The sequence below is a fragment of the Parazoarcus communis SWub3 = DSM 12120 genome (assembly GCF_003226565.1).
Lineage (GTDB): Bacteria > Pseudomonadota > Gammaproteobacteria > Burkholderiales > Rhodocyclaceae > Parazoarcus > Parazoarcus communis.
The window spans coordinates 115,343-165,642 of the sequence record NZ_QKOE01000008.1; the positions used below are offsets into that span (position 1 = coordinate 115,343).

At 64.8% G+C, this 50,300-nt stretch carries 51 protein-coding genes (1 of these 51 cut by a window edge); 19 read left to right on the top strand and 32 right to left on the bottom strand.

What is annotated here, in order from left to right; translation table 11 throughout:
- The 5 genes from DNK49_RS12925 to DNK49_RS12945 form a co-directional block, all read left to right on the top strand.
- On the top strand, window positions 1–669 hold the 3' portion of the coding sequence (locus tag DNK49_RS12925; RefSeq protein WP_110525165.1) for a chorismate transformation FkbO/Hyg5 family protein. Its footprint begins 354 nt before the window's first position; only the last 669 of its 1,023 coding nucleotides appear in the window; its start codon lies beyond the left edge, outside the window; its stop codon occupies window positions 667–669.
- A complete protein-coding gene (locus DNK49_RS12930; RefSeq protein WP_243632352.1) occupies window positions 666–1,511 on the top strand; it encodes a MipA/OmpV family protein in 846 nt (281 codons plus the stop codon). Before DNK49_RS12925 ends, DNK49_RS12930 begins: the two co-directional genes overlap by 4 nt.
- Before the next feature lie 8 nt (window positions 1,512–1,519).
- The gene (locus DNK49_RS12935; protein WP_110525167.1) at window positions 1,520–2,320 is read left to right on the top strand and encodes a lysophospholipid acyltransferase family protein; all 801 of its coding nucleotides are present in this window, start codon (window positions 1,520–1,522) and stop codon (window positions 2,318–2,320) included.
- Complete coding sequence (locus DNK49_RS12940) at window positions 2,317–3,105, top strand: glycosyltransferase family 2 protein (protein WP_243632353.1); 789 nt, start codon at window positions 2,317–2,319, stop codon at window positions 3,103–3,105. Before DNK49_RS12935 ends, DNK49_RS12940 begins: the two co-directional genes overlap by 4 nt.
- Window positions 3,106–3,289: 184 nt before the next feature.
- Complete coding sequence (locus tag DNK49_RS12945) at window positions 3,290–4,420, top strand: alpha/beta fold hydrolase (RefSeq protein ID WP_165843325.1); 1,131 nt, start codon at window positions 3,290–3,292, stop codon at window positions 4,418–4,420.
- A gap of 25 nt (window positions 4,421–4,445) precedes the next feature.
- On the opposite strand, the gene DNK49_RS12950 is transcribed toward DNK49_RS12945, so the two are convergent.
- From DNK49_RS12950 to DNK49_RS13080, 28 genes are all read right to left on the bottom strand, one after another.
- Window positions 4,446–6,167 carry a GGDEF domain-containing protein gene (locus DNK49_RS12950; RefSeq protein ID WP_110525171.1) on the bottom strand — a complete coding sequence of 574 codons (1,722 nt, stop codon included), beginning with the start codon at window positions 6,165–6,167 and terminating at the stop codon, window positions 4,446–4,448.
- A 94-nt stretch (window positions 6,168–6,261) separates the two neighbouring features.
- Window positions 6,262–7,566, bottom strand: a complete 1,305-nt coding sequence (locus tag DNK49_RS12955) for a cation:proton antiporter (RefSeq protein ID WP_110525173.1) — start codon at window positions 7,564–7,566, stop codon at window positions 6,262–6,264.
- Window positions 7,566–8,288, bottom strand: coding sequence for a 3-oxoacyl-ACP reductase FabG (gene fabG, locus DNK49_RS12960; protein WP_110525174.1), 723 nt, complete (start codon window positions 8,286–8,288; stop codon window positions 7,566–7,568). Before fabG ends, DNK49_RS12955 begins: the two co-directional genes overlap by 1 nt.
- 15 nt (window positions 8,289–8,303) lie before the next feature.
- Complete coding sequence (locus DNK49_RS12965; protein ID WP_110525177.1) at window positions 8,304–8,753, bottom strand: hotdog family protein; 450 nt, start codon at window positions 8,751–8,753, stop codon at window positions 8,304–8,306.
- Window positions 8,750–9,556 carry a beta-ketoacyl synthase chain length factor gene (locus tag DNK49_RS12970; protein ID WP_110525179.1) on the bottom strand — a complete coding sequence of 269 codons (807 nt, stop codon included), beginning with the start codon at window positions 9,554–9,556 and terminating at the stop codon, window positions 8,750–8,752. The genes DNK49_RS12965 and DNK49_RS12970 overlap by 4 nt, the downstream gene beginning before the upstream one ends.
- Window positions 9,553–10,758 carry a beta-ketoacyl-[acyl-carrier-protein] synthase family protein gene (locus tag DNK49_RS12975; RefSeq protein WP_110525181.1) on the bottom strand — a complete coding sequence of 402 codons (1,206 nt, stop codon included), beginning with the start codon at window positions 10,756–10,758 and terminating at the stop codon, window positions 9,553–9,555. The genes DNK49_RS12970 and DNK49_RS12975 overlap by 4 nt, the downstream gene beginning before the upstream one ends.
- Before the next feature lie 112 nt (window positions 10,759–10,870).
- Complete coding sequence (locus DNK49_RS12980) at window positions 10,871–11,584, bottom strand: class I SAM-dependent methyltransferase (RefSeq protein WP_110525183.1); 714 nt, start codon at window positions 11,582–11,584, stop codon at window positions 10,871–10,873.
- Window positions 11,581–12,396, bottom strand: coding sequence for a polysaccharide deacetylase family protein (locus DNK49_RS12985; protein WP_110525185.1), 816 nt, complete (start codon window positions 12,394–12,396; stop codon window positions 11,581–11,583). Before DNK49_RS12985 ends, DNK49_RS12980 begins: the two co-directional genes overlap by 4 nt.
- A 73-nt stretch (window positions 12,397–12,469) precedes the next feature.
- Window positions 12,470–14,680, bottom strand: coding sequence for a patatin-like phospholipase family protein (locus tag DNK49_RS12990; RefSeq protein ID WP_110525187.1), 2,211 nt, complete (start codon window positions 14,678–14,680; stop codon window positions 12,470–12,472).
- A 219-nt stretch (window positions 14,681–14,899) separates the two neighbouring features.
- Window positions 14,900–15,556, bottom strand: coding sequence for an alpha/beta hydrolase (locus DNK49_RS12995; RefSeq protein ID WP_110525189.1), 657 nt, complete (start codon window positions 15,554–15,556; stop codon window positions 14,900–14,902).
- Complete coding sequence (locus tag DNK49_RS13000; protein WP_110525190.1) at window positions 15,553–17,940, bottom strand: MMPL family transporter; 2,388 nt, start codon at window positions 17,938–17,940, stop codon at window positions 15,553–15,555. Before DNK49_RS13000 ends, DNK49_RS12995 begins: the two co-directional genes overlap by 4 nt.
- On the bottom strand, window positions 17,937–18,497 hold the full coding sequence (locus DNK49_RS13005) for a LolA-related protein (protein WP_110525192.1): 561 nt from the start codon (window positions 18,495–18,497) through the stop codon (window positions 17,937–17,939). The genes DNK49_RS13000 and DNK49_RS13005 overlap by 4 nt, the downstream gene beginning before the upstream one ends.
- Complete coding sequence (locus DNK49_RS13010) at window positions 18,494–19,453, bottom strand: LpxL/LpxP family acyltransferase (RefSeq protein ID WP_110525194.1); 960 nt, start codon at window positions 19,451–19,453, stop codon at window positions 18,494–18,496. The genes DNK49_RS13005 and DNK49_RS13010 overlap by 4 nt, the downstream gene beginning before the upstream one ends.
- Complete coding sequence (locus DNK49_RS24415; protein WP_243632354.1) at window positions 19,450–19,779, bottom strand: 3-hydroxyacyl-ACP dehydratase FabZ family protein; 330 nt, start codon at window positions 19,777–19,779, stop codon at window positions 19,450–19,452. The genes DNK49_RS13010 and DNK49_RS24415 overlap by 4 nt, the downstream gene beginning before the upstream one ends.
- A complete protein-coding gene (locus tag DNK49_RS13015) occupies window positions 19,776–21,134 on the bottom strand; it encodes an AMP-binding protein (protein ID WP_243632355.1) in 1,359 nt (452 codons plus the stop codon). The genes DNK49_RS24415 and DNK49_RS13015 overlap by 4 nt, the downstream gene beginning before the upstream one ends.
- Window positions 21,135–21,144: 10 nt before the next feature.
- Entirely contained in the window at window positions 21,145–21,804 is a 660-nt protein-coding gene (locus DNK49_RS13020) for a COG4648 family protein (RefSeq protein ID WP_110525196.1), read from the bottom strand.
- Window positions 21,804–22,085 carry a phosphopantetheine-binding protein gene (locus tag DNK49_RS13025; RefSeq protein ID WP_110525198.1) on the bottom strand — a complete coding sequence of 94 codons (282 nt, stop codon included), beginning with the start codon at window positions 22,083–22,085 and terminating at the stop codon, window positions 21,804–21,806. Before DNK49_RS13025 ends, DNK49_RS13020 begins: the two co-directional genes overlap by 1 nt.
- 184 nt (window positions 22,086–22,269) lie before the next feature.
- Window positions 22,270–23,895 carry a B12-binding domain-containing radical SAM protein gene (locus tag DNK49_RS13030; RefSeq protein ID WP_110525200.1) on the bottom strand — a complete coding sequence of 542 codons (1,626 nt, stop codon included), beginning with the start codon at window positions 23,893–23,895 and terminating at the stop codon, window positions 22,270–22,272.
- 163 nt (window positions 23,896–24,058) lie between these two features.
- Entirely contained in the window at window positions 24,059–25,618 is a 1,560-nt protein-coding gene (locus DNK49_RS13035; protein ID WP_110525202.1) for a beta-ketoacyl synthase N-terminal-like domain-containing protein, read from the bottom strand.
- Window positions 25,615–25,881 (bottom strand): phosphopantetheine-binding protein, encoded by a 267-nt coding sequence (locus DNK49_RS13040; protein ID WP_110525205.1) that lies wholly within the window; start codon window positions 25,879–25,881, stop codon window positions 25,615–25,617. Before DNK49_RS13040 ends, DNK49_RS13035 begins: the two co-directional genes overlap by 4 nt.
- Before the next feature lie 9 nt (window positions 25,882–25,890).
- On the bottom strand, window positions 25,891–27,129 hold the full coding sequence (locus tag DNK49_RS13045) for an ABC transporter permease (RefSeq protein ID WP_110525207.1): 1,239 nt from the start codon (window positions 27,127–27,129) through the stop codon (window positions 25,891–25,893).
- A gap of 6 nt (window positions 27,130–27,135) precedes the next feature.
- Window positions 27,136–27,633 carry an acyl-CoA thioesterase gene (locus DNK49_RS13050; RefSeq protein ID WP_110525209.1) on the bottom strand — a complete coding sequence of 166 codons (498 nt, stop codon included), beginning with the start codon at window positions 27,631–27,633 and terminating at the stop codon, window positions 27,136–27,138.
- Between the two features lie 103 nt (window positions 27,634–27,736).
- Window positions 27,737–28,660, bottom strand: coding sequence for an ABC transporter ATP-binding protein (locus tag DNK49_RS13055; RefSeq protein WP_110525211.1), 924 nt, complete (start codon window positions 28,658–28,660; stop codon window positions 27,737–27,739).
- A gap of 113 nt (window positions 28,661–28,773) precedes the next feature.
- Entirely contained in the window at window positions 28,774–29,775 is a 1,002-nt protein-coding gene (gene darH, locus DNK49_RS13060; RefSeq protein WP_110525213.1) for a BtrH-related acyltransferase DarH, read from the bottom strand.
- Between the two features lie 100 nt (window positions 29,776–29,875).
- A complete protein-coding gene (locus DNK49_RS13065; protein ID WP_110525215.1) occupies window positions 29,876–30,274 on the bottom strand; it encodes a DarG family dialkylresorcinol biosynthesis protein in 399 nt (132 codons plus the stop codon).
- A gap of 2 nt (window positions 30,275–30,276) precedes the next feature.
- Complete coding sequence (locus DNK49_RS13070) at window positions 30,277–31,431, bottom strand: beta-ketoacyl-ACP synthase III (RefSeq protein WP_110525217.1); 1,155 nt, start codon at window positions 31,429–31,431, stop codon at window positions 30,277–30,279.
- Window positions 31,424–32,365 carry a hypothetical protein gene (locus tag DNK49_RS13075; RefSeq protein WP_110525280.1) on the bottom strand — a complete coding sequence of 314 codons (942 nt, stop codon included), beginning with the start codon at window positions 32,363–32,365 and terminating at the stop codon, window positions 31,424–31,426. The genes DNK49_RS13070 and DNK49_RS13075 overlap by 8 nt, the downstream gene beginning before the upstream one ends.
- A gap of 14 nt (window positions 32,366–32,379) precedes the next feature.
- Window positions 32,380–34,182, bottom strand: coding sequence for a serine hydrolase domain-containing protein (locus DNK49_RS13080; RefSeq protein ID WP_110525219.1), 1,803 nt, complete (start codon window positions 34,180–34,182; stop codon window positions 32,380–32,382).
- A 221-nt stretch (window positions 34,183–34,403) separates the two neighbouring features.
- Here DNK49_RS13080 and DNK49_RS13085 point away from each other — a divergent pair, with 221 nt between their 5' ends.
- Window positions 34,404–34,799 (top strand): TerB family tellurite resistance protein, encoded by a 396-nt coding sequence (locus DNK49_RS13085; protein ID WP_110525221.1) that lies wholly within the window; start codon window positions 34,404–34,406, stop codon window positions 34,797–34,799.
- Window positions 34,800–34,862: 63 nt separating this feature from the next.
- On the opposite strand, the gene DNK49_RS13090 is transcribed toward DNK49_RS13085, so the two are convergent.
- The 4 genes from DNK49_RS13090 to paaN all read right to left on the bottom strand — a co-directional run bounded on the left by DNK49_RS13090 (window position 34,863) and on the right by paaN (window position 38,811).
- Window positions 34,863–35,837 (bottom strand): MBL fold metallo-hydrolase, encoded by a 975-nt coding sequence (locus DNK49_RS13090; RefSeq protein ID WP_110525223.1) that lies wholly within the window; start codon window positions 35,835–35,837, stop codon window positions 34,863–34,865.
- A 47-nt stretch (window positions 35,838–35,884) separates the two neighbouring features.
- On the bottom strand, window positions 35,885–36,265 hold the full coding sequence (locus DNK49_RS13095; protein ID WP_110525225.1) for a cupin domain-containing protein: 381 nt from the start codon (window positions 36,263–36,265) through the stop codon (window positions 35,885–35,887).
- Between the two features lie 193 nt (window positions 36,266–36,458).
- Window positions 36,459–37,064 carry a phenylacetic acid degradation protein PaaY gene (gene paaY, locus DNK49_RS13100; protein ID WP_110525227.1) on the bottom strand — a complete coding sequence of 202 codons (606 nt, stop codon included), beginning with the start codon at window positions 37,062–37,064 and terminating at the stop codon, window positions 36,459–36,461.
- Window positions 37,065–37,146: 82 nt separating this feature from the next.
- Entirely contained in the window at window positions 37,147–38,811 is a 1,665-nt protein-coding gene (gene paaN, locus DNK49_RS13105; RefSeq protein WP_110525230.1) for a phenylacetic acid degradation protein PaaN, read from the bottom strand.
- Between the two features lie 238 nt (window positions 38,812–39,049).
- On the opposite strand from paaN, the gene paaG reads away from it, so the two are divergent.
- The 13 genes from paaG to DNK49_RS13170 all read left to right on the top strand — a co-directional run.
- Window positions 39,050–39,865 carry a 2-(1,2-epoxy-1,2-dihydrophenyl)acetyl-CoA isomerase PaaG gene (gene paaG / locus DNK49_RS13110; protein ID WP_110525232.1) on the top strand — a complete coding sequence of 272 codons (816 nt, stop codon included), beginning with the start codon at window positions 39,050–39,052 and terminating at the stop codon, window positions 39,863–39,865.
- A 3-nt stretch (window positions 39,866–39,868) separates the two neighbouring features.
- The gene (gene paaI, locus DNK49_RS13115; protein WP_341538206.1) at window positions 39,869–40,336 is read left to right on the top strand and encodes a hydroxyphenylacetyl-CoA thioesterase PaaI; all 468 of its coding nucleotides are present in this window, start codon (window positions 39,869–39,871) and stop codon (window positions 40,334–40,336) included.
- A 63-nt stretch (window positions 40,337–40,399) separates the two neighbouring features.
- Complete coding sequence (gene paaK / locus DNK49_RS13120; protein WP_110525234.1) at window positions 40,400–41,722, top strand: phenylacetate--CoA ligase PaaK; 1,323 nt, start codon at window positions 40,400–40,402, stop codon at window positions 41,720–41,722.
- A gap of 39 nt (window positions 41,723–41,761) precedes the next feature.
- Window positions 41,762–42,757 carry a 1,2-phenylacetyl-CoA epoxidase subunit PaaA gene (gene paaA, locus DNK49_RS13125; RefSeq protein WP_110525236.1) on the top strand — a complete coding sequence of 332 codons (996 nt, stop codon included), beginning with the start codon at window positions 41,762–41,764 and terminating at the stop codon, window positions 42,755–42,757.
- Between the two features lie 58 nt (window positions 42,758–42,815).
- A complete protein-coding gene (gene paaB / locus DNK49_RS13130; RefSeq protein ID WP_110525238.1) occupies window positions 42,816–43,103 on the top strand; it encodes a 1,2-phenylacetyl-CoA epoxidase subunit PaaB in 288 nt (95 codons plus the stop codon).
- Window positions 43,104–43,113: 10 nt separating this feature from the next.
- Window positions 43,114–43,884 (top strand): 1,2-phenylacetyl-CoA epoxidase subunit PaaC, encoded by a 771-nt coding sequence (paaC, locus tag DNK49_RS13135; protein ID WP_110525240.1) that lies wholly within the window; start codon window positions 43,114–43,116, stop codon window positions 43,882–43,884.
- 13 nt (window positions 43,885–43,897) lie between these two features.
- A complete protein-coding gene (gene paaD / locus DNK49_RS13140; protein WP_110525242.1) occupies window positions 43,898–44,389 on the top strand; it encodes a 1,2-phenylacetyl-CoA epoxidase subunit PaaD in 492 nt (163 codons plus the stop codon).
- Between the two features lie 33 nt (window positions 44,390–44,422).
- Complete coding sequence (paaE, locus tag DNK49_RS13145; RefSeq protein WP_110525244.1) at window positions 44,423–45,490, top strand: 1,2-phenylacetyl-CoA epoxidase subunit PaaE; 1,068 nt, start codon at window positions 44,423–44,425, stop codon at window positions 45,488–45,490.
- A 64-nt stretch (window positions 45,491–45,554) separates the two neighbouring features.
- Window positions 45,555–46,205: a TetR/AcrR family transcriptional regulator gene (locus DNK49_RS13150; protein WP_110525246.1), complete on the top strand. Its 651-nt coding sequence runs from the start codon at window positions 45,555–45,557 to the stop codon at window positions 46,203–46,205.
- A 58-nt stretch (window positions 46,206–46,263) separates the two neighbouring features.
- Complete coding sequence (pcaF, locus tag DNK49_RS13155; protein ID WP_110525248.1) at window positions 46,264–47,475, top strand: 3-oxoadipyl-CoA thiolase; 1,212 nt, start codon at window positions 46,264–46,266, stop codon at window positions 47,473–47,475.
- Window positions 47,476–47,590: 115 nt separating this feature from the next.
- A complete protein-coding gene (locus DNK49_RS13160) occupies window positions 47,591–48,739 on the top strand; it encodes an ABC transporter substrate-binding protein (protein WP_110525250.1) in 1,149 nt (382 codons plus the stop codon).
- Between the two features lie 116 nt (window positions 48,740–48,855).
- Complete coding sequence (locus tag DNK49_RS13165) at window positions 48,856–49,893, top strand: branched-chain amino acid ABC transporter permease (RefSeq protein ID WP_110525252.1); 1,038 nt, start codon at window positions 48,856–48,858, stop codon at window positions 49,891–49,893.
- Window positions 49,894–49,963: 70 nt separating this feature from the next.
- A partial coding sequence (locus DNK49_RS13170) for an ABC transporter permease subunit (RefSeq protein WP_424445155.1) occupies window positions 49,964–50,300 on the top strand: 337 nt, incomplete at its 3' end.

Genomic DNA, 50,300 nt, shown 5'->3' on the forward strand with positions numbered 1-50,300 from the left:
CTGCAACTGGCGGGCTATCCCGGTCTGTTCCGGGTGTGGAACTTCATTCCTGCGATCAATCGCATCGATGAAGGTATCGAGCGCTACCGCCAGTTCAACATCGGGCGCCAGCTGGCGTTCGCGGCTTGTGGCCAGGCCCTGACGGGTCGGGTACCTGCAGCGAGTGCGCTCGGCGTGACCGACGGTGCGCTCGAGATCGGCTTCATTGCGACGCGGTGTGAGATGTTGGCAGTGGAGAATCCACGTCAGGTCAGCGCCTATCATTACCCGCAACGCTACGGCCCGCGCAGTCCGACCTTCTCCCGTGCTGCAGTGGCCCGGCACGATGGGCAGGACGTGTTGTTCATCTCCGGGACGGCGAGCATCGTCGGACACGAGTCCTTGCATCATGACGACGTCGAGGCCCAGACGGCCGAAACACTGACCAACATCGAAATGGTGCTCGACGAATCGGCCCGTCTGCTCGGTAGCGAGCGTACCGCGCCGGACGCACTTGCCTGCCTGGCCTATGTCCGCGCCGCTGGCGATCTGCCGCGGGTCCGGCTCCAGGTGCAGCGTGTCTTGGGTGGCGATGCCCGGGTGTGCTATGTCGAGGCCGATGTCTGTCGTGCTGAACTGAAGGTCGAGATCGAGGCCAGCGGTGGTCATCCGATAAGGGGAGCAATGTGACAAAGTCAGGAATCGCGGCGGTCCGCGTGGTGTGTGCGCTGCTTGCCGGTGCCTGTGGTGCGTCCATGGCGTGGGCGGAGGAGAAGCCGCTGTGGGAGCTTGGAATGGGGGTGGGCGCGGTGTCCTTTCCGGACTACCGTGGTTCGGACCGCCAGCGTACCCATGCCCTTGCGGTGCCGTACTTTGTCTATCGCGGCGAGTTCTTCAAGGCTGATCGTGATGGCATCCGCAGCATTTTCTTCGATTCAGACCGGGTGCAGCTCAACCTGAGCCTGGCTGCCTCCTTGCCGGTGGACTCGGACGGCAACGGTGCCCGGCGTGGAATGCCCGATCTGAAGCCGACGGTAGAGCTGGGCCCTTCGCTCGAGATCAACCTGTGGCGCGCCACTGACCGCCATGCGCGTGTCGATCTGCGCCTGCCGGTGCGTGCCGCCTATACGGTCAAGGGGCCGGTCAAGCATGTCGGCGTGACCTTCACGCCTTTCATCAATCTGGATATTGACCCCTTTGGCCATTCGGGCTGGAACCTCGGGATGATGGCCGGGCCGATCTATGCCAATGCGCGTCAGCATCGCTACTTCTATGACGTGAAGCCCGAGTTCGAACTCCCTGATCGCCCGACCTACAGGGCGAGTGGAGGCTATTCCGGTACGCAGTTCATCGCGGCCTTGTCCAAGCGTTTCGACCGTTACTGGGTTGGCAGCTTCGTGCGTTACGACACCCTGCGTGGTGCGGCTTTTGCCGATAGCCCGCTGGTCGAGCGGGATCGGGCCTGGGCGGCCGGCGTGGCGATTGCCTGGGTGCTGGGTGAGTCGTCGCAGAAAGTCCAGGTTGAAGACTGAGTGACCCCGTGACTCAGGCTCCGCCACGTCGTTTCTCCCCGCTGTACGAGGTCTTCTGCCTGTATGTCGGCCTTGGCGCGCTTGGCGTGCTTTGTCTGGGCTGGTCGCTGGTGGCGGCGATGTTGTATCCGTTCATGCCGGACGCGAGCGGACGCAGGCTGGGACGGCGGGCCATCACGACGGTGTTCCGCATCTATCTGCGCATCCTGACCCTGCTGGGTGCGTGCCGTTTCGATATCTCGGCGCTGGATGAACTGCGTGATCAGGGGCCGATGATCCTTGCGCCAAACCACCCCTGTCTGCTCGATGCGGTGATGGTGATCGCCCGTCTGCCCAATGTGGCCTGCATCATGAAGGCATCGCTGCTGAAGAATGTCTTTCTGGGCGGGGGGGCACGGCTGGCACGCTACATCCCCAACGCGCGGCCCTTGCAGATGGTTTACGCCTCATGCGAAGCCCTGGCCGACGGTGGGCAGTTGCTGATCTTTCCCGAGGGTACGCGCACGGTACGTTATCCGGTCAACGAGATGATCCCCAGTGTGGCGCTGATCGCGCGCCGAGCCAAGGTACCGGTGCAGACCATCATCATCGAGACCGACTCCGATTACCTGTCCAAAGGCTGGCCCTTGTTCCGTCGCCCGCCGATGCCAATCCGCTACCGCATTCGCCTCGGGCGGCGCTTCGATCCACCGACGGATGCCACCGCCTTCGGCCGCGAACTCGAGGATTTCTTTGCCGCCGAACTGGCCCGTGCCGAACTGGTGCCGCCACAATTTCACGCGGCTGCCCGCAATACCTCTGCGGCATGATCGCCACTGCTCCTGACATGCCACTGCCGTCCTCTTCGCATTTCGTGCTGATTCCAAGTTACAACCCCGGCGCCAAGGTGTTTGATACGGTGCAGGCAGCACGCGCGCAGTGGGCGCCGGTATGGGTGGTGGTCGACGGCAGCACTGATGGGACGGCCGAACAACTGCAGGCCTTGGCGGAACAGGACGAGGGGCTGGAGGTGTTCGTGCTGCCGACCAATCAGGGCAAGGGCAGTGCGGTGCTGCATGGCCTGGACGAGGCCGCCCGTCGCGGCTTCACCCATGCGTTGACGATGGACTCCGACGGTCAGCACCCGGCCGAGCTCATCCCGCGCTTCATGCAGGCCTCCGCCCGTCGTCCTGATGCCATGATCCTCGGCAAGCCGGTGTTTGATGCCAGCGCACCCTTGTTGAGGGTGCGCGGACGCAAGGTGTCCAACGCCTGGGCCAACCTCGAGACCTTGTGGATGGGCATTGGCGACTCGCTTTACGGTTTCAGGGTCTATCCGGTCGAGCCGCTGCGCAAGGTCATGCGCGGTCAGCGCTGGATGCGCCGCTTCGACTTCGATCCGGAGGCGGTCGTGCGACTGGCCTGGCAGGGGGTGCAGCCAGTGAATCTGGATGCGCCGGTCAAGTACTTCAGTGCCGGTGAAGGTGGGGTGTCTCACTTCAATTATCTGCGGGACAACACCTTGCTGACCTGGATGCACAGCCGCCTGCTGGCGGGATTCCTGCTACGTCTGCCGGTTCTGATCTGGCGGCGATGGATAGGGTCAAGGCGGTGATACTTGGCTGTGTGGCGCTGTTGCAGTGCAATGTTTTTTAATGTCTTATCGATCAGTATGGAAAAATATTGAATTCATTCATGCGACTAGCAAAATAATTTAAGTTTAAATAATTTGATGCGTTGCAATATTTCTCCTAGACTTCGGGCGTCGGTGCCGAGGATGTGGTGCCAGGAGAATGTTCATGAACTATCGCTTCGCATCGCTGACGCCGGCTGATGAGCCGGCAATTGCCCTGCATCTGATGTCCCTCGACGTCGAGGACCGTGCCCTGCGCTTCGGCAGTCCAGTGACCGACGACATTCTGGGCGTGTATGCACAGGGCCTCAATTTCAACCGTGATGTCGCCGAAGGGGCTTGGGACGGTGGGCGCTTGGTGGGGCTGGCGCACCTTGCCGTTTTTCCCGAGGGTGGCTATCCGGTCGGTGAGTTGGGGCTGTCTATCGCGCCGGGGTATCGTCGGCAAGGCATCTCCAGTCTGCTTATCAAGCATGCAATCGCGCGTGCCCGGCGTTTCCGGCTTACCCGCATGTATGTGCATTACATGCGCCGAAATCTGGCGATGACGAGACTTGTCCGACATTTTGGCCTGGATGTCGAGTACTACGGAGACGAGGCGCGGGCCTCCCTCGAAGTGGTTCCGCGCGCGCAAAGCGTGTGGACGGAAACCCGCCGAGCCGGCCCGGGAGGGCGGCTGGAGGTTTTCCACCGCGCGTCAGTAAGGCCGCTGCGAGGGCATGTCCTGCTCGTCCATGGTGCCGGGGGCGACGGCTGGCAATGGCGCTCCGTGATGGCTGAGTTGGCTGCGGCGGGGTACAGCGCACATGCGCTGTCCTTGAGCGGTCATGGCAGGAGTGCGCGAGCGGCGCCGACATTGGAGCGAATGCGGACGGATGTGGCCGAAATACTGGCGGAGTTGCCCGGTGACACTCGCCTGGTTGGTCATTCGATGGGGGGTTATCTGGTGCAGCGCGAGCTCATGGAGCGGGAATGTCCTGCAGCGGTGCTACTGGCGCCGGTTCCGCCCGATGTGCCGAGGGGGCAGGATCTGGACGCTTTGCTCGCGGGGTTGAGCGGCCGCCAGGCACGGATGGTCGCTGCCAGTATTCTTGCCGAGGCTTCGGGTGTGGCGGTCGAGCGGGTGTCGACACCGGTGGCGCTGATCAGTGGTGACCGCGACCGGGTCATGCCCGTACCCTGGATGCGCGCAACTGCTGCGCGCTATCGCGCACAATGGACCCGTCTACCCGCCGGGCACAATCTGCCTGTGGTGACGGGGGTGGGCCGGGCGGTGGTATCCGGGTTGCTGTCTTGACTGCCGACTGCCCACGTCTATTGGGTCAATTGATGACGGCGTGCTGACCTGAAACACAGAGCCGGTTGCGGCCTTCCGCCTTCGCCTTGTACAGCGCCTGATCGGCGCGGTGCAGAATGGTTTCCAGTGAGTCGCCCGGATAGGCCAGGCAGGCGCCGATGCTGACGGTCAGGCCGTTGTCGCCGGGGAGTTCGATCGAGCGCTCGACACCGCTGCGAATGCGCTCGCTGAGGCTGGACAGGGTGTCGAGGTCGCAGGGCGACAGCAACACAAGAAACTCGTCTCCGCCCCAGCGCGCCGCGCAGTCATAGGGGCGGATGCTGGCCGTGAGCAGGCGGCCGACCGCGGCCAGGGCCTCGTCGCCCATCGCGTGGCCCAGGTAATCGTTTATTTCCTTGAACAGGTCGATGTCGATCCAGATCAGGCCGAAAGTGTGCTGCTCACGCAGGGCGCGGCTGATCTCGGCCTCCAGTCGCTCGTTGAGGCCGCGACGGTTGTGCAGTCCGGTCAGCGGATCGATGCTTGCCAGCCGGTGCAGGGCCTCGGTGCGTTCGGCAACGCGGTGTTCGAGTTCGCGGGTGTGGCTGCGCACGGCTTCGGCCATGTTGCTGAAGTGCCCGATCAGACGGCCGATCTCGCCTTTGCCACGAGGGAGCTCAAGTGGGGTCAGGTCGCCATCGCGCACTCTCAGCATGGCGGTTTCAAGTGCGCTGACCGGATCCAGCACCAGGCGGTTCAGCACCAGGTTGAACAGCGCCAGCGCGGCCAGCAGGGTGATGGCGAAGATCACCAGCACGCTGGCAAAGCTCTTGACCGGCATCAGCACATCGAGGTCGAGCAGGGTGATTTCGTACCAGTCGATTTCCGGCAGGTAAGCGATGCCGGCCAGGTATTCCCGACCCTCGACCTTGACGAAGCGGCTGATCACCCGGCTGCCTTCGTCGGCAGCGACGGCGGGTGCCCGGGCCAGTTCAAGCATGGCCTGCTGCAGATGCTGGCGATCCGCTTCGGTATCGACCATGCGGAACACGGTGTTTTTCTCACCCTCGCGCTTCACGATGCTGGCGAAATCGATATAGCGTGGGTCGCGATAGAGCTGGATCGCACCGTTGTGGTCGGCAAACAGGGTGGTGATGCCGGGTTGCTTGACGCGCACGATATCGCGGATGAAACGGTCGAGTTCCAGTCCGGTACCGGCGACGCCGAGAATGCGGTCGCCATCGCGGATCAGCACGTCGATCCACAGCTTGGTGACCTTCAGTTCTTCGTCTGGATTGACGTTGAGGTGAAAGTCGCGGCCCTGGGCGACGATCTGGTAGAACCAGCTGTCTGCCGGTTTGTCGGGTTTCAGGTAATAACGCAGCTGTTGGCCGGAAAACTCATCTGCCGCGTTGTTGTGATAATAGGCGCCGGAATCAAGCAGGGCGACGAAGTAGCTGCGGTCCTGGAAGTTGCGGCGAAAACTCTCCATCTCGGCGAGGGCTTCGGTCTCCAGTTCCTTGTCCGTGGGATTCAATGCCCAGCGCCGGATCACCTGTGAGTCGGCCAGCTGGCGCGATAGCGCGATCTCGCGGTCCAGCGGCTGCAGCAGGCGGGCGGTGTCGTAGCGCACCTGTGTTTCGGCCAGGCGTACGCCCCACTGTTCGATGATGCCGGCGGCGATGCGTTCGAAAGCCAGCCAGGCCGCCGCAGAGGCGACCAGGATGAGTGCCGCGGTTAGCAGCAGGAAGCGGGGCTTGAGGGTCATGCGGTCCGGATCCGGTTATTTCTTGTTGTTATCCGGACCTTAGCACAGCTGACTCGGGTGAGGTTGTGAGCTTTGGCCGGCTGCTTCTGGCCCGCTACTCCCGCACCCGTGGCGGCAATGTATGGCCGATGAGCGGCAGCCAGCGGCGCAGGCAGGGCGTTGTGACCACTGTACTGAAGATGGCCATGATCACCAGCATCGTGAACATCTGCTGGGAGATCACGCCGAGGTCGTAGCCCACGTTGATCACCACCAGCTCCATCAGTGCCCGGGTGTTCATCATGACGCCAAGGATGCCGGCCTCGTGATGGCCCAGCCCGCAACGCCTGGCCGCCAGATACGAGCCGCCAAACTTGCCGAGGGTGGCAAGTGCGATCACCAGCAGACACCAGCCCCAGTCGGTCAGGCTGTCGAGGCTGCCGATGTCGGTGCGCAGGCCGGTGTAGGTGAAGAAGATCGGCAGGAAGAACACGGTGACGAAATGCCCCACCCGGGTATTCCAGGCTTCGCGCAGGCCGTGCTCGTCATGCAGGATCACGCCCATCAGGAATCCGCCGAAAATGGCGAAGATGCCCAGCTGATACGTGCTCATGCCGGCGACGAAGATCAATGCCAGCATCGCACCCATCAGGTTGGGCGGCAGCCGCCCGCGACCCGGGTTGGCACGGTGGACCAGGCGTTTGGCAAGCGGGCGGATGCCCCACCAGCTGAAGGCAAAGAACACCATTACCAGCACGACCTTGGTGGCAAAGGCAAGCGGATCGAGTTGCGACACTGCCAGCGTCGAGACCAGTGCCAGCAGCAGCCAGCCGACCACGTCGTTGATGGCTGCAGCGCTGATTGCGATGACGCCGAGCGGGCTGCGGGTAAGCTGGAATTCGATCATGATGCGGCCAAGAATCGGTAACGCGGTGATCGAGAATGCGGTGGCAATGAACAAGCCTGCAGTCAGCGGTTCGACGCCGTCAGGCAGCAGGGGCGTGGCCAGCCAGCCCAGCCCGAAACCGAAGGCGAAGGGCAGCAGCAGCCCGGCGCTGGCGACCCAGGCCACGGTACGGCGATGCTTGCGTTCGGTCAGGTGGCCGAAGTCGAACTCGAGGCCGATCTGGAACATCAGCAGCAACAGGCCGATCTGCGACAGGATCTGCATTGGCTCGGGTGGCGCGCTGCGAAACACCAGATCAAACAGATCGGGCGCCAGCCAGCCGAACAAGGAAGGGCCGAGCAGGATGCCGGTAATGATTTCACCCACCGCCGAGGACTGGCCAAGGCGTACCGCGATTTCGCCACCGGCGCGTGCGGCAAGGATGATGATGGCCAGTTGCAGCAAGGTGAAGAACAGCAGTGCTTCGGTCTGATGCACGCTGACCGTGTGGAGTGCGTCGGCTGCGCTGCTCATCAGATCATGCCGCCGTTGATCGAGATGATCTGGCCGGTGATGTAGCCTGCCTGTTTCGAGGCCAGAAAACCGACCAGGTCGGCCACCTCTTCGGCGCGTCCGGCGCGTTTCATTGGCACGATGCGGGCGATGGCCTCGGCGTCGAAGCTCGCTTCGCTCATCGCGGTGTCGATGATGCCTGGTGCGACCGCATTGACGGTGATGCCGCGTCCGGCCAGTTCCTGTGCCAGCGACTTGGTGGCGGAATGCAGCGCCCCCTTGGCGGCCGCGTAATTGACCTGACCACGATTGCCGGTAATGGCGGCTACCGAGGTGATGTTGATGATGCGTCCCCAGCGCGTGCGGATCATCGGCATTGTCAGTGGCTGGGTGAGGTTGAAGAAACCATGCAGGCTGACGTCGATGACCTTGTGCCATTGCGCGGCCGACATGCCGGGAAACACTGCATCATCGTGAATGCCGGCGTTGTTGACCAGGACCTGGATGGGGCCGTCGGCAAGGATGTTCTCGACTGCGGCAGCGGTCACTGCAGCATCGGTCAGGTCGAAGGCCACCGCCTGCGCATCGCCGCCAGCTGCGCGGATTTCCGCTGCCAGGGCCTCGGCTGCGGCAAGGTTGCGATTGGCGTGCACCAGCACGGCATGGCCATCGGCGGCCAGGCGCTGGCAGATTGCACGGCCGATGCCGCCACTGCCGCCGCTGACGAAGGCGCGTAGGGTCATGGTTGGAGTCCGGTATCAGGTGGATGAAGCCGTGACCAGAACGACTGCAGCACGGCCGCGTACGAGCGGGCCGGCAGCGCTGGCGACGGTAAAGGCGTAAAGCAGGGTGCGCGCGTCAGCCGACAGGCGCTCGGCGTGGATGGACAGGGCACCGTCAATATCGTCGAGGCGGTCGACCAGGCACTCCACACTGCGTGCGCTGCCAAGAAAACCCGGCGTGGGTGGCGTGCTGCTGCCAGCGAGCAAGGCACCATGCACGGCCATCGCCTGGGCCGCGTATTCGACGGCATTGAGCGCGCCCAGGCGGCCGCTGGCGCGCAGTGGATTGTCGATCCGACGGTGGCTGAGTGCGGAACAGCGAATCTGGTCCCCATCCCAGGCCTCGACGCGCTCGAGCAGACACATGCCGCCCTGGTGGGGAATGTGTGCCGCAATCCAGGCGTGATCGAGTTGCTGCGGGCTCATCCGAGGACGTTCACACACAAGCGGCTGTCGTCGACATAGTCGATCACCACTTCGGCGGCTTCACCGGTGGCGAGACGAGCCAGTGAATGCAGTACGGACAGACTGCGTGCGGCCGGAATGCCGCTGCGGATGCTTTCCAGTGCCGGGTTGTCCAGGGTGTCGGCGACGCGGTCAGTCAATTCGCCCAGGGCAATCCGGGGGCCGTCGGTGGCATGCGGATCCAGCAGCAGCGCCACGGCAAAGGCATCGTGCAAGGGCCGGGCTGCAGCGAGGGGTTCCGGATAGGGATGGTCGTAAACCACCAGCAACACCGGGGCGTCCAGGCTGGACGCCAGTGCAAGGGCTTCCACCAGCCCGGCGGCAAAGCTGCCATCGTAGGCCGAGACAATCGTCGAGGTCGCCATTGCGCCAGTGGCGATGCCCCAGTAGCCCGATGCGGCATTGTTGACCGAATTGTGGAAGCGGGTGGGTGAGATCAGACGGTCGTTGCCGGCCAGCGCCTCGCAGATCGCGTGGCAATTGGCGCCGTCACCGCCGGCAGAGGCGAATACCGTGGCCAGTGTGGCCGCATCTGCGCCTGCCGCCTCCACGGCCTGCATGCCGGCGACCAGCGCGAGCTTGACCACCGCACCGACGCGGCGACGTTCGGCAGGCGGCAGCATGGTGGGGCTGGGAATACGGGTTGCGGCGGGTTGCCAGCCGGTGGATGTCCCCTGAAGCACGGCACGGGCAGCATTCCAGTCGTCAAAGCCGGGGCCGATCATGCCGATGGCCCGGATGCCTGCTGAAAGCGGTGCTGTCATCGGGCGTCTCCTGCCGGTCGCGAGAATACCAGGCTGCAGTTGGTGCCGCCGAAGCCCAGTGAATTCGACAGTACATGGCGCAGCGGGGCGGATTCCGGCTGCAGGCGGTAGGCGATGTCGATCCCCGGGTCGAGCTCACGGGTGCCGGGGCTGCCCGGCATCATGCCTTCGGCCAGGGCGATCGCGCAGAACACCGCCTCCAGGCCGCCGGCGGCACCCAGGGTGTGTCCGGTGGCACCCTTGGTGGAGCTGGCTGCGGTACGGTTGCCGAACAGGGTGCCAACAGCGAGGCCTTCGGCCGCATCGTTGCTGGGGGTGCCGGTGCCGTGCAGGTTGATGTAGTCGATGTCGGTCGGTCGCAGTCCTGCGCAGGCCAGTGCCTGCTCCATGGCCATGCGTGCGCCAAGTCCTTGCGGGTGTGGTGCCGACATGTGGTGGGCGTCGCTCGATTCGCCATAACCGGAGAGCACGATGTCGGCCGGGCCGGGTGTGTCCGGCGCACGTTCGAGCAGCACAAAGGCGGCGGCCTCGCCGATCGAGATCCCGCTGCGTGCCGGGTCGTAGGGCCGGCAGGGCTCGGGCGCGACCAGTTCGAGCGAGTTGAAGCCGTAGAGCGTGGTCAGGCAGAGCGAATCGACCCCGCCGACGATGGCTGCGTCGATCAGGCCACTGGCAAGCAGGCGTGCGGCACTGGCGAAGACCTTGGCGCTGGAGGAACAGGCGGTGGAGATGACCCAGGCCGGACCGGCCGCGCCGACTGCGTGGCGCACGAATTCGGCCACGGAAAAAATGTTGTGGCTGCCGCGATAGTGGAAATCTGGCGGCAAGGCGCCGCTTAGCGGGTCGCGTTGACGGTAGGCGAGCTCGGTTTCCAGGATGCCCGAAGTACTGGTGCCGAGCAGCACGGCCACCCGGCGTGCGCCATGGCGCGCAACGGCGTGCCGTGCGGCCTCGAGGAAACCGTCCTGTTGCAAGCCGAGCATGGCGAGCCGATTGTTGCGGCAATCGTAGTCTGCCAGTGCGGGTGCGAGGGGCGCTTGTTCCAGGCCGTTCACCCGGCCGATCCAGGTGTCGAGATCGACCGTCTCGAAATCGCAGGGGTGCAGTCCGCTGCGGCCTTGGGCGAGGGCTGCGCGGGTGGCGGCGAGTCCGGTGCCGATGCAGCTGGTCGCGGTATAGCGGGAAAGCAGCAGGGGTTTCAACGCGGATATCCGAAAAAATGTGGGGTCATTCTAGCAAACTGCCCGGGGGCCCGGATGGCACCGGCGACCCGTGCCTTCGTGGCGTGGGGCCGGATCCTTCGAGAATCGGCGATCAAGGCTCACGCCGGGCAAGCAGCAAGGTGTTGGCGAAGGGGGTGCCCGCATCCATGGCTTGTGGGCGCACGCTGAAACCGAGGCTTTCGAGCTGGCGCTGCCAGGCGGCGGCGGGGCGACAGTACAAGGTGCCCAGGCGGTGACCCCGCACCGTCGTCACCAGCCGGTCGACCCAGTTGCACAGCAGGAAAGGCAGGCCGGCGGCGGCGTCGCCGACGCGGAACACCAGCACGCCGCCCGGTGGCAGGGCATCTCGTGCACGCTGCAGTACGGCGTTCTGGGCCTCGGTCTCAATGTAGTGCAGGGAGTCGAGAATGACGACGACATTGACCTCGCCCAGTGCGACGCTGCGAATGTCGCCCTGCTCGACGACGGCATGCTCCGGCAGTGCCGGACGGGCGCGCTCCACATCCTTGGGCATCAGTTCGATGCCGCGGTAGGCCACCAGTCTGGGTGGGGCGGGCCAATCGCCCGGCCAATCGCCGCTCGCATGCAGCTGTCTGGCTGCAGTCAGCCAGTTTGACAGCAGGGCCTGACCGCAGCCGAGGTCCACCATGCGGACCTCTGCGGGAAAGGCGCCATTGGCGAGCAGGCTGAAGAACACCGGATCGCGGCCGAGCTTGCCACGGGCAAAATGCCAGGCGAAGTGGCCAGCCTGGCGATAGGGCGCCGTTGCGGCATCGAGCAGCCGTTTGCGGAAGGAGGAACTCATTGGAACGCTTGTTTCAGGGTGACGGTTTTCAGACCCGCAGCATGGATGCGATCGAGCAGTGGCGGCAGGACATCGAGGATGACCGCGTGCCCGCTGGCGCTGTGTGCCGCATGACCATCGTGCAGCAGCAGAATGTCACCGGCTGCAAGCTCGCGGCAGAGGCGTTCGAGCACGGTATTCGGGTTGCCGCAGCGGGTGTCGAAACCGCGCCGGGTCCAGCTGGCAAGGCGCAGGCCCAGGCGGGCAAGCACCGGCTCCAGGAAGGGGTTGCGTAGTCCGGCTGGGGCACGGAAGAAGTGTGGAACCTGACCGCTGAGTTCGGCCAGCACGTGCTGCGCGGCCTCGAGGTCGGTCGCAATGCGCCGGGGGCCGAACAGCGAAAAGTGATGGCGGTGGCCATGGGAGTGGTTCTCGACCGCATGACCGCGGCGCACGATTTCTGCGACCAGTTCGGGGTGGGCGGCCGCGCGCGTGCCGATGCAGAAGAAGGTGGCTTTGGCGCCGGTCGTGTCGAGCAGGTCGAGGACGGCCGGCGTGACCGTCGGCTCCGGGCCATCGTCGATGGTCAGTGCAATCTCCTTGCGAGCGCTCGAAGTGTCTGGCAGCCGGGTGATGTTGGGGCCGAGCAGGCTGCAGCGCGGCCACAGCCCGGCTGCTGTCAGTGCGAAGTGACTGGCAAGCACTGCCGCCAGCCCCCATGGCCAGCTTTCAGGCCAGATCAGCCAGGCAGCCAGCGCCGCCGGGTGAATGACCCAGGCCAGCACGATCAGCAGGGAGGGTCGCCAGATGCGACCGGGGGGTGAGGATTTCATCAGGGCGCGATTGTACCTGTGCCCCCGGCAGCGCGTCAGATCGCAATGGGCGACTGAACGCCATCAAGCCCGGTCAAGGCGTGCCGAGTACCAGGAACAGGGTGCGCCGCCCATCATCGCCCAGGCCCAGGCCCAGATAAGCCGGACCGAAGGCGGTATCGGCAGAAAGGTAGATCGAAGCCGAGTTCACACGCCCGCTGCCCGTCGTGGTGTTGAGCAGCCCGTCCATCCTGCCGCTCTCCAGGCTACCGCCGAGAAAGACGCCCGAGCCGAGGATGGCGGGCAATCGTACGGCGCGGTTGCGATAGTCAAGCCGGATCAGGCTGTAGCGCTGGCCCTGGAACTCGCCGATGCGATAGCCGGACAGGCGTAGCGGCCCGCCCAGTTGCAAGAGTTCCTGCCCGGGTAGTTCGTCGCCGAAACTGGTACCACCCTGCAGCGCCAGCCCGATGATGTGGGCACCGTGATTGAAGACGCCCAGCCCACGCGCTTCGAGCAGGCGATAGTCGAGGTTCTGGCTGCCTTGCTGTCGGTTGCGCTGGGCGTGAACCGTCAGCGCGTAGCCCGAGGTGGCCAGCCGCGACCGGTCCAGCTGGTCGATCAGCAGGGTGGCCTGGAGGCCGCGAGTGTCGTAGCTGCCCTCTTCCAGCAGGAAGGTGCCGGTATCCCGGCGGTAGCTGCCCCATTTCCATATCGGGCCGCCGTGCAGGACGCCAAGGGTGCCGATGTTGTAGCCGAGCTGGATGTCGGCCGAGGCCTGTTCGAAGGCATAGGTGGCCAGTTGCTTGTGATCGAAGAACAGTCCCTGCTTATAGGTTTCAAGTGCGACGCCGGGACGGACGAACCAGCGTCCGGTATCGTCAAAAGGCTGGTAGAACTCTGTGGACAGCCGGTTGCGGCGGCCAACCTGAAGTTCGTTAACCCATTCCGCGCCAAGGTGATTGATCCAGGTCTTGCGATGCTGCAGCATCAGGCTGTACTGAGATTCACCGGTGAAGTCCGAGGCGAAGCCGAGGCCGAAGCCCAGGTAGTCGGGTCCCCAGCTCTTCTCGCGCGGCCGCACCACCAATGTGCGGCGATCGCCGTCCGGGGCGATGCGGTAGTCGATGCCTTCGAAGTCGCCGCGGCCGTAGATGCGGCGCATGTCGGCGGCGAGCACCTCTTCCGACAACTCCTGCCCCGGCTGACTTTTCATCAGGTCGCCGAGAACTGCCGCATTCGAGCGTTCGAGTCCTTCGAAGCGGATCCCCGCGACCTTGCCCAGACGTGTGTTGTGACGCATCTGGGTGTTGCGCAGCAAGCTGTAATCGGTCTCGGACAGGCTGTAACGGCTCAGGGCAGCGCTGAGCTCGAGTGCGGCGGCGCGACCGATGGCGACGGCTTCGGTCTGGCGGTCGAAACTGCTGGAGCTGATGGCACCCAGCTGAGGTGTGATCAGGACGTCTTCCGCACCGAGGGTGGCGATCTCGGCGTCTACCCGGGTCTTGCCGAGCAGGTTGATCAACTGGCCGGTGATCGAGAATGCAGAGTTCAACTGATCGCGCTTGAACAGCGCTGACTGAATGTTGACCGCAATGACTACATCGGCACAGGTCTGACGGGCCAGTTCGATCGGCAGGTTGTTGGCGATTCCGCCATCGACCAGCAGGGCGCCATTGAGCTCGACCGGCGCGATCAGGCCCGGAATGGCCATGCTTGCACGCATGGCCTGCGGCAAGCTGCCACGTTCCAGCACGACAGCCTCGCCGGTTTCGATATCGGTCGCGACGGTACGGAAGGGGATGGGCAGGCGGGTGAAGTCCTCGATATCGGCAACCGGTCGGGTGAGCCGCCGCAGGAAACTCTCGATCTGCACGCCGCTGACCAGACCGCGCGCAGCCTTTACCTCGCCGTTCTGCAGGCCCAGTTCGATCTCGGAGTACCCCCTCAACTGATCCGCCTTGCGGCGGATGGACTGTTCCTGCCGGGGCGGTTGGTCGTTGAACACGTCGCCCCAGTCGGTTTCGACCACGACCTGCTCCAGCTCTTCGGTGGTGATGCCGGCCGCGTAGGCGCCGCCGATGATCGCGCCCATGCTGGTGCCGGTGATGCAATCGACCGGGACCCGGAGCGACTCAAGCACCTGCAGGACGCCAATATGCGCCGCCCCCCGCGCCCCTCCGCCCGACAGTGCCACGCCGATGCGCGGGCGCCCGCCCTCGGCCGCCAGGGTAAGCGGCGTGTCGAGCAAGGTGGCGAGCACAAACAAAAGCCCGCACAGCGGGCGCAAGGTGCAGCGGGTCATGATGATGGGTCCGGGGGCAGGAGCCGGTGCAAGGGCCCGGCCGTCATGGCGTGGATATTAGCAGTGTGCGGACGGGGTGCGCGGGGGTTCAACGAGCTTGATGCATCAAGGGGATGCAACAGGTGGGCTTGCCACAGGCTACGAACCCATTTCAGGCGTCTCCGGCCATGCCCGTCGGCGCGGGAAGGTGACCGGTGCCAAGCGCCATTCCGCCACTGCTCAGTTGTTCGTCCGACCGAACTCGAGGTAGTGCTGCCATAACCTGAGCCAGGTCGGCCAGTCGTGGCCGCCGGCTAGCGTTGTGACCTGGTGCGGCGCGAGGACGGCTGCCATCAGTGCATGTCCGCCGGCAAAGCGATCCTCGCTGCCGTAGCCCAGCCACAGCGGTGCATGCGGGCGGTGGGCAAGTGCTTGCAGCGCGCGCCAGCCCAGGCGCTCGTCGTTCATGGGGTAGTGGGCGGCGGCAGGCCAGGCGGCGAGCCCGCCCGCTGCGGCGATTTCGCGGGTGATGCTGCGGTTGCCCGGGTAGGGGGCGATCAGTACCAGCCCGTCGCTGCTGGCGGGGTGGCGGTCTGCGTGCATCAGGGCAGTCAGACCGCCAATGGAAATGCCGCCGGTCAGGATGCGGCGATACGCTTGTTTGCGGGCCGGGGCGACGATCTGGTGCTCCAGGGCGTCGGCCAGGGTGCCGTCGCAGACTGCGGCAAGATCACTCTCCACGAAGATCAGATCGAGGGCGCGATGGCTAGCCTGCAGCGCATGGTCGAAGCCGGCTGCGATGAAGTCGGCTGGCTTGTCGTATGCGCCGGCAAGCATGATCAGTAGCGTTGACGCATTGCCACCGGGGGCGGGCAGATGCAGCATGTTCAGCGTCATGATGCGTGCGGCGAGCCTGGGGGGGCGCCGTCCCTGCGGCTGAGCATGGCCGAGAACACCAGGGCCAGCACGGCGCCAGGGCCGACGGTGATGCCGATGGCCTGGAGCACCGGGACATCCGAGAAGGCCAGCAGGCCGAAACCGGCCACGGTGGTCAGGTTGGCGAACAGCAGCGAAGCCAGTGTATGTGGATCAGGCGGGCCGCCAGCGTAGGCTTCGCGATCAAAGAACAAGGCATAGTTGGAGCCGACCGCGACGATCAGCAGCAGGCCGACGAGGTGCAGCAGGATCAGCTGCTTGCCGGCCAGGCTCAGCGCGGCAATCACCACGAGGATCGCTGCCGCCAGAGGCAGGACGATGCGCAGCACGCGCATCGGCCGGCGCAGGAAGATCAGTAAGGCCAGCAGGATGGCGGCGATGCCGCCGAGCGAGAGCTCGATCGCTTCCGACAGGTAGCCGCCGTAAAGCGCGTCCGATTCGTGCTTGAGATCGAGGAACAGTGCTTTGCTGTCAGGCACGCTGGAGATGGCATTGCGTACTGTCGCCGCGTCGATCAGGTGAGCCTGGCGTCCGCTCTCCGGCGCGCGTAGTGGCATCAGCGCGCGCACGCCTGTCCGGGTATGGAACAACATGGCGTCCACGGCAAGTGCGAGCGAGGTGCCTGTCATGCTGTCGCGGTCGAGCGGTGGCTGCTGGCGGGCTTGAGCGATGTCGGCGACAAAGGCTTCCAGGCGTTCGGCACGCAGCGGTAATCCTGCTGTGGCCGTGTTCAGGCGGGCGCGCAACTCATCGGTATCGGGCAGGGCTGCAAGGCGGGCCCGCTGACTGGCGTTGCTGGGTAGATAGCGTGCAGGGCTGTCCCAGCCGGCGAGGTGGCCGTCGGCCTGCAGGCGCTCGAGAACGGGCGCAAGCGCTTCGGCCGCTTGCAGGGCTTCTTCGGTGGTGCTGCCGTCGACAACAATCAGGTAGCGTACATCCGGGGCACCCAGCTCGCCGCGCAGGCGCATGTCCATCGCCTGATCTGCCTGGGGAACCGGGCTGAGGGCAAGCAGTTCGCTGTTCCACAGGCTATGGCGCTGAATGCCGATCAGCGCCAGGCTGGTCAGTGCCAGGGTGATCACCAGCCAGCGCAGGCGCGACGCGGCGGTGACCAAATGGCTCAGCCGGCGACCCAGCGGGGCGACATCGCGCAGCCGGAAATCGTCCGGCAGCATGGCAGGGAGCAGGTAGCGGGTGACCAGCGCGGCCGTCAGCAAGCCCGCCAGCGAGTACAGGCCGAGCTGAGCGAGACCAGGAAAACCTGAGGCCAGCAGGGCCACAAAGCCGCAAACCGAGGTCAGCAGGCCAAGACGGATGGTCGGCCAGAAGCGCGCCATGGCCGAGCCCGCGACCCGGTCACCGCGGCCGCGCTGGACGAACAGGTAGATGCCGTAGTCGACCGCTTCGCCGATCAAGGTGGTACCAAAGCCCAGCGTCAGGCCATGTACGACGCCGAAGCCCAGGCTGACGGCGGCGATGCCGGCGAGCGCGCCGGTCAGCACCGGCAGCAAGCCGAGCAGCAGCACGGGGAGAGAGCGGTAGATCAACAGCAGCATGAAGATGATCAGGCTGGTGCCAAGCAGGGCGATGCGGGTGACTTCGGATTTGATGGTGGCCCGCGATTGCACCGAGAACACACCGGGGCCGGTCATGGCCAGGGTCATTTCCGCAGCGCTTGGGCGTGTGCTGCGCGCTGCATCGAAGGCGGCACGGATCGTGTTCATTGCCGCTTCCTGGGCGTCGATATCGCCGCCCGACGCACGGGTCATCGCCAGCAGCAGGGCGGTGTGGCCATCCTGCGACACCCAGACTTCGCCGTCCCGCTCTGCTTGTGCCTGACTGTCGAGTTGGCCGAGCAGGGCAAGCAGTTCGCCTGTGGGGTCGCGTGTCACCAAGGGTTTGGCCAGTAGCCCGGCCGGCGAGGCCAGCAGGTCGAGTGTGCGTTGAAGCGCGGTGCGCAGGCCATCGCTGCTGAAGTGATCGGGGGTGATCGCGGGGCTGAGTGCGTAACGGTGGTCGAACAACCAGCGCCGGTCGGCTTCGACATGGACGGCTTCGCCATTGCTCACCGAGGCAAACGCAGCGTCCGCACGCAGGCTTGCCGCAAGCAGCTTCGAGACCTCGGCTCGATCATCGGGGCGCCCCCCTTCGATGCCGATCAAGGTCAGCCGCGACACCATGCCGTCGCGCAGTTGGTCGACCAGCATCTGCTGCTCGGGTGTCGGGCTGCGAGGCAGGAAAACCGACATGTCGGCCGTAAACTGGGCGCGACCGACCAGCAGGGCAAGGATGGCGACCAGAACGAACCAGAGGGCGAACGCGCCGAGGCGCCGGCGTGAGCTCATTTCGGGGTGATCGACATCACCGAGCGGTCGCCGTCGGCCTGCAGGATCTCGACTTCGTTCACTGCGCCATGACGGCCTCCGATGCGGATGCGGCTGACAACCTTGGAGATGCCTGGGTCAGAGGGCAGCAGATCGAGTTGCCAGCGCGAGGCCTGGCCGCTGACCGACAGGGCGTAGCTGCGAGCCAGCCGCTGCTGGTCGCCCGCCAGGGTGGCGCGGATGCTGTCGATCAAGGTCGCCACCTCGGGGTAGTCGCGCAGGCGCAGGGTGTGGGTCTTGCCCTCGCGGTTCAGGGTCAGGGTGTCGCCGTCGAGCACCATGGTTTCCTTGACCGGGGTTTCGGTGTGGCGTTCGAGCCTTGCCGGCGCGATGTATACCAGCTCGCCGGTGGCGGTCAGCGGTTGCTCGAGAATGGCAAGGTAGCGCGTTTCGACAAACCGTACCCGGCCGCCGCCATTGTCGGCAAGCGTGCGCATCAGTTGGTCGACACCCCACTCGGCGGCATGGGTGACGGACAGGCCGATAGACAACAGGAAGGCGACGCAGTACCGGATCATTCGGGTTTCACCTTGGCCGTATCGAAGTCGTTCCAGAAATCGAAGAAGTTGAACCAGTTCGAGGGCGCCTCACGGCAGCATTGCGCCAGTACCGTCGCATAGCGGTGCATTGCATCATGGATGGCCGCATCACGCTGCGCGCGGGGCACCGTGCTGAAGTCCGCAATCGGTGCGAAGCGGATGGTGTAGCGGTTGCCGCCATGGTACAGGCCGGCCATGAACAACACCGGGGCATCGAGCATCGCGGCCATGCGGAACGGGCCAAGCGGCAGCATGGCCGGGCTGCCCAGCAGTTCGACGGGTACCCGTGCCTCATCACCCAGGCTGCGGTCGGCCAGGACGCCAACCAGCGCGCCTTCGGCCAGGCGGGCATGAACCTTGAGCATGGCGTCGAGCTTGCCCAGGGCAATGACCTCGGGGCGGGCCGAGGGGTTCAGCGCGTTCAGCAGGCCATTGATCTTGCGCGCATTGTCTTCGTACATGGCGAGCGCGATCTTCAGGCCGGGCTGGTTGCGGCCGATTGCACGGATGACTTCGAAACTGCCGAGATGGGCGCCGAACAGCAGCGCGCCACGGCCGCGGGCGAGCTGCTCACGGATCAGCTCTTCTCCTTCGATGCGGATGTCGAACAGATCGAAACGGTCCTTCAGCAGATAGACGCGATCATGAATGGTGGCGGCAAAGCTGAAGACCTGGCGATAACCGTCGGTGATCCGTGCCGGTCGGCCGAGGGCGCGTGGCAGGTAGGCGCGTGAAGCACGCCGTGCTGCGGGGGCGAACACCAGAAAGTAGGCGGCGATGAGGTGCAACACGACACGCCCGGCGGGGCGCCCCAGGTGCAACGAGATCCAGGCCATCAGGCGCAGCATGGCCGTATTGCTGCGTTCCGGGCGTTGAGCCCATTCTGCGGCGTTTGTTGCCCCGGCGGGGCGCTCGGACGCGGGCGGGATGCTCATGACGGCACGTTGGCGTCGACCGCGTACGGGGTCAGGCTGCCGCTGGCGACCGGTTCGCCACCTGCAGTCTGGACCGCAAAGGCGATTGCACCGCTCGCGGACGGGGGCTTCCAGCTCAGGACCAGGGCTTCGCCGGGGCCGACCGGGTGGACGAACTTTGCATTGCCCAGTTGCCAGCGTCTTGCACCGAGGTCGAGCTGTTGTTGCAGCGTAAGTGCAGCGAGGTCGAGCAACACAACCCCCGGCACGATCGGCTGTCCGGGAAAGTGTCCGGCGAACGCAGGGTGGTCAGCGGGGATCGGCAGCGGGCAACTTGCGGGGTTCACTGTGTGCCGCTCCGGCTGGCGAGGTAGCTGCGCAACAAGGCTTCGCAGGTGTCCCGCGGCAGCTTGCCGGTGGCGTTGCGCGGCAGGCTGTCGAGAAAGATCAGCGGACGCGGCATGAAGGCGTTGTCGATGCGCTCGCGCAGCGCCTCGCGCAAGCTGCGTTCGTTCAGCTCGGGCGCGACCACGAAGGCCACCAGCCGGGTGATGTGGCCGTCGCGCTCGCCGTCGGGCAGGTGGAAACCGCCATCACGCACGCCAGGTATGCCCAGCAATTGCTGATTGAGATAACCGAGTGAGGTACGTTTGCCGGCAATATTGATCAGATCGGCGTTGCGGCCGCGCAGCAGGAAGCGCTGGGCGTCGACCTGTTCGATGACGTCGGACATCGGCACGGCGACCTCGATGTGGCCACCGTCGGCCCAGGTCTGGCCGTCACGCTCGCTCAGCCGGATACCGGGGAACAGTGTCCATTCCTGGGTCACGGCGCTGCGACGGGTGGCGATCTGACCGGTTTCGGTACTGCCGTAGATCTCCAGCAGCGGCGCGCCCAGCCGTGCCTCCGCAAGGTGGGCGAGCTCGACCGGTAAGGGTGCAGTGGCGGAGACCACCAGCCCGATCGGGTCGAGTGCCACGCCTTCGTCGAACAGCGTGCGCAGATGAAAGGGGGTCGTGATCAGCGCGGCAGGCGCAGGTGTCCGTGCCAGCGTGGCGGCGATATCGGCAGGGTAGAACGGCCGCCCGGCGTCGAATGCCGCGCCGCTTTGCCAGGCCACCAGCACGGTCGATTCAAACCCATACATGTGCTGTGGCGGCACCGTGCCGACCAGGGTTGCCGGCCGGGCCGGGTCGAGCCCGAGTGCGATGCCTTCGGCGCGGACGTTGATCACCAGCCGGCCCCAGGTCTTGGGGTGCGGCACCGGGGTGCCGGTCGAGCCCGAGGTGAAGACCCAGGCAACGCGCTGGTCAGCTGCGAGTGCAGGCACCGTACAGTGTGCAGGCAGCGCGTCGTCTGCCGTGTGCAGTGCAGGGAAGGGCAGCGCCGGCAAGCTGAACGCATCCGGATCGCCATCGGTCAGCACATGGCAATCCGGGGCAAAGGCCGCGAGATGACGCAAGGTTTCCGGGGTATAAGTCGATGGCAGCAGGCTGATGCGACCGGAGACCATGCCGGCCGCCAGGCCGACGGCAAAGTGGTAGCGGTCGCTGCAGACATTGAGGATGTGCTGGCAGTCGGGCAGCGTGCCGACTACACGCTCGATGTCGGCAAGGAAGCGGCGCAGGCTGATCGCCGCACCGTGGCGGCGGGCAATGACAGCGTCAGGATCGGTATGTGAAACCAGCGGCAGACGGGACACGGGACTTCTATCAGGCGGCGGGTGGGGTGGCGCCACGCGAGGCATGGAGAAAGGCCCGCACCGAATCGGCCAGCCCGGTGCGCAGGGCCGGTGGCAGCACGATCAGACGGACGATGAACTCGACGACGAACATGGCGCCGATCAGGATCGGAGTGAACAGGTTGATCAGCAGTGACCAGGCATGCATGGAGCCCGCAAAGAACAGCGTGGCGGAGCTCGATGCCATCAACGCAAAGAAGATGGCCCAGGCCAGCGTTGCGCCGCGGGTATAGCGTTGCAGCGGCGGCGCCAGGCGATCGCCGTGGATGACGCGGGCAAAGCGGGTGATCATCGGCTCCTCGCCGGCGGCCAGGGTGCGGCCGAAGCCGATTGCCAGCAGCGAGAACACGCCCAGGTGCTGGATGAAGTAGATCCACTCGAAGCGCGATTCGACCACCGTCCAGTGGTAGGCCAGCAGGCTGGCGAGTCCTCCCCACAGCAGCAGCGCAGGCAGGCGGTGGCGGCTGCGCCACGCCATCATCAGCGCGATCCCCATGTAAGGTACGACGGCGACCAGGGCGCCCAGCGTGCTGGGCTGATCCGGGGCCGTGGTCAGGTGGGCCAGCAGCAGGTAGGCGCCGAACGCGACGGCCAGCAGCAGGGTGCGGCCGAGGCGCAGGGGGTGGGCCATCACTGCACCCGGTTTGCGGCGATGTAGTCCGACAGGCTGCGCAACGAGGAGAAGATCTTTAGATTGTCTTCGTTGTCGGCGCGCAGGGAGAAGCCGAAGCGCTTGGACACGACCAGGGCCACCTCGAGGATGTCGATCGAATCCAGGCCCAGCCCTTCGCCGTAAAGCGGGGCATCGGCTTCGATCTCGCTGGCGGCGATCTCGAGGTTCAGGGCGGAAACGATCAACTCCGCGACTTCGGTGAGCAGGGCGGCGTCGGCGGATGGGGTGCTTGCGGTCATCTTGGCTACGGTGTCGGCTGTGCTTCAGGAAAAACGGTAGGCTCCGCAGCAGCGGACCGGGTACCGATGCGCTGTTGCGGAGTGCAAAGGCGGAATGTTAACCGCCGTCTTGCGCCAGTGCGAGAATTTTCGCTGTTTTGTCCGGATAAGAACAGGGCATGTGCCCGTTCGCCGACTGCATTGATTACGCTGCCTGAACGATCTGGATGGTCTTGCTCGCATCGGCCGGTACCACCGGCTTGGGTTTGCGCGAGACCTTGACCGGCGACATTGCCGCGATGGCGTCGGCCTGCAACTCGGGGCTGAGGAAGGGGTGCAGGCCGCGTGGCTGGCGGGGGTGCGCCGGGAAGTTCTGCGCTGCGGCTTCGATCTGTTCCTTGTTGGCGCTGAAATACCGTGCAGCCTGGATCACGCGTGGCAGGTTCTTCACCAGATGCCACAGGCTCCAGCGGTGCTGCCAGATGCGTTTGGAGAAGCGGCGGCGGTAGGCCTTGCTGTCGTAGTAGCGGCGCACATGCCAGTTGTAGAGCGCGTCCATCTGTTCGCGCGACTCGAAGCCATTGGGCTTGAACACGAAGTTAAGGCAGTTCATCAGCCGCCAGTCTTCGTTGAAATCGCCTTCCTTGCCGGAGACGCATTCGTCCCAGATCGGAGCGCCATACATCGGACTGAACTTGGTCATGTTCATCTCGTCGAGATCGAGCTCCAGGATGAAGTCGCTGGTTTTCTTCAGGGTCTCGGGGGTCTCACCCGGCAGGCCGAAGATGAACAGTCCCTTTGCGCGCAGGCCGGCGGCGTGGATCTGCTCCACCGTCTTGCGCACGGCGTCCAGGGTGACCCCGGTCTTGTGCCGCTCCATCATGCCGGGGTCGGCCGACTCGATGCCCATCGACACCATCAGCGCGCCAGCGCGCTTGAGCAAGGCCAGCATTTCGTCCGAGGTGTGGCCGGTGCGGATCGCACAGTTGAAGTCCACCCCCAGAGGTTTGGCGATGAGCAACTCGCACAGGTCGTGGATGCGCTTCTTGTGCGCGGTGAACAGATCATCGTAGATATTGATGTGATGCACGCCGAAGTTGTCGCGCAGGTGACGGATATGGTCGTGCACGTATTGCGGCGAGTTGTACTTGTACAGGCGCTCATACACCGTGCGGTCACAGAACGAACAGGTGTAGGGGCAGCCGCGCGAGGTGATCATGGTCGCGCCCCAGCGCTTCTCGTAGGAGAACAGCGGCAGGTGGTAGTCGTGCGGAAAGCCTGCGAGCTTTTCGTAGGCCGGGAAGGGGAGCTCGTCGAGGTCGAGGATGCGGGTGCGGCGCTCGTTGATGACCGCCTTGCCCGAACCGTCGCGGTAGATGATGTTGGCGATGTCCTTCGGATCCATGCCTTCGGCCACGTCGAGGATGGCACCCTCGCCTTCGCCGATGCACAGATAGTCGATTTCCGGGAAGTGATCGAGTAGCGGTGCGCCGATCGATGAGGTGTGCACATTGCCGAAGAAGGTCTTGATGTGCGGACGCTTGCGCTTGAGGTACTCGGCGATGTCCACCGCGTCCATGAAGCCCGAGGTGGTGGCCGAGAAGCCGACCAGCTCGGGGTTGGTGGCGAGAATCTGTTCGGCATTGGCTTCCAGCGAGGCGGGCGCATACGGCCCCATGCAGTCGTGCAGCTGGGTCGGGTGGCCGTGTTTCTCCAGCCAGGAGGCCAGTTGCAGGATGCCGATCGGCGCCATGCGGTTGGCAAGGATGGTGAAGTCGGGCTGGCCGGGCACGAAGTTGAACCCGGCGGGATGAACGAGGGTTACACGCATGGTCGGGGCGCTCTCTGAGGGGTTGGAGGTGGGCCTTCTGCCGGGCCGCTGCTTGTGCGGTGATTGTGCGGCAATTCCGTGCCCCAGGTAAGGGGTTTTTTCCGGATTGTCTCGAAAATATGGAGTGAATTCAGAGGGCTGTGGAGTATCCGGGAGCGTGCGGCTAGTGCTCGAAGCAATGCCACTGCGCACGGTGACGGTCGTCGCCAGGTTCGACGATGCCGCACAGCACCCGGTCGTGGCGGCCTTCGCGAAGCCATGCCGTGGCCAGTTGCATCATGCGCTGCAGATGGATGACCTCATCGCCGGTGATCGGCAGGTGGCAGACGTAGTCGATGTCGGGCCACATCTTCTGCATGGGTAGCGCCGCCAGTGCCGCCTGGGTGGCGAGGAAGTCGAAGGGCATCGGGTCCTCGCCACGCAGGCAGAGGTCGGCCAGCACCGTGGTGAAGGCATGGCGGGGGCCGCTGCGCGAGGCAAACAGCACGGCGGTGGAGCGTGTCGGGGGGCGATCCTGAAGGATGTCTGCGACGCCGACCAGACAGGCTTCGGTCAGCGCACCTGCCCGACGCAGGGGGGCGCCATGCAGGGCTCGGGCCCGGGCGGAAAGCGTCTTGCTGTCCAGTTCGAGCTGGGTGGCGTGGCTTGCCGGACAGGCATCGGGCTGAACGTCCAGCTCGCGGGTGTGCAGCGACGAGTGGGCTGCCGTATCTGCGCTTATCACCAGCGCACCGATGCTGCCACCGAAGCCGATCAGGTCGAGCAGGATGTGACGTGGCTGAGCGCCGGCCTGCGCCAGGTCTGCCAGCAACAGGGTGAGTTCGGCCAGGCCGCTGGCACCCAGGGTATGTCCGATGCCTGATTTGTACTCGCGTTGCGGCGGGTCTTGCGTACCAAAGACCGCATCCAGTGCGTTGGCTTCAGCGTCGGCGGTGGCGGAAAGTCCGCCGCCATGAGGCTTGAGCAGGTCGATCTCGGCCGCGGTGAGGCGGGCGTCGTCGAGCGCTGCGTGGATCACCTGGGCAATGATGCGACCGTCGGGTGAAGGCCCGGTGGGCGAGTGGCTGTCCACCCCCAGGCGACAGGCGGCAAGCTGCCATCCGGTGCCCGGTTGTGCACTCAACACGACGCCGGCAACCGCCTCACCAAGCACCAGCCCGGCACCCTCCGGGGTGTCGGCGAGCAGGCCAAGACCGGCAAAGCCCGCCAGGGTGGTGTCGTTGGCCAGCTCGATGCCGAGCACCACGGCATGTTCCAGGTGGCCGTGGCGGATCTGTGTGGCAGCCGCGTCGAGCGCAGCCAGTGCCGAGGTGCAGGTGGTGGAAAAAGTCCATGGCGTACCGCCGATGCCCAGCCACTGCGCGAGCTGGGCGGAGAAGGCCGCGGCGTCGGTCGGCAGCGAGATCGTGCCAAGCTTGCGCGCATCCTCTTCAATTGCACCGATCTGCAGTGATGACGAGGCGACGAACAGCGCGCTGCGGCAGGCATCGGCAGTGGGCAGCGCGGGCATCAAGGCCTGGCCGACATGCCGGACTGCACGCCGTGCGCGGGTCAGCCAGTCGGGGTCGTCAAACGGGAGGCGGTAGCAGGGCCAGTCGCGATCGAGCAGGCGATGTCGTGTGCTTGGTCGGGTGCCTGCACGCAGGGCGGCAAGTGCGGTGCCGGTGTCGCTGCCGAGCGCTGAGCAATGGCCGAGGGCGGCGATGTACACCGGCCGGTTCATGTACGGCTGGCAAGGAATGCGTCGAGGTGTTCGGCCAGGTTGGCGACACTGGACAGGATGCGACGGGTTTCCTTGCTATCGGTCAGGCGCAGGCCGTATTGCTTCTGCAGCGCCATCGATACCTGCAGTGCATCGAGCGAATCCAGCGCCAGGGGCGCGTCGGGGCCGAACAGGGCTTCGTCGTCGGTGATGCTCGCTGGATCGCAATCCTTGTCACAGGACGCCACGATCAGGATCTTGATCGCGTGTTTCAGGTCATTCATGAGGGGTCGTCAGCAATGTGCGCGGCGGGCGCGCCGGTTCAGCAGGATGGCCACCACCAGTGCGGCGAGGGCGAAGCATACCAGTGCCGCTGCCGGCAGCACGATGTCGCTGCTGCCACCGTTGCGCAGCATCACTCGATGAAAGCCGTCCAATGCCCAGGCCATCGGGGATAGCTGGGTCAGCGCCTGCATGCCGGCGGGCATGACGAACTTGGGCACCATGATGCCGCCGATGGCACCCATCAGGATGTTGCCGACGCCGCCGAACACCGTAGCCTGTTCGGCGGTGCGGGCCAGGCTGGCGATCAGCAAGGCCCAGGCCACTGCAGCCACGCTGACGGCGGCTGTCATCAGCCACAGTGCGAACAGCGCGCTGCCGTTGCCGGGCAACACCAACGCTTCACCGCCGGCCAGTGGCACCAGGTAACGGCCCACCAGCACCATGACCACTGCCTGGACCTGATTGACGACAAAGAATGGCAGCAGCTTGCCGGCCAGGATCAGCCCAAAGGACACTTGCTGGGTGGCCAGGCGCTGCAGCGTGCCATGCTGGCGCTCGGCGATGAACACCGCCGAGATCGGCACCACGACGAAGAACATCGAGAAGATCAGCCAGGCAGGGACATTTTGCTGCACCGATGAGGGCAGCACGGGTGCCGGGTCGAGCGTCGTCTCCCCGCGCACTGCCTCGGTCGCGACCTCCAGCGCCGGTCGGCGTTCGGGGATGTCGCGCAGTTCCGGGATCATCAGGGCTCGACCGAGGCGGTCGAGCACGCTGGCAAGTTGCTGCCGGCTCAGTTCGGCCTCGACCTGCTGGCGAAAGCCGTTGCGTACGGCCAGTGGCACAGTGGGGTCGGCGAGCAGGCGCAGCGTTGTGGCGGAGGGGGCATCGGTTCTTGCCGCTGCGTCCAGCGCTGCACCGAAACCTTCCGGCAGCACGATGACGAAGGCGATGCGGCCTGCAGCAATCTCGCGGCGTGCCGTTTGTTCATCTGCCAGGCGGCCGAACTCGCGCAGGATGTCGACCGTACCGAGACGGGCTTCGAAGGCCGCCGAGGTCGGGGTGTCGTCCAGGTCCACCACTGCATAGCCCAGGTCTGCCGGCACGCCGGGCACGAAGGCGTCGCGCAGCGCCAGCGACATCACCAGGATGAAGATCGCCGGCATGATGAACAGCGCGGCCAGCCCGTGCCGGTCACGCAAGAGCGCGAGGGTTTCCTTGCGCCAGAGGGCAAGCAGTCGGGTCACGCCTGGTCAGTCAGCAGCGTCATCGGCATGACCATGGGTTTCGGCAAAGCGTCGGGCCAGTTCCAGGCGCAGTGCCTTGCGTGCCTCGGCTGCCTCGAAGCGGCGCTTTTCCTTGGGGCTGAAGGGGCGTAGCGGCGGGACCGGTACCGGCTTGCCGTCGTCGTCCACTGCAACCATGGTGAAGAAGCAGCTGTTGGCGTGGCGGACTTCCTGAGTCCGGATATTCTCGGCGACGACCTTGATGCCGATTTCCATCGACGATTTGCCGGTGTAATTGACGCTGGCCAGGAAGGTGACCAGTTCGCCGACCATGATCGGCTGGCGGAACATGACCTGATCGACCGACAGTGTGACCACGTAGCGCGCCGCGTAGCGACTGGCACAGGCATAGGCGACCTGGTCGAGCAGACGCAGTATCGCACCGCCGTGCACCTTGCCCGAGAAGTTGGCCATGTCGGGCGTCATCAGCACGGTCATCGTCAGTTGGTGGGCGGGCAGATCCATGATTTCCTGAGGGGAGGGAGGGAGTGATGAGGGTAACCCAGCCCGGCCGGGTTTGTCGTCAACCCAGGGAAGGGCGGCGCGGCGTTCAGTGCGGGTAGGGCACTCAATCGCGTAGCGAGCGTTGAGTCAGTTGCATGAAGCGTTGTTCGAGGTTGCGCTCACCCAGGCTGAGTCCAAGTGGGGCAAGGCCGGCGTCGGCCAGTTCGGCGAGGATCCGGGGCAGTGTGGCCATGGTGACCGGCGCAAGGGTCACTTCGCGTCCGCAGGTGGTGAAGCTTGCATGGCGCGTTGCCCAGGTGTGCGCGAGTGTGGCCGGGAGTGGCTGGGGCAGGCGCAGATGCAGGCTGGGGACGTCGTCCGCCAGCAGTGTGGCCAGGCTGCCATGCGTCAGTACCCGGCCATGATCGATGATGGCGATGTCGTCGCACAGTGCCTCGACCTCTTCCATGTAATGACTGGTATAGATGATGGTTTTGCCATGTTTTGCAAGCGTGCGGATGGCGTCGAGCAGGAAGTGCCGGGATTGTGGATCGACGCCGACGGTGGGCTCGTCCAGCAGCAGGATGTCGGGATCGGCGAGCAGGCCGATGGCCAGGTTCAGGCGCCGGCGCAGGCCGCCGGAAAGCTCTCCGGCGAGTTGGCGGGTGACGCCTTCGAGGCGGGCGAACTCGATCGCTGCCGCGCTGCGGCTGGCCTGTGTGCGCCGGTCGAGACCCTGTACGCCGGCAAAGAAGGCCAGGTTCTCCGCCACCGTCAGCATGGGGTAGAAGGCATGGTCTTGCGGCACCAGGGCGATTGCGTTGGGGTAGGTGCGGCGGAAATCGGTCAGTGCCGTGTCCCGGATACGGATGCTGCCGTGGTGGGGGCTGAGCAGTCCGGAGAGCAGCGATATCAAGGTGGTCTTGCCGGCGCCGTTGGGACCCAGCAGCCCGAACAGGCTGCCAGGGGCAATCTGCAGGCTTACGCCGTCCAGTGCCGGACGGTTGGCGCTGCGGTAGCGATAAACCAGCTTGTCGATGCAGATCATGGCGCGCCGGTGGATCCATGTTGTGGGCAAGGCGCGGGCGGACGACGGGCTTGCTGCAAGGCGTCTGGGCGGCTGCGTCCGTACGGCGCCGGGGTCAGCAAGGGCATGGCCGGCTACCGGGTGGCGTGATCGAGCCGGGTGAAGAGTTCGCGCTCGCGCTGGCCCTGGTGTCGCAGCAGGGCGGCAAGGCGTGGGCCGTCGAAGGGGTCGCGGTCGCGGATCATGCGGGCGGCCGCCAGGGCGAACTCACGCCAGCCGTCGCCGATTTCCACCAGTTCGCCGGCCAGATCGGCGAAGGCCGGGCGGGCGAGACGGTCAGCGGCCTCCTCCAGGAAGGAGGCGTACATATAGCGGAACCCCCCGCCACCGGTGCCGATTTCCTCCTGCATCCGCACCAGATGGCCGACGAAGAGCTTGGACTGCGCCACCTGCTCTCCGGCAGGCAGGCGCTCGACGGCACGCGCGACGCGTTCGACACCCCGCACCCCGATTAGCGGCAAAGGGGCACGCAGCATGATGCGCACCGTCTTGCGGATGGCTGCAGGGATGGCCTGTTGCCAGTCCGGTTCGACCGGCCGGCCTTCAGGGTAGTAGAGCAGACCCTTGGGCGCGAGCACGCCGCGGGCGAAGCGCGCCCGGGCCAGATCGGCGCTGGCGCAGCGTACCGGCTCTTCGAACACCGGGTCGGACAGCAGGTAGTCGTCGCCGTCGCGGCCGTAGGCAAGCACGTTGTGGGCGTTGAAGTGAAAGCGCAGGTCGGGCGGGAAATAAGGCAGCCAGAACACCGAGGTCTGCAAGCCGACGACCTGGCCCGCGTCGAGCAGCGCATCGAGACGCGCACGGCCCTTTTCGGCGCTGCGGAAGGTTTCGGTACGCATCTTCAAGCCAAGGGGTTTCTGCAGGCCACGGATGATCGCGCGTGGCGGCATCCGGTAGGCGACCAATGGCAGACCGCCAAGCTTGACGAAGGGCAGGTAGGCGAAGGAGATTGCCGAGGCCAGCCCGAGCGCCATCGGTTCGGATAGCGGCAGGCCGTAGTGACGGACGATGGCCGACATGACGCCACTTTCGCAGTGCGAGGCGTGCTGGTGCCTGAAGTCGGAAGGCGTGTTCATTTGGCAAGCCTGTATCGGGCGTTATGACCGGCCGGAAAAAGGGCTGCGGGCTGATGGGGCCTGATGCGGCCAGCCCGATAGAGATGGAACGCTGGCAAATTCATGGATCGAGGCGGTCGAGCCGTTGAGTTTCGATCCCGAGTGCGGCGGCGTAGCGTGCGCGCAGGGCCGGGCTCAGTCGCGCAAAGACCGCCGGGCGCAGGTGACGGCGTACCCGCCATGCCCACAGGCCGGTGACCTGGGACAGCAGCGTGATGTCCATGCGCGCCCGGTACATGTGGTATTCCAGCGGCGAGGTTTCGCCTGCAAGGGCCCGACGACGCGCGTCTGCGGCCAGGCGTTCGAGTTCCTCCACCGCCTGGCGGGTGACGATCTCCTCGGCTTCCCAGCCCTGTGAAGCGACGATGCCGATGCGGCCATCGGCGCCACGGGCGTACATTGCCTTGCGCTGACCGCCCAGCGTGGTGTTGCCTTCCTGCGGAACGTCTTCTGCCTTCATCGTCAGACCACGGTGAGGTGCATGAAACCGCTGGAAAAGCGGCCGCTTTCCGGAACAAAACACAACAAGCGCTGGCCGGCGTGCAGACGGCCACTGCGGCACAGTTCGTCGATCATGATATAGATCGAGGCCGCGCCGGTATTGCCCCGGGTCGTCAGGTTGGTAAACCAGCGTTCGAATGGAATCGGCAGTCCCAGCCGGGTCAGACAGTCAGCGATGGGCTGACGGAAATAATGGGAGGACATGTGTGGCAGGAACCAGTCGATGTCCTCTGCCTTCAAGGCACGTTTTCGCATCAGGCCACGCAGCGGGGTTTCGAGTGTTGCCGCGACCACATGGTCGTTGAGCAGGCGGACGTCCTGCTTGATCGCAAAGATCGATTGCTCGGCCCATTGCTGGGGCGTGTGGCGGGCCCAGCCTGTCAGGCGGCCGTCGCTGCTACGTTCGCCGCCGGCATACATGCAGGCGGGCAGCGCGTGAGCCTGCGATGACAGCTCGATCCAGTCGATGCGCAGCGACGGGCCTTCGGCCCGTGGCGCGGTTTCGAGCAGGAAGGCGCCAGCGCCGTCAGACAGCATCCAGCGCAGGAAATCCTTGTCGAAAGCAATCTCGGGATGCGTCTCGAGGGCACGCACCCGGGCTTCGTTCTCGGCCTCGAACGTGTCCGCCCGCATCACCGCCGAAGGCAGGTCGGAGCCGGTGGCAACCGCATTGCGGCTGTTGCCGGACAGCACGGACAGCCAGGCGTATTTCAGTGCGGTCAGGCCGGCCAGGCAGATGCCGGCGGTCGACACCACTTCGCAGGCCGGGTTGCCGAGTTCGCCATGCACCATGACCCCGTGGTTGGGCATCAACTGGTCTGGCAACGAGGTGCCGGTGGCCAGGCATTCGATGGCGTCGGGTGTGAAGCCGTGCCGGGTCAGGCCGCGGATGGCCTCGGCGGTGAGTTGGGCGTTGCTGTGAGTGGGCTCGCCGCTTGCCGGGTCGATGGCGTAGTGGCGCTGTTCGATGCCGTTATTGCGCAACACGATGCGGCGGGCACGCGACGGCCGGCCGCCGATGCGGCCGAGTACGTCCTCGATGGCATCGTTGCCGACCGGGGCATTGGGCAGGCAGGAGGCAGTGGCAGTAATGAAAACGGCGTGGGGTTCAGTCATGTTCAGTCATGCGCGCACCGTCCGATCCCGAAGGTTGTTCGTAGCGGACACGCAGGGCATCGAGACGGCGACGAAGCAGCGGGTCGAACAGGCGCTGAAGCACAAGGCTCAAGGGTACCACTGTAATGATCAACACCACGAGGTAGCACACGAACAAGCCGAGCGCGGGGATGCGTTGCCAGCGTCCCGGTTTGCCGAACAGGCGGACGAAGGCGGACCACACCCGGAATGCCCGTTGCCCTGCCTGTTCGCTGATGGCTAGTCGGGGATTGACCTCGACTGCGCGCAACCCGGTCAGCATCGGTGCGCCGCTGCACTCCTCGTCACGCTGCAGGGCTTGGGCCAGGGCACGACCGAAACGCGCGGCGCCTGCTGCTTCTGAAGCGCTGACGCCGGCCTCCGGCAGCCCCAGGAAACGGTCGCGACGACCAGTGAACATCCAGCGCGGAGTGGTGATGAAGGTGGCCAGCGGATGCGCGCGGTCGGTGTAGGCAACATGGTCGGTGAGACGGCCACCGGCTGCCTCGATCAGCCCACACAGCTTGTCGAAGGCGGTCATCCACATGTTGCGGCAAGCCACCACGCTGACCACCGGCTTGTCCCGGAGCAGGCGGCGGCCTTCGGGGCTTTGCAGGAAGGCGGTGATGGGTTGCGATGGCGACAGGTACCACACCTGCCAGCACAGGACGATGAGATCGAAATCCCCTTCCGCATCGGCAGACAGCGCCTGATTGGGACGCGGGTCCAGGCGCACCGATTCGGGAAAGGCGTCAAGAAAGCGGAAGAAGGGCCAGGGAAAGGGAAAGGCAGGCTCCGGGCACAGCGTCTCGACATGAACCGCATGGCCGGCGGCGCGCAGCGGCTCGACGAGTGCATGGGCGATATCGGAGAGCTGCCCGCTCTGCGAGTAGTGGACCAGGAGGACGCGTTTCACGGTGGCCGGGGGCGTCAATTGAGCTTCTTGCGCAGTTCGAGGCCGGAGAATAGCAGCACGCGCTCCTCGCCCTGATTGCTGGCGATGATGGTCTCGCCCTTGCCGGTGCCCAGGCCCTGGATCAGCAGCTCACTGTCGGACAGGGGCTTCAGCCCCACTCGCAGTACGAAACCCGGGAGTTGCGAGAAGGTGCATTCGCCGACCAGCATGCCGTCTTCCAGACGGAGTGCCAGTCGGTCCGGCATGATGCCCAGCGGCTGGCCGACGACCTCGTATTCGCCGACGAAGTCTAGCAGTCGCTGAGGAACCGGCGTCGGGCGGAGTTGTTCACCGACCAGCATGGTGTCGTCGCCGAAATGGCCGACCAGGACATTGTGGCCCGCCACGCGCGCGCGCGAGACGCGAATGCCGTCGAAGGCGCTGACCTGCACCGGGATCATGCCGAACAGCTTGTAACGCAGACCGAACTGGCCCGACGCGCGGGGCTTGAGCTGCAGGGTGTGGCCCATGACGCGGGCGTCAAGCGCATTGCTGCCCGGGTCGACCCGGATCAGGCCAACCATCGAGTCGTACCATGCGGCGTAGGACTCGAGGTGTTCGCGTGGCAGTACGACCTCATCCTGGGCTGTTGGCAGCGGGTCGGGCTGACGGATGCCGGTCTTGGCCTCGAGTGCGAGCTTGAGCACTTCGGTTGCGACGGTCTTGACCACGCCCTGCGAGCTTGCCGAATTGGAGGCAACGATGACGCCGAGTTTGTGATCGGGCAGGATCACCATCATGCTGTGGGAGTCGAGCAGGGTGCCCCCATGACTGGCGACGGTGCCGGCATTGCGGATCTCGATGCCCGACAGCAGCCAGCCGAGGCCGACCCGAAAGCCCATGTCGAGCGGAATCTGCGTGTTCTGCGGGCGCAGCATTTCGGCCAGGCTGCCGGCGCCGAGCAGTTCACGCTCACCGACGCGACCTTCGGCAAACACCCAGCGCATGAAGCGGCTCATATCGTCGACTGTGGAGACCAGGCCGCCGGAGGGTAGATCGCGCAGCGCCAGGGGCTCGATCGGACGATGCTTGTCGTAAACCTTGAGCGCCGGCTTGGGGTCGAAGCGGGTCTGGGTCATGCCCAGTGGCTCGAACAGGCTGGCGGCAAGATGGCTTTCGTAGGGTTGTCCAGCGATCCGTTCGATGGCCGCACCCAGCAGCGTGACGGCCAGATTGGAGTAGGAGAAGATGAAATCGGGCGGGTAGGCGACGTATTCGTCCTGCACCGCGCTGACCAGGCGGGTGAAGGGCTCAGGGGTGTCGGTGGTGAGCATGCCGCGCAGGTAGTTTGACGGCAGGCCCGAGTGGTGATGCATGATGTTGCGAGGGGTGATGTCGCCACCCCGGTCGTAGCGGGACCGAACCGAAAAGCCGGGAAGTGCGTCGGACAGCGGGCGGTCGATGTCGAGCCGGCCTTGTTCGGCCAGTTGCATCGCTGCGGTCGCAGTCAGTACCTTGGCGATGGAGCCCAGACGGTAGGGTGTCTGGCTGGTAGCGGGCTGGCGGCTTTCCGCATCCTCGTGGCCAAAGCCTTCCGCCCACACGACATGCTGGTCGTCCACCAGCGCGATCGACAGACCGGTGACCTTGTTGTCCGCCATTTCACGATCGATCAGCCAGCGCGTATGAGCCAGTGTGTAGCGGTAATCGCCCGCCTGCTGCTCCAGAGGGCGGGCCGGAGTGGGTGTGCTGCATCCGGTCGAAACGAGGACGAGCGCCAGACCCACGGCAAGCAGACGTTGCAGCGGACGAAAACGGGCGGGGTCGGAAGCGGTCATGACGGGGCGGAGCAAAGGGCAGGCGGGCCGGATTCTAGAGCGGGCGGTCCGGTGATGCTGTGGAATAGTCGACGTGGGCGGTGCTGCTGTCCGGATGGGTGGATACGAATGCTTACGAATTATACGGCAGCCAAACCAATCTGCCGCCGCTCTCCTGCACTTTGGCCTGAACCCGGCTTCGGTCGGACGGTCGAAACCGCCTGATCAACAAGGAGACGCCCATGACTGCCACGCTTGGCGAGCAGCGCCACACCGCCGCTCATCTGATTGCCCTGACCATGATTGCCGACGGGGAGTTGGCCAGTCGGGAGCTTGACGCGCTCGATCGTCATGCCATTCCTGACCTGCTCGGTGTGCCGCGGGACGTGCTGGTGCAGTCATTGCTCGATCACTGCCGCAGCTTGCGGCCCAGTGGCGAAGGGCAGGCGGTACGGGTCGTGGATCTCGAACGGTTCGAGCGTCTGCTTGACAGCGTGACGGATCCTGCCCTGCGGATGATCACCTGCCGCGCGATGCTGGTGCTGTCGAAGGCTGACGGGCGCATCAGCCCGCCCGAGCAGACCTTGCTGCGTCATGCGCTGACGCGCTGGGGGCTCGACCTTGCGGCCTTGAGCTGAGCGGGCCTGGAGAGGCCGCGGGACCGCCCTGCCGAACGGGCGATCCCGTGTTGTCGGCAGGTGTCAGCGGATGGGGCTGTACTCCACCGGAACCCACTCGAAGCGGCCCTTGCCTTCGCGCCGGATATGGCCGATGCCGGGGAAAGGCAGGTGCATGCCGGCGACCATCAGCTTCTCCTTGACTGCGAGGTTCAGCACCTTCTGTCGGGTGGCAACGGCTTGCTTGCGATCGACGTCGAATTCGATCGCGATTTCCGGGTTCTCGAACTGGCTGGCTGCGTTGTGGATGATGTCGCCCCATACCAGCATGCGCTTGCCCTCCGATTCGATCATGAAGCCGCTGTGCCCCGGGGTGTGTCCGGGAAGCGCCACCGCCTTGATACCGGCAATGAGCTTGGCGCCATCTTCGAAGGTGGAGAACCGTCCGCTGCTCTTGTACGGCGCGATTGCAGCCTGGGCCATCTGGAAGAAGGGCTTGCTGGCTTCGTCCGCGGCGTCCAGCGCAGCGGCAGGCAGCCAGAAGTCCGCGTCGGCCTTGGCTGCATGCACGCTGGCGTTGGGGAAGGCAGCGCGGCCATCGGCAGAGATCAGGCCATTGACATGGTCGCCATGCAGGTGGGTCAGCAGCACGACATCGACCTGTGCGGGATCGTAGCCTGCGGCCTTGAGGTTGTCGGCAACGAAGCCGAGCGAGGGGCCAAAGGCCTTGGCGGTGCCTGTGTCGATCAGCACCAGCTTGGAGCCGGTATTGATCAGGTAGGCATTGACTGCCGTCTGGATGGCCGGGCCGGTGGTGAAGTGCTTGGTCAGCAGGCGCTGGATGTCACGCTGGCTGGCGTTGCGCAGCAGCTTGGCGTCGAGATCCAGGTAGCCGTCATAGAGCGCGGTGACCTCGAAGTTCCCGACCATCATGCGGTAAAAGCCCGGTGCCTGAGTCTTGACCTGGGGGGCTTCGGCAAACGCGGTGGTCGGTGCCAGTAGCGGCGTGGTGGCGAGGGCGGCGGCAATCAGCCAGTGACGCAAGGCGGGCAGGCGCATTGAAAGGCTCCGGTATGCAAAGCCGCTATCTTAAGGAAGTTTTGCCCTCATGCGCATGACACTTTGCCTGGCAGGCGGCGGATATGGACTGCCAGCCACACGGTTTCCGGCCCGGTGGACTCCACCCGGTGGCGGCAGCGCGCCGGGATGGTGACCCAGTCACCCGGCCGCATGATCAGCCGTCTGCCATCCTCGAACAACAACTCGGCGGCACCGCTGGCAAGCATCACCCACTCGTCGTCGGGTTGGTCGTACCAGAAACCGGGTGGGCTGGCGTGGCCGCGGGAGACGATGCGCTCAATGCAGGTCGTGTCCGACTGCAGCAAGGGCAGGAAGCTCTCCTCCTGGCCGATTGGTGGCAGCTCGGCAAACAGGCTGCCGCTCAGCGGCAGGGCGGGGCGTCTGGGGGTGTCGGGCGGCAGGTCCATGGTCTCATCGTGACGGCAGCGATCCCGGCAGACTATTCCTTTCGTTGTGTTCCAGCCAGTGAAAGCGCTCACTGATGTTGCGCGAATGCCAAGTTAGCCGCCTGATTTCCATGAGTGGCCAGCGCATCATGACGAAAACAGACTGCTCCGCGGCCGTTGGGCACTTCAGTCCCGGGGCAGGCAGCGCCCGGGTTCAATTGCCTTTCTTGACGTCCGTCAGCGGAATCACACCAGGAAACTCGAAGCGGGTGCGGCCGGCCTCGATCTCGGTCAGCGGTTCGCAGGGGCGAAGGCTGGCGAGACTGCGCACTGTCAGATCCTGATAGCAGCGGGTACCGTCGATCTTCCAGGCGATTTCCTGTTCAGACAGGTCGCGGACGATCTTGGCGGGCATGCCGGCGACCAGTTTCCTGGCCGGGATCTCCAGGCCGGCCTTGACGAAGGCGCAGGCGGCGACGATGGTCGATTCGCCGATGCTGGCCTTGTCCATGATCACTGCATTCATGCCGATCAGCGCATTGCGGCCGACGCGGCAGCCATGCAGCACTGCACCGTGGCCAACGTGACCGTCGACCTCGATCACCGTGTCGGTCCCGGGGAAGCCATGCATCACACAGGTGTCCTGGATGTTGCTGCCTTCTTCCAGCACGATGCGACCGAAGTCGCCGCGCAGCGAGGCCAGTGGTGCGACATAACAGCGCGGACCGATGATGACGTCACCGATCAGTACGGCGTCGGGATGAACGTAGGCGCTGGGGTGGATGACGGGTCGGAGACCGTCGATTTCGTAGCAGGGCATGGGGACTCCTGATGTGATGTGCGCCGCGTCCCTGCTTGAGGCAGGGCGCGGCGCAGGCGATCGCAAAGGGCGTGCGAAGGGCTTATTCGACGTGGTAACGCCGCTGAACCACCCGGAAGCGGTTGGCGACGAAGGCACCATCGGAATAGGCCGCGTTGGCGGCGGGGTTCATGCCAACCCCGTGGTAGTCGGAGAAGGCGGCCGACTGGTTGACGAAGACGCCACCCGTCAGGTTGATCGACAGTGCCACGCCCGCGCGCAAGGTGGCATCGGTCATGGCGTCGATGACGGCCTGCTTGTTCGAGTAGAGGCCGACCGTCAGCGCGCCGTGTTCGCTGACGATGCGTTCGGACAGCCCGACGGCGGCAGCAGCATCGGCGACCTTGACGACGAAGGCGATCGGGCCGAAGCGTTCTTCCATATAGCTTTTCTCGTCGACCGCGTCGCAGCTGAGCAGGACCGGCGTGCGCACTTCTGCCTTGGGGAAGTCGGGGTGGTCGATCTTTTTCGACGCCAGCACGATACGGCCGTACTCGCCAGCTTCGGCGATGCGGTCGAGGGTGGCTTCGGACTGGATTGCACCGAGCACCGCAGTGGCCACTGCAGGGTCGGTCAGGAACTTGTCGATTGCGGCGCCCAGGTCGGCGGCGACTTCGTCAAACGACTTGCGGCCCTGGTCGGTGTCGATGCCATCGGCTGGTACCAGGATGGCCTGGGTCGTGGTGCACATCTGGCCCGAATACAGGCACAGGGTAAAGGCAAGGTTGCGCAGCATCGCCTTGTAGCTGTCGGTCGATTCGATGACGACGTTATTGACGCCGGCCAGTTCGGCATAGACCTGGGCCTGGCGGGCGTTGTCGATCAGCCACTGGCCGAACACGTTGCTGCCGGTGAAATCGATCGACTTCACTGCGGGATGGGTGGCCAGTGCCTGGGTGGCGGCGCGCTGCTCGACGACCGCGAGGCTGACCAGGTTGGGATCCTGCCCGGCTTCGGCGAGCACCCCGCGGGCGATCTTCACCGTCATGGCCGCAGGCAGGATGGCGTTGCTGTGCGCCTTGATGATGACCGGATTGCCGGTGGCCAGGGTTGCGAACAGCCCAGGGTAGGTGTTCCAGGTCGGGAAGGTGCCGCAACCGACCACCAGACCGACGCCGCGGCCGACGATCTCGTAGTGCTTCTTCATCTTCAGCGGGGGATTCTTGCCTTGCGGCTTTTCCCAGACGGTTTCGGCCGGCACCCGGCTCATCTCGTCCCAGGCGTAGGCCACCGCTTCCAGGCCACGATCCTGGGCATGCGGACCGCCGGCCTGGAAGGCCATCATCCAGCCCTGGCCAGTGGTCATCATGACCGCGTGGGCGATTTCGAAGCTGCGTTTGTTCAAGCGGTCGAGGATCTCCAGGCAGACACCGACGCGGCCGTCCGCGCCCAGCTTGCGCCAGCCAGCCATCGCGCCCTGGGCTGCGGCGATCAGCGCTTCGGGGTCGCACACCGGGTAGCGCACCGCCATGTCGATGCCGTAGGGCGAACGTTCGCTGGCAGCCCAGCCGGTCTGACCGGGCTGGTCGAGCACGAAGTCGGCGCCCAGGCAGGCTTCGAACGCCCGTTTGCCGTCGTCGGCTGCGGTTTCACCGTAGACCTTGGGGCTGGGCATTTCGGGATAGGGGGTCCAGTAGCCGCGGCCGTGAATGGCGGAAATGGCGGCGTCCAGCGTGGCCTTGTGCTTTTCGAACAGCGGATGGGGCATGTCTTGTCTCCTCGTGTCGTCAGATCCGGCAGGTGGGCCTGCACGGGGTATTGGGGTGCTGCGGGGGTGCTGCAGTGCGGTGAAAAAGATCAAGTGAAAAGTGCTTGTCTTTTGATCTGGATCAAGACTACTATTGATTGACCGGTCGGTCAAACTGCGAAGAACAGCAGATCGAACGACCCGAAGAACAAGGCCGCAGCGTGCGCCCGTACGTTGCGGAAGACAAGGAGGAGACACGATGAGCGCTGTGCTCGCCAACGCAGAAACCATACGCTTCGAAGTCGACGCGGGTGTTGCGGTGCTGACCCTGAACCGGCCGGACCGCTTGAACAGTTTCAACGACCAGATGCATGCCGAAGTGCGCGCCGCGCTTGAGCAGGTCAGGCTCGGTCGTGCCGAGGGCGCGATCCGGGTGTTGCTGATCACGGGTGCGGGGCGCGGCTTCTGTGCCGGTCAGGATCTGTCCGACCGCTCGGTTGCGGCGGGGGGCGAGGCGCCTGATCTGGGCGCTTCGGTCGAAAAGAACTACAAGCCGCTGGTGATGACGCTGCGTGCGCTGGACCTGCCGGTAATCTGCGCGGTCAACGGTGTGGCGGCGGGCGCTGGTGCCAATCTGGCACTGGCTTGCGACATGGTGTTCGCGGCGCGCTCAGCCAGCTTCATTCAGGCGTTCTGCAAGCTGGGACTGATTCCCGATACTGGCGGCACCTGGATCCTGCCACGGCTACTGGGCCCGGCGCGGGCCATGGGGCTGGCCTTGCTGGGTGACAAGGTGTCGGCCGAGCAGGCCGAAGCCTGGGGGCTGATCTGGAAGTGTGTCGATGACGAAGCGCTGCTGCCCACGGTGAAGGCGCTGGCTGCTCAGCTGGCACAGGGCCCCACCTTTGGTTATGCACAGACCAAGAAGGCGATCTGGGCCAGTTCGACGCAGGATTTCGAAACCCAGCTCAACCTTGAGCGCGACATGATGCGTGAGTGCGGTCGTTCGCATGACTACCGTGAAGGCGTGGCCGCCTTCATGGAAAAACGCGCGCCGCAATTCAAGGGGAACTGAACCGTGAGCACAGAACGCAACAGTCGCGATCTCAGCGCGGGTCTGGATCCCCAGGCGCTGGCCGAGCGGGTGCGGGATGGCATGTTCGCCAACGACCAGGCCTCGAAGGGGCTGGGCATGGTGATCGAAGCCGTGGGGCCGGGCTACGCGAAGATGCACATGGCGGTGCGCGAGGACATGCTCAACGGCTTTCGCATCTGTCACGGTGGCTTCATCACCACGCTGGCGGATTCGGCCTTTGCCTTTTCCTGCAACAGCTATAACGAACAGACGGTGGCCTCCGGTATCAGCGTCGACTTCATGGCACCGGGCCGGCCCGGCGACGTGCTGACCGCCGAGGCTCGCGAGGTGCATGCGGCGGGCCGTACCGGGGTGTACGACATCACCGTGACCAACCAGAGCGGCGAACTGATTGCGGTGATGCGTGGCAAGTCATACCGGATCAAGGGTCGTCCGGTCGTCGAGTTGTAAGCCTGCACGAACAAAAAGGATAGCGGGCACGCTGCCAGAAACAGAGGAAGGAGGAGACAAACAATGCCGGTCAATCACTATTCACCCGCGGCGCTCGAGCCGATCGAGAAGGCCAGTATCGACGAGCTGCGTGCGCTGCAACTCGAGCGCCTGAAGTGGAGCGTGCGCCACGCCTACGACAATGTGCCCCATTACCGCAAGAAGTTCGATGACAAGGGCGTCCATCCCGACGACCTGAAAACGCTTGAAGACCTGGCGAAGTTTCCCTTCACCACCAAGCATGACCTGCGCGACAACTATCCTTTTGGCATGTTTGCGGTGCCGATGGACAAGGTTGCCCGGGTGCACGCCTCGTCGGGGACGACCGGCAAGCCGACCGTGGTGGGTTACACGCTCAAGGACATCGATACCTGGGCCAATGTGGTGGCGCGTTCGATCCGTGCTTCGGGCGGGCGCCCGGGTGACATGGTGCATGTGTCCTACGGCTACGGTCTTTTTACCGGCGGCATGGGGGCACACTATGGTGCCGAGCGCCTGGGCTGTACGGTGATTCCGATGTCCGGCGGTCAGACCGAAAAGCAGATCCAGATCATCCAGGACTTCAAGCCCAAGATCATCATGGTGACGCCGTCCTACATGCTCACCATTCTCGATGAGATGGAGGCGCAGGGCATCGATCCGAAATCCACCTCGCTCAAGATCGGCATCTTCGGCGCCGAGCCCTGGACGCCCGCGATGCGCGAGGCGGTCGAGGCGCGTGCCGGCATCGATGCGGTCGACATCTACGGCCTGTCCGAGGTCATGGGGCCGGGCGTGGCCAACGAATGTGTCGAAACCAAGGATGGTCCGACCATCTGGGAAGATCACTTCTATCCCGAGATCATCAACCCGGAAACGGGTGAGGTGGTGGCTGACGGCGAGGAAGGCGAGTTGGTGTTTACCTCGCTGTCCAAGGAGGCGATGCCGGTCATCCGTTATCGGACCCGCGATCTGACCCGGCTGCTGCCGCCGACTGCGCGCAGCATGCGCCGCATGGCCAAGATTACCGGCCGCTCGGACGACATGCTGATCATTCGCGGGGTCAATGTCTTCCCGACCCAGATCGAGGAGCTGATCTGCAAGATGCCCAAGCTGGCACCGCACTATTTGCTCGAGGTCGACAAGGCCGGCCACATGGACACGCTGACGGTGAAGGTCGAAGTCAATGCCGAGGCCAATGTCGGCCGTCATCCGGAGCAGAAGGAGGCGTTGGCCAAGGAGCTGACGCATCACATCAAGAGCCTGATCGGGGTGTCGTGCAAGGTCGTGGTCGGCGAGCCGTTCTCGATCGAGCGGGTCACCGTCGGCAAGGCCAAGCGCGTCGTCGATCGCAGGCCCAAGGCATAAGGCAGTGCCGCTGCATCAGCAACTCAACAGGAGTTCAACATGTACACACAATCCCTCAGCATTCCCGATGGCGAAGCCAAAGGTCCGCGCAAGGTCGAGAATCCGGACTATCTGGCCGAGTTCAATGCCAAGATCGACGCAGGCGGCTTCATCGAGCCCAAGGACTGGATGCCCGAGGCCTATCGCAAGACCCTGATCCGTCAGATCAGCCAGCATGCGCATTCCGAGATCGTCGGCATGCTGCCCGAAGGCAACTGGATCACCCGTGCGCCCAGCCTCAAGCGCAAGGCCATCCTGCTGGCCAAGGTGCAGGACGAGGGCGGCCACGGTCTGTATCTCTATGCGGCAGCCGAGACCCTGGGCGTGTCGCGCGATGAACTCTACGAGGCACTGCTGTCAGGCAAGGCCAAGTACAGCTCGATCTTCAACTACCCGACGCTGAACTGGGCCGATATCGGCGTGATCGGCTGGCTGGTGGATGGCGCGGCGATCATGAACCAGATCCCGCTGTGCAAGTGCAGTTACGGGCCCTATGCCCGCGCGATGATCCGCGTCTGCAAGGAAGAATCCTTCCATCAGCGTCAGGGCTACGACCTGTTGTTGCAGATGATGAAAGGCACCGAAGAGCAGCGCGAGATGGTGCAGGACGCGGTGAATCGCTGGTGGTGGCCGTCGATCATGATGTTCGGCCCGCACGACAAGGACAGCGTGCATACCGATTCGGCACGCTGGGGCATCAAGCGCATCTCCAACGACGACCTGCGGCAGAAGTTCGTCGATGCCACAGTGAAGCAGGCCGAAGTGCTGGGCGTGTCGCTGCCCGATCCGGCGCTGAAGTGGAATGAGGCTCGCGGTCATTACGATTTTGGCGCGATCGACTGGGACGAGTTCTGGAGTGTGGTCGGTGGCAACGGGCAGTGCAATGTCGATCGCCTGGCTGCAAGGCAGAAGGCCTGGGATGACGGTGCCTGGGTACGCGAAGCCGCGATCGCGCACGCCGAGAAGCACTCCGTCCGGCAACAGCAAGCCGCCTGAAACTGATACCGGGTGCCGGCGCAGACCGGCACCGACCCGCATACGAGGAGAATGAGACATGCAGAAAAAGGAATGGCCGCTGTGGGAAGTCTTCATCCGCAGCCGTAACGGCCTCGATCACAAGCACTGTGGCAGCGTTCACGCCCCCGACGCGACGATGGCGCTGCAAGTGGCACGCGATGTGTATACCCGCCGCCTGGAAGGCGTATCGATCTGGGTGGTGAAGGCCTCCGATATCGTGGCTTCCGATCCGGATGCCAAGCCCGAGCTGTTCGATCCGGCCGAAGACAAGATCTATCGCCACCCGACCTTCTATCAGCTGCCTGACGAAGTCAATCACATGTGAGGGCGGCAAGATGAGCGAACATGATATTACCCGCGCCGAGCACATCGAGTATGTGCTGCGCCTGGCCGACAACGTGCTGATCCTGGGGCAGCGCATCTCCGAATGGTGCGGTCACGCACCGGTGATCGAAGAGGATCTCGCCCTTTCGAACATGGCGCTTGATCTGATCGGACAGTCGCGACTGCTGCTGACCCATGCCGGCGAGCTCGAAGGCAAGGGGCGTGACGAGGACCAGCTTGCCTTCCTGCGGGTGGAGCGTGATTTCCGCAATGTCACCCTGATGGAAGTGCCGAATGAGGATTTTGGCCGTACCACGGTACGCAACTTCCTGTTCAGCGCCTTTCAGGTGCTGCTGTGGGACAAGCTGTCGGCGTCCACCGACCGGGCGCTGGCAGCGATTGCGGCAAAGAGCCTCAAGGAGGCGCGCTATCACCTCAATCACTCGGCGGAATGGGTGATCAGGCTGGGTGACGGTACCGCGCTGTCGCAGCAGAAAACCCAGGCTGCACTGGATTATCTGTGGCCCTACTCCGCCGAGCTGTTTGCCGACTCGCCGGTTGATGCTGCCGCAGCAGCCGCGGGCATCGGCCCTGCGTGGAGCGCGCTCGAGGCAGAATGGGAAGCCCTGGTGCTGCCGGTGCTGGCCGAGGCGACGCTGGTCGTTCCGGCGCGGACACCGTTCAAGAGTTTCGGCAAGTTCGGCCGTCATTCCGAGCACATGGGGCACCTGCTTGCCACCATGCAGTACATGCAGCGCACCTACCCTGGTGCGCAGTGGTAAGCGGAAGCCGATCATGCTGACCGAATCGCAGGCCTGGCAGGTGCTTGACGGCGTACCCGACCCGGAGGTGCCGGTCGTCTCGGTGGTCGAGCTCGGCATCATCCGCGAGCTGCGCTGCTCGGATGATGGCCTGACGGTGGTCGTGACCCCGACTTATTCGGGCTGCCCCGCCACCGAGGTCATTGGCCTGGCGATCCGTGACAGCCTGCTCGCGGCGGGCGCCCCCGGGGTCAAGCTCGAGACCCGGCTCGATCCACCCTGGACCAGTGACTGGATCGGTGACGCTGCGCGTGAAAAGCTGCGTGCCTACGGCATCGTGCCGCCTGGCGATCGCGCGGTGAGCGGAGCCGCGCAACCGATCCGCTTCGTGCGCAAGCGGCTGACCTGTCCGCGCTGCGGCTCGAACGATACCGAACGTCTGTCCGAGTTCGGCTCCACTGCCTGCAAGGCGACCTGGCGCTGCCGTAGCTGCCTTGAACCTTTCGAATATTTCAAACCGATCTGATCCGCCCGACAAGACGGACACCGGAGACACCGAATGACGCCCAAATTCCACCCCCTGAAGATCGCCGAGGTGCGCCGTGAAACGGCTGATGCGATCAGCCTGCGTTTCGACGTGCCGGCCGAGCTGGCCGAAGACTACCGTTTCGTCCAGGGGCAGCACCTGACCCTGAAGGCGCGGGTCAACGACGAAGAGCTGCGCCGCTCCTACTCCATCTGTGCTGGCGTGGATGACGGCGAGTTGCGGGTGGCAATCAAGAAGATTGGCGGTGGCCGCTTCTCGACCTGGGCGCATGACGGCCTCCAGGCCGGTGACGTGATCGAGGTGATGACGCCGGAAGGGCGTTTCCACACCGAACTGGATCCGGCGCAGGCCCGGCACTATGTGGCGTTTGCCGCGGGCAGTGGCATCACCCCCATCCTGTCCCTGATCAAGACGACCCTGAAGGCCGAGCCGAAGAGCCGCTTCACCCTGATCTACGGCAACCGTCGCCAGAACAGCGTGATCTTTGCCGAAGCGCTGGAGGACCTGAAGGACCGCTACATGACGCGCTTCACCCTGTACCACGTGTTCTCGCGCGAGGAACAGGAAGTGCCGCTGTTCAACGGTCGCCTCGACCGTGCCCGGGTCGCCAGCTTTCTCGACACCCTGATTCCGGCCGACAACATCGACGCGGCCTTCATCTGTGGTCCGGGCGCGATGATCGACGAGGTTGAAGCCGGTTTGCTGGCCGGTGGTCTGACGGCTGAGCGCATTCACCTGGAGCGTTTCGGCATTCCCGACAGCGGGCCAGCGCATCATGTAGAGGCCGGTGACGCGCCCCAGGCCCGGATCACCGTCATCGCAGACGGACTCAAGCGCGAGATGGAGTTCCGCGCCACCGATCCGTCCATCCTGGATGTGGCCCTGCGTGCCGGCATGGATCTGCCGTATTCGTGCAAGGGTGGGGTATGCTGCACCTGCCGCGCCAGGGTCCTCGAGGGCAAGGTCCGCATGGACAAGAACTACACCCTCGAACAGCCGGACGTTGACGCGGGCTTCGTGCTCACCTGCCAGGCCCATCCGCTGACCGAGCGGGTGGTCATCAGTTTCGACGATCGTTGAACGGAGCGGACTTCCGGTTTGCCGCGGGTGAGCGCCTACACACGCACGAACACGGAACCGAATCATGGCACGGGGTAAATCTCCCTCCTTCGAAGTCCAGCGCGGCGCCATCCTGCAGGAGGCGGCGCGGCTGTTTGCCGACAAGGGCTTCCACAACGCATCCATGGCCGAGCTGGCCAAGGCCTGCGGCGTGTCCAAGCCCTTGCTGTATCACTACTACCGAGACAAGGAACACATCCTGTTTGACATTGCCGACAGCTACATGGACCAGTTGCTGGCCATTGTCGCGGGTGTCGAGGCGCAGGATCTCGAAGCTGAACCGCATCTGGCGGCACTGGTGATGCGCTTCATGGAAGAGTATGAGCACTCGCAGAGCCAGCATGTGGTGCTGGTGCAGGACGTCAAGTTCCTGCAGGCGGCACAGGAAGAATACGTGGTCGGCAAGCAGCGCAAAGTGGTGGCCGCCTTTGCCGAGGCGATCGAACGGGTCGAGCCGGGACTGCGGGATCGTAGCCTGGACAAGCCCGTGGCGATGATCCTGTTCGGCATGATCAACTGGACCTTTACCTGGTTGCGCGCCGATGGCCGCTTCACCTATGCCGATATGGCACCCGTGGTGACGGCCATCCTGCTCAACGGGGTCAAGGGTCTGCTGCAGACCGGGCTGGTGGTCCCGGGACGGAATACCGACCTGGAAGCCGTCGCCTCCGATTGAAACGGACGTGACGGCTGGCCGGGACAACACAAGACATCAAATAAGAGGAGACAGCACTGTGACCGAAGCTTATATCTGCGATGGCATCCGTACCCCGATCGGACGCTACGGTGGTGCCTTGTCGGGTGTGCGCACCGACGATCTTGCCGCACTGCCGATCAAGGCACTGATTGCGCGCAACCCCGGGCTGGACTGGGCCGCGGTCGAGGATATCTACTACGGTTGCGCCAACCAGGCTGGCGAGGACAATCGCGATGTCGCCCGTATGGCGGGCCTGCTGGCCGGTTTGCCGATCGACGTGCCGGGCTCCACCCTCAACCGCCTTTGCGGGTCGGGCATGGATGCGGTGGGAACGGCTGCGCGCGCGATCAAGGCGGGGGAGGCGGGTCTGATGATCGCGGGCGGCGTCGAGAGCATGAGCCGGGCACCCTTCGTCATGGGCAAGGCCGACACCGCGTTCTCGCGTAGTGCGAAGATTGAGGACACCACCATCGGCTGGCGCTTCGTCAATCCACTGATGAAGGCGAAGTACGGCATCGACTCCATGCCCGAGACGGCCGAGAACGTTGCGACCGATTTCAAGGTCTCACGTGCCGATCAGGACGCCTTTGCGCTGCGCAGTCAGCAGCGCCATGCGGCAGCCGTGGAGTGCGGCTTCTTTGACGGGGAGTTGTGCCCGGTGGAGATTCCGCGCAAGAAGGGCGATCCGCTGGTCGTGGCCGCCGACGAACACCCTCGGCCCGATACCTCGCTGGAAGCATTGGCTCGCCTGAAAGGCGTGGTAAGGCCGGATGGCACGGTGACTGCCGGCAACGCATCCGGCACCAACGACGGAGCGGTCGCGCTACTGATCGCCTCTGGTGAGGCGGCTGCCAGGCACGGGCTGAAGCCGCGGGCGCGCATCGTCGCCATGGCCACAGCGGGGGTCGAGCCGCGCATCATGGGCATCGGGCCTGCGCCCGCCTCACGCAAGGTGCTGGCGATGGCCGGGCTGACGCTGGCGCAGATGGATGTCATCGAACTCAATGAGGCCTTCGCCGCACAAGGCCTGGCGGTCACCCGCCTGCTCGGCCTGCCGGACGACGATCCGCGCGTAAACCCCAATGGCGGCGCCATTGCACTCGGTCATCCTCTGGGGGCGTCGGGCGCACGTCTGGTGCTGACGGCGATGCGACAGCTTGAACGTACCGGTGGGCGCTATGGTCTGTGCACGATGTGCATCGGCGTCGGCCAGGGCATTGCGATGATCATCGAACGCGTCGAAGCGTGATTCAGGTCACAATTCGTCATTTTTAAACGATTTAGTTATGTGATAATTTTCACCCGCAAGCGAGCAGGCAACCCTCAAGCCTGTTCGCTCATATAAACGAAGAGGAGGAGACACCATGAAGTTGAAGCACACCCTGATGGCCGCCATCGGCCTGGCTTTTGCAGCGAGCGCCGTGCACGCCGACATCAACGTCGGTGTCACGGTCTCGGCGACCGGTCCTGCTGCCTCGCTGGGCATTCCGGAAAAGAACACTTTCGCCCTGATGCCGACGACCATCGGCGGCGAGAAGGTCAATTACATCGTCCTCGATGATGCGTCGGACACGACCACTGCGGTCAAGAACGTCCGCAAGCTGATTACCGAGAACAAGGTCGACGTCATCATCGGTTCCACTACCACGCCGAACTCGCTGGCGATGATCGACGTGGTGGCCGAGGCCGCAACGCCGATGATCTCGATGGCGGCATCCGCGCGCATCATCGAGCCGATCGATGACAAGAAGCGCTGGGTGTTCAAGACGCCGCAGAACGACGCACAGATGGCAACGGCGATCATCGAGCACATGACCAACAACAACGTGAAGACGGTCGCTTTCATCGGCTTTGCGGATGCCTATGGCGAAGGTTGGTATGAGCAGTTCAAGTCGGTGGCCGAGGCGCGCAAGCTGCAGATCGTGGCCAACGAACGCTTCAACCGCAACGACACGTCGGTGACGGGTCAGATCCTCAAGATCATCTCGTCGCGCCCTGATGCGGTACTGATTGCGGGTTCCGGCACGCCGGCCGCACTGCCGCAGAAGACCCTGAAGGAACGGGGTTATGCGGGCAAGCTGTATCAGACCCATGGCGTCGCCAACAACGATTTCCTGCGTGTCTGTGGCAAGGACTGCGAAGGCACCTTCCTGCCGGCCGGTCCAGTGCTGGTTGCGGCGCAGTTGCCGGACAGCAACCCGGTCAAGAAGCCGGCACTCGAGTACATCGCCAAGTACGAGGCTGCACATGGCAAGGGTTCGGTGTCGACCTTCGGCGCGCACGCCTGGGATGCCGGTCTGCTGATGGCAGCTGCCGTGCCCGAAGCGCTGAAGAAGGCCAAGCCGGGTACCGCCGAGTTCCGTGCGGCCATGCGTGATGCGCTCGAGAACGTGAAGGAGTTGCCGGCGGCACATGGCATCTTCAACATGAGCCCGACCGATCACCTTGGCTTCGATCAGCGCGCGCGCGTGATGGTCGAGATCAAGAACGGCACCTGGAGCCTGGTCAAGTAAGTCGCATCGTATTGATGCGGGGGCTTTCGCCCCCGCATCCCGCTTCGTTCGCAATAAATATCTAGTTAGCAAGCCACACCGGTCCGCCTGGACCCAGGGTGGGGCGAGGACTCGTCATGGACTTTCAAATCGCACTGCTGCTGGGGCAGGACGGCATCACCAACGGGGCGATCTACGCGCTGCTGGCGTTGGCGCTGGTGCTGGTGTTCGCGGTGACGCGGGTGATCTTCATTCCTCAGGGCGAATTCGTTGCCTTTGGCGCACTGACGCTGGCGATGATGCAGACCGGCATCGTGCCGGCCACGGTGTGGCTGCTGGTGGGCATGGGGGTGCTGGCGGCGGTGCTCGATGGGGGTGCCGCGCTCAAGTCGGGACAAACCAGAAAGCTGGTCGGCGTGGCCGGCTGGAACCTGGCCTATCCGCTGGGGCTGGCTGCGCTGCTGATGCTGCTGCCGCTCAAGGAACTGCCGATGCTCGCGCAAGTGCTGTTCGCACTGGCGATTGTGGTGCCGATGGGCCCCTTGATGTACCGCCTGGTGTACCAGCCGATCGCCTCGGCCCCGGTCCTGATCCTGCTGATCGTCTCGGTCGCCGCCCACGTCGGCATGGTGGGCCTGGGGCTGCTGTTCTTCGGTGCCGAAGGCCAGCGCACACCGCCGTTCAGCGACGTCCGCTTCGATGTCGGCCCGCTGCTGGTGTCGGGCCAGACGATCTGGGTCATCGTCGCCTCGCTTGCGCTGATCGTCGCACTCTACCTGTTCTTCGAGCGCACCATCTACGGCAAGGCCCTGCGCGCCACCGCGATCAACCGCACCGGTGCCCAGTTGATGGGGATCTCGCCCACCCTTGCCGGCAAGCTCACCTTCCTGCTCGCCGCCTTCATCGGCGCCCTGTCGGGCGTGCTGATCGCCCCGATCACCACCATCTACTACGACACCGGCTTCCTCATTGGTCTCAAGGGCTTCGTCGCCGCCATCATCGGCGGGCTGGCGAGCTACCCGGTCGCCGCGGTCGGCGCGGTTCTGGTCGGCCTGCTCGAAGCCTTCTCCTCGTTCTGGGCCAGCGCCTACAAGGAAGTGATCGTATTCACGCTGATCATCCCGGTCCTGCTGTGGCGCTCGCTCACCAGCCATCATCTGGAAGAAGAAGAGTGAGCCCCGCGTCATGACCGCCCGTCTGCCTCTCGACCCCATGCCCTCGTCTTCCGCACAAGGAGCCTCCGCCATGCTCTCGCCCCGCCTCGTGCTTGGCGTCTTCCTCGGCCTGCTGCTGGTCGCCCCGCTGGTGCTGCCGCCGTTCTACGTCACCCTGCTCAACTACATCGGCCTGTACGCCATGGTCGCGCTCGGGCTGGTGCTGCTCACCGGCGTGGGCGGGCTCACCAGCTTCGGCCAGGCCGCCTTCGTCGGTCTGGGCGCCTACACCACCGGGCTGCTCACCACCGCCACCGACCTGCCCGGCTACCTGTCGTGGCTGGCCGGTTCGCCCTGGCTCGCGCTGGTCGTCGGGCTGGTATTTACCGCCGTCGTCGCCATCGTGCTCGGCTCGCTCACGCTCAAGC

Coding starts and splice junctions, on each gene's coding strand:
- paaY (WP_110525227.1), bottom strand. CDS start 37,064: ATGCCCTGCTACGAAATCGACGGTCTCCGACCCGTCATCCACCCCAGC.
- DNK49_RS13035 (WP_110525202.1), bottom strand. CDS start 25,618: ATGAACCGGCCGGTGTACATCGCCGCCCTCGGCCATTGCTCAGCGCTC.
- paaD (WP_110525242.1), top strand. CDS start 43,898: ATGCTGACCGAATCGCAGGCCTGGCAGGTGCTTGACGGCGTACCCGAC.
- DNK49_RS12940 (WP_243632353.1), top strand. CDS start 2,317: ATGATCGCCACTGCTCCTGACATGCCACTGCCGTCCTCTTCGCATTTC.
- DNK49_RS12945 (WP_165843325.1), top strand. CDS start 3,290: ATGAACTATCGCTTCGCATCGCTGACGCCGGCTGATGAGCCGGCAATT.
- DNK49_RS13025 (WP_110525198.1), bottom strand. CDS start 22,085: ATGACCGCAAGCACCCCATCCGCCGACGCCGCCCTGCTCACCGAAGTC.
- DNK49_RS12990 (WP_110525187.1), bottom strand. CDS start 14,680: ATGACCCGCTGCACCTTGCGCCCGCTGTGCGGGCTTTTGTTTGTGCTC.
- DNK49_RS12950 (WP_110525171.1), bottom strand. CDS start 6,167: ATGACCCTCAAGCCCCGCTTCCTGCTGCTAACCGCGGCACTCATCCTG.
- paaC (WP_110525240.1), top strand. CDS start 43,114: ATGAGCGAACATGATATTACCCGCGCCGAGCACATCGAGTATGTGCTG.
- DNK49_RS13165 (WP_110525252.1), top strand. CDS start 48,856: ATGGACTTTCAAATCGCACTGCTGCTGGGGCAGGACGGCATCACCAAC.
- DNK49_RS13010 (WP_110525194.1), bottom strand. CDS start 19,453: ATGAGCATCCCGCCCGCGTCCGAGCGCCCCGCCGGGGCAACAAACGCC.
- DNK49_RS12980 (WP_110525183.1), bottom strand. CDS start 11,584: ATGAGTTCCTCCTTCCGCAAACGGCTGCTCGATGCCGCAACGGCGCCC.
- DNK49_RS13070 (WP_110525217.1), bottom strand. CDS start 31,431: ATGACTGAACCCCACGCCGTTTTCATTACTGCCACTGCCTCCTGCCTG.
- paaA (WP_110525236.1), top strand. CDS start 41,762: ATGTACACACAATCCCTCAGCATTCCCGATGGCGAAGCCAAAGGTCCG.
- DNK49_RS13005 (WP_110525192.1), bottom strand. CDS start 18,497: ATGATCCGGTACTGCGTCGCCTTCCTGTTGTCTATCGGCCTGTCCGTC.
- DNK49_RS13050 (WP_110525209.1), bottom strand. CDS start 27,633: ATGGATCTGCCCGCCCACCAACTGACGATGACCGTGCTGATGACGCCC.
- DNK49_RS13020 (WP_110525196.1), bottom strand. CDS start 21,804: ATGGCCCACCCCCTGCGCCTCGGCCGCACCCTGCTGCTGGCCGTCGCG.
- DNK49_RS12965 (WP_110525177.1), bottom strand. CDS start 8,753: ATGAGCCCGCAGCAACTCGATCACGCCTGGATTGCGGCACACATTCCC.
- DNK49_RS12955 (WP_110525173.1), bottom strand. CDS start 7,566: ATGAGCAGCGCAGCCGACGCACTCCACACGGTCAGCGTGCATCAGACC.
- DNK49_RS13090 (WP_110525223.1), bottom strand. CDS start 35,837: ATGCGCCTGCCCGCCTTGCGTCACTGGCTGATTGCCGCCGCCCTCGCC.
- DNK49_RS13085 (WP_110525221.1), top strand. CDS start 34,404: ATGACTGCCACGCTTGGCGAGCAGCGCCACACCGCCGCTCATCTGATT.
- DNK49_RS13040 (WP_110525205.1), bottom strand. CDS start 25,881: ATGAATGACCTGAAACACGCGATCAAGATCCTGATCGTGGCGTCCTGT.
- DNK49_RS13150 (WP_110525246.1), top strand. CDS start 45,555: ATGGCACGGGGTAAATCTCCCTCCTTCGAAGTCCAGCGCGGCGCCATC.
- paaK (WP_110525234.1), top strand. CDS start 40,400: ATGCCGGTCAATCACTATTCACCCGCGGCGCTCGAGCCGATCGAGAAG.
- DNK49_RS12995 (WP_110525189.1), bottom strand. CDS start 15,556: ATGACGCTGAACATGCTGCATCTGCCCGCCCCCGGTGGCAATGCGTCA.
- DNK49_RS13000 (WP_110525190.1), bottom strand. CDS start 17,940: ATGAGCTCACGCCGGCGCCTCGGCGCGTTCGCCCTCTGGTTCGTTCTG.
- DNK49_RS13030 (WP_110525200.1), bottom strand. CDS start 23,895: ATGCGTGTAACCCTCGTTCATCCCGCCGGGTTCAACTTCGTGCCCGGC.
- DNK49_RS13095 (WP_110525225.1), bottom strand. CDS start 36,265: ATGGACCTGCCGCCCGACACCCCCAGACGCCCCGCCCTGCCGCTGAGC.
- DNK49_RS13065 (WP_110525215.1), bottom strand. CDS start 30,274: ATGAAGGCAGAAGACGTTCCGCAGGAAGGCAACACCACGCTGGGCGGT.
- paaE (WP_110525244.1), top strand. CDS start 44,423: ATGACGCCCAAATTCCACCCCCTGAAGATCGCCGAGGTGCGCCGTGAA.
- paaG (WP_110525232.1), top strand. CDS start 39,050: ATGAGCGCTGTGCTCGCCAACGCAGAAACCATACGCTTCGAAGTCGAC.
- paaN (WP_110525230.1), bottom strand. CDS start 38,811: ATGCCCCATCCGCTGTTCGAAAAGCACAAGGCCACGCTGGACGCCGCC.
- darH (WP_110525213.1), bottom strand. CDS start 29,775: ATGAACACGCCTTCCGACTTCAGGCACCAGCACGCCTCGCACTGCGAA.
- DNK49_RS13080 (WP_110525219.1), bottom strand. CDS start 34,182: ATGACCGCTTCCGACCCCGCCCGTTTTCGTCCGCTGCAACGTCTGCTT.
- paaB (WP_110525238.1), top strand. CDS start 42,816: ATGCAGAAAAAGGAATGGCCGCTGTGGGAAGTCTTCATCCGCAGCCGT.
- DNK49_RS13055 (WP_110525211.1), bottom strand. CDS start 28,660: ATGATCTGCATCGACAAGCTGGTTTATCGCTACCGCAGCGCCAACCGT.
- DNK49_RS12970 (WP_110525179.1), bottom strand. CDS start 9,556: ATGACAGCACCGCTTTCAGCAGGCATCCGGGCCATCGGCATGATCGGC.
- fabG (WP_110525174.1), bottom strand. CDS start 8,288: ATGACCCTACGCGCCTTCGTCAGCGGCGGCAGTGGCGGCATCGGCCGT.
- DNK49_RS12985 (WP_110525185.1), bottom strand. CDS start 12,396: ATGAAATCCTCACCCCCCGGTCGCATCTGGCGACCCTCCCTGCTGATC.
- DNK49_RS13160 (WP_110525250.1), top strand. CDS start 47,591: ATGAAGTTGAAGCACACCCTGATGGCCGCCATCGGCCTGGCTTTTGCA.